This is a genomic window from Enterobacter sp. EGD-HP1, from assembly GCF_000733275.2.
GTDB lineage: Bacteria > Pseudomonadota > Gammaproteobacteria > Enterobacterales > Enterobacteriaceae > Enterobacter.
Genome location: NZ_AVOP01000016.1, coordinates 1 through 40,794, shown reverse-complemented (window position 1 = coordinate 40,794; position 40,794 = coordinate 1). Strand labels below are relative to the sequence as shown.

Annotated in this window: 34 protein-coding genes and 6 tRNA genes; 10 read left to right on the top strand and 30 right to left on the bottom strand. The window is 55.7% G+C overall.

Going from position 1 to position 40,794, the window contains the following annotated elements:
- Positions 1 to 58 precede the first annotated feature (58 nt).
- Entirely contained in the window at positions 59 to 2,602 is a 2,544-nt protein-coding gene (cyaA, locus tag N037_RS12965) for a class I adenylate cyclase (protein ID WP_032641428.1), read from the bottom strand.
- A gap of 350 nt (positions 2,603 to 2,952) precedes the next feature.
- Between cyaA and hemC the strand changes: the two genes are divergently transcribed.
- From hemC to hemY, 4 genes are read left to right on the top strand one after another with little or no spacing between them, the layout of a single operon-like run.
- Positions 2,953 to 3,894, top strand: coding sequence for a hydroxymethylbilane synthase (hemC, locus tag N037_RS12960; protein ID WP_032641426.1), 942 nt, complete (start codon positions 2,953 to 2,955; stop codon positions 3,892 to 3,894).
- Positions 3,891 to 4,631, top strand: a complete 741-nt coding sequence (gene hemD / locus N037_RS12955) for a uroporphyrinogen-III synthase (protein WP_032641424.1) — start codon at positions 3,891 to 3,893, stop codon at positions 4,629 to 4,631. Before hemC ends, hemD begins: the two co-directional genes overlap by 4 nt.
- Positions 4,632 to 4,651: 20 nt before the next feature.
- Positions 4,652 to 5,848 carry a uroporphyrinogen-III C-methyltransferase gene (hemX, locus tag N037_RS12950; RefSeq protein ID WP_032641422.1) on the top strand — a complete coding sequence of 399 codons (1,197 nt, stop codon included), beginning with the start codon at positions 4,652 to 4,654 and terminating at the stop codon, positions 5,846 to 5,848.
- Positions 5,849 to 5,850: 2 nt separating this feature from the next.
- Complete coding sequence (gene hemY, locus N037_RS12945) at positions 5,851 to 7,050, top strand: protoheme IX biogenesis protein HemY (RefSeq protein ID WP_032641432.1); 1,200 nt, start codon at positions 5,851 to 5,853, stop codon at positions 7,048 to 7,050.
- A 539-nt stretch (positions 7,051 to 7,589) separates the two neighbouring features.
- Here hemY and N037_RS12940 read toward each other — a convergent pair.
- The 17 genes from N037_RS12940 to trxA all read right to left on the bottom strand — a co-directional run bounded on the left by N037_RS12940 (position 7,590) and on the right by trxA (position 22,750).
- A tRNA-Pro gene (locus N037_RS12940) sits at positions 7,590 to 7,666 on the bottom strand.
- Between the two features lie 46 nt (positions 7,667 to 7,712).
- Positions 7,713 to 7,798, bottom strand: a tRNA-Leu gene (locus N037_RS12935).
- Between the two features lie 22 nt (positions 7,799 to 7,820).
- Positions 7,821 to 7,896: transfer RNA gene (locus tag N037_RS12930), tRNA-His, on the bottom strand.
- A gap of 67 nt (positions 7,897 to 7,963) precedes the next feature.
- Positions 7,964 to 8,040 (bottom strand) — tRNA-Arg (locus N037_RS12925).
- 102 nt (positions 8,041 to 8,142) lie between these two features.
- A complete protein-coding gene (gene thrP, locus N037_RS12920) occupies positions 8,143 to 9,528 on the bottom strand; it encodes a bifunctional threonine/serine APC transporter ThrP (RefSeq protein ID WP_023333814.1) in 1,386 nt (461 codons plus the stop codon).
- 197 nt (positions 9,529 to 9,725) lie between these two features.
- A complete protein-coding gene (wecG, locus tag N037_RS12915) occupies positions 9,726 to 10,466 on the bottom strand; it encodes a lipopolysaccharide N-acetylmannosaminouronosyltransferase (RefSeq protein WP_023333815.1) in 741 nt (246 codons plus the stop codon).
- A 12-nt stretch (positions 10,467 to 10,478) separates the two neighbouring features.
- Positions 10,479 to 11,831 carry an ECA oligosaccharide polymerase gene (gene wzyE / locus N037_RS12910; RefSeq protein ID WP_023333816.1) on the bottom strand — a complete coding sequence of 451 codons (1,353 nt, stop codon included), beginning with the start codon at positions 11,829 to 11,831 and terminating at the stop codon, positions 10,479 to 10,481.
- On the bottom strand, positions 11,828 to 12,907 hold the full coding sequence (locus N037_RS12905; RefSeq protein ID WP_032641419.1) for a TDP-N-acetylfucosamine:lipid II N-acetylfucosaminyltransferase: 1,080 nt from the start codon (positions 12,905 to 12,907) through the stop codon (positions 11,828 to 11,830). Before N037_RS12905 ends, wzyE begins: the two co-directional genes overlap by 4 nt.
- Complete coding sequence (gene wzxE, locus N037_RS12900; protein ID WP_032641417.1) at positions 12,904 to 14,154, bottom strand: lipid III flippase WzxE; 1,251 nt, start codon at positions 14,152 to 14,154, stop codon at positions 12,904 to 12,906. Before wzxE ends, N037_RS12905 begins: the two co-directional genes overlap by 4 nt.
- A gap of 1 nt (position 14,155) precedes the next feature.
- The gene (gene rffA / locus N037_RS12895) at positions 14,156 to 15,286 is read right to left on the bottom strand and encodes a dTDP-4-amino-4,6-dideoxygalactose transaminase (protein WP_032641415.1); all 1,131 of its coding nucleotides are present in this window, start codon (positions 15,284 to 15,286) and stop codon (positions 14,156 to 14,158) included.
- A gap of 4 nt (positions 15,287 to 15,290) precedes the next feature.
- Complete coding sequence (rffC, locus tag N037_RS12890; RefSeq protein WP_032641413.1) at positions 15,291 to 15,968, bottom strand: dTDP-4-amino-4,6-dideoxy-D-galactose acyltransferase; 678 nt, start codon at positions 15,966 to 15,968, stop codon at positions 15,291 to 15,293.
- Entirely contained in the window at positions 15,965 to 17,227 is a 1,263-nt protein-coding gene (gene wecC / locus N037_RS12885; RefSeq protein WP_032641411.1) for a UDP-N-acetyl-D-mannosamine dehydrogenase, read from the bottom strand. The genes rffC and wecC overlap by 4 nt, the downstream gene beginning before the upstream one ends.
- Positions 17,224 to 18,354: a non-hydrolyzing UDP-N-acetylglucosamine 2-epimerase gene (gene wecB, locus N037_RS12880; protein WP_032641409.1), complete on the bottom strand. Its 1,131-nt coding sequence runs from the start codon at positions 18,352 to 18,354 to the stop codon at positions 17,224 to 17,226. Before wecB ends, wecC begins: the two co-directional genes overlap by 4 nt.
- Positions 18,355 to 18,410: 56 nt before the next feature.
- Positions 18,411 to 19,457, bottom strand: a complete 1,047-nt coding sequence (gene wzzE, locus N037_RS12875; RefSeq protein WP_023333823.1) for an ECA polysaccharide chain length modulation protein — start codon at positions 19,455 to 19,457, stop codon at positions 18,411 to 18,413.
- 13 nt (positions 19,458 to 19,470) lie between these two features.
- Positions 19,471 to 20,574 (bottom strand): UDP-N-acetylglucosamine--undecaprenyl-phosphate N-acetylglucosaminephosphotransferase, encoded by a 1,104-nt coding sequence (gene wecA / locus N037_RS12870; RefSeq protein WP_023333824.1) that lies wholly within the window; start codon positions 20,572 to 20,574, stop codon positions 19,471 to 19,473.
- A 241-nt stretch (positions 20,575 to 20,815) separates the two neighbouring features.
- Entirely contained in the window at positions 20,816 to 22,075 is a 1,260-nt protein-coding gene (rho, locus tag N037_RS12865) for a transcription termination factor Rho (RefSeq protein WP_008501566.1), read from the bottom strand.
- A 345-nt stretch (positions 22,076 to 22,420) separates the two neighbouring features.
- Positions 22,421 to 22,750 (bottom strand): thioredoxin TrxA, encoded by a 330-nt coding sequence (gene trxA / locus N037_RS12860; RefSeq protein WP_006179218.1) that lies wholly within the window; start codon positions 22,748 to 22,750, stop codon positions 22,421 to 22,423.
- A 144-nt stretch (positions 22,751 to 22,894) separates the two neighbouring features.
- Here trxA and rhlB point away from each other — a divergent pair, with 144 nt between their 5' ends.
- Positions 22,895 to 24,163: an ATP-dependent RNA helicase RhlB gene (rhlB, locus tag N037_RS12855; protein WP_023309646.1), complete on the top strand. Its 1,269-nt coding sequence runs from the start codon at positions 22,895 to 22,897 to the stop codon at positions 24,161 to 24,163.
- 7 nt (positions 24,164 to 24,170) lie between these two features.
- On the top strand, positions 24,171 to 25,655 hold the full coding sequence (gene gppA / locus N037_RS12850) for a guanosine-5'-triphosphate,3'-diphosphate diphosphatase (protein WP_032641430.1): 1,485 nt from the start codon (positions 24,171 to 24,173) through the stop codon (positions 25,653 to 25,655).
- Positions 25,656 to 25,711: 56 nt separating this feature from the next.
- Here gppA and rep read toward each other — a convergent pair whose 3' ends face one another.
- On the bottom strand, positions 25,712 to 27,736 hold the full coding sequence (gene rep, locus N037_RS12845; protein WP_032641407.1) for a DNA helicase Rep: 2,025 nt from the start codon (positions 27,734 to 27,736) through the stop codon (positions 25,712 to 25,714).
- An 85-nt stretch (positions 27,737 to 27,821) separates the two neighbouring features.
- On the opposite strand from rep, the gene ppiC reads away from it, so the two are divergent.
- Positions 27,822 to 28,103 carry a peptidylprolyl isomerase PpiC gene (ppiC, locus tag N037_RS12840; RefSeq protein WP_001140251.1) on the top strand — a complete coding sequence of 94 codons (282 nt, stop codon included), beginning with the start codon at positions 27,822 to 27,824 and terminating at the stop codon, positions 28,101 to 28,103.
- 86 nt (positions 28,104 to 28,189) lie between these two features.
- Here ppiC and ilvC read toward each other — a convergent pair whose 3' ends face one another.
- Positions 28,190 to 29,665 (bottom strand): ketol-acid reductoisomerase, encoded by a 1,476-nt coding sequence (gene ilvC, locus N037_RS12835; protein WP_023333828.1) that lies wholly within the window; start codon positions 29,663 to 29,665, stop codon positions 28,190 to 28,192.
- 152 nt (positions 29,666 to 29,817) lie between these two features.
- Between ilvC and ilvY the strand changes: the two genes are divergently transcribed.
- Positions 29,818 to 30,708, top strand: coding sequence for an HTH-type transcriptional activator IlvY (gene ilvY / locus N037_RS12830; protein WP_032641403.1), 891 nt, complete (start codon positions 29,818 to 29,820; stop codon positions 30,706 to 30,708).
- Positions 30,709 to 30,753: 45 nt separating this feature from the next.
- Here the strand turns inward: ilvY and ilvA are convergent, their stop codons facing one another.
- The 7 genes from ilvA to ilvL all read right to left on the bottom strand — a co-directional run bounded on the left by ilvA (position 30,754) and on the right by ilvL (position 37,304).
- Positions 30,754 to 32,298: a threonine ammonia-lyase, biosynthetic gene (ilvA, locus tag N037_RS12825; RefSeq protein ID WP_155858068.1), complete on the bottom strand. Its 1,545-nt coding sequence runs from the start codon at positions 32,296 to 32,298 to the stop codon at positions 30,754 to 30,756.
- Positions 32,299 to 32,300: 2 nt separating this feature from the next.
- The gene (ilvD, locus tag N037_RS12820; RefSeq protein ID WP_032641401.1) at positions 32,301 to 34,151 is read right to left on the bottom strand and encodes a dihydroxy-acid dehydratase; all 1,851 of its coding nucleotides are present in this window, start codon (positions 34,149 to 34,151) and stop codon (positions 32,301 to 32,303) included.
- A gap of 60 nt (positions 34,152 to 34,211) precedes the next feature.
- Positions 34,212 to 35,141 carry a branched-chain-amino-acid transaminase gene (gene ilvE, locus N037_RS12815; protein ID WP_023309654.1) on the bottom strand — a complete coding sequence of 310 codons (930 nt, stop codon included), beginning with the start codon at positions 35,139 to 35,141 and terminating at the stop codon, positions 34,212 to 34,214.
- Positions 35,142 to 35,159: 18 nt separating this feature from the next.
- Complete coding sequence (gene ilvM / locus N037_RS12810; RefSeq protein WP_006179206.1) at positions 35,160 to 35,423, bottom strand: acetolactate synthase 2 small subunit; 264 nt, start codon at positions 35,421 to 35,423, stop codon at positions 35,160 to 35,162.
- Positions 35,420 to 37,066 (bottom strand): acetolactate synthase 2 catalytic subunit, encoded by a 1,647-nt coding sequence (gene ilvG / locus N037_RS12805; RefSeq protein WP_032641399.1) that lies wholly within the window; start codon positions 37,064 to 37,066, stop codon positions 35,420 to 35,422. Before ilvG ends, ilvM begins: the two co-directional genes overlap by 4 nt.
- Positions 37,067 to 37,068: 2 nt before the next feature.
- Positions 37,069 to 37,119 (bottom strand): peptide IlvX, encoded by a 51-nt coding sequence (gene ilvX / locus N037_RS25085; protein WP_166792073.1) that lies wholly within the window; start codon positions 37,117 to 37,119, stop codon positions 37,069 to 37,071.
- Between the two features lie 86 nt (positions 37,120 to 37,205).
- The gene (ilvL, locus tag N037_RS24030) at positions 37,206 to 37,304 is read right to left on the bottom strand and encodes an ilv operon leader peptide (RefSeq protein WP_001311244.1); all 99 of its coding nucleotides are present in this window, start codon (positions 37,302 to 37,304) and stop codon (positions 37,206 to 37,208) included.
- 341 nt (positions 37,305 to 37,645) lie between these two features.
- Here ilvL and N037_RS12800 point away from each other — a divergent pair, with 341 nt between their 5' ends.
- Complete coding sequence (locus tag N037_RS12800; RefSeq protein WP_032641398.1) at positions 37,646 to 39,166, top strand: YifB family Mg chelatase-like AAA ATPase; 1,521 nt, start codon at positions 37,646 to 37,648, stop codon at positions 39,164 to 39,166.
- A 29-nt stretch (positions 39,167 to 39,195) separates the two neighbouring features.
- On the opposite strand, the gene N037_RS12795 is transcribed toward N037_RS12800, so the two are convergent.
- Positions 39,196 to 39,534 (bottom strand): DUF413 domain-containing protein, encoded by a 339-nt coding sequence (locus N037_RS12795; RefSeq protein ID WP_023309658.1) that lies wholly within the window; start codon positions 39,532 to 39,534, stop codon positions 39,196 to 39,198.
- 118 nt (positions 39,535 to 39,652) lie between these two features.
- Between N037_RS12795 and hdfR the strand changes: the two genes are divergently transcribed.
- Positions 39,653 to 40,474 (top strand): HTH-type transcriptional regulator HdfR, encoded by an 822-nt coding sequence (gene hdfR / locus N037_RS12790; protein ID WP_032641395.1) that lies wholly within the window; start codon positions 39,653 to 39,655, stop codon positions 40,472 to 40,474.
- A 99-nt stretch (positions 40,475 to 40,573) separates the two neighbouring features.
- Here hdfR and N037_RS12785 read toward each other — a convergent pair.
- Together N037_RS12785 and N037_RS12780 are read right to left on the bottom strand one after the other, a co-directional pair.
- Positions 40,574 to 40,649 (bottom strand) — tRNA-Trp (locus N037_RS12785).
- 52 nt (positions 40,650 to 40,701) lie between these two features.
- Positions 40,702 to 40,778 (bottom strand) — tRNA-Asp (locus N037_RS12780).
- Positions 40,779 to 40,794: the final 16 nt, after the last annotated feature.

The following is a 40,794-nucleotide window of genomic DNA, read 5'->3' as shown; positions in this document are numbered from 1 at the left end:
GGGTTCGAGCTGTTGTAGGCCCGGTAAGGCGTAGCCGCCACCGGGCGAGCGAAAAGACTCAGGAGAAATACTGCTGCAACAGCGGCGCGGTGTCCTGATTGGCAGGCGCGGCAGGCGTTACGGCCTGGGTCCGGAACGGGATCACCTGCGTACGACCGTCGACGTTCACAATCTGGTAGAACTGCGGCAGGTTAAAGTTGATAAAGCTTGAGCCGTAGGTGAAACGGTCATGCGAAGAGGAGTAGAAGCGGCTGACGTCGCGCACCAGCTCCTCTTTACTGCCTTCACAGTGGTGATATACCTCGGCGCGGTTGGTTTCATCCAGAATGTAGATGTTGAACCCGGCATCCTCGCCCGACTCTTCAAAGAAGAACTGAATAATCCCTTCACTGGCGAATCCGTCCACCACCTGCGGCAGCTTAACGTGGTTGGTTTCCACCTGCACCGACAGGCCATGCAGCTTGTTGTGCGAAATCGCGCCGTAGAACTCGATAGCGTTTTCCAGCTTCTGTACCGACACGTTCAGGCGCTCGAAGAACAGGCCCCAGGTCTGGCCGGAGACGCGCAGCGCTTTAAAGCGCCCGGTTTCCTGACGGGTGCTGGAGAGACGCAGTTCGATACACTCAGAGACCAGCTGCTGCACGCGGGTACGAATTAAACCGCGCAGGTGCTGGCTGTAGCAAAATACCTCAACGCTGTCCGGCGGCGCGGCATCCTGGTGCATCTTGCCGAGAATGGTTTTCAACGCTTCGATCATCGCCTGCTCGCCGTTGAAATGCAGGGTACGCACTTCGTTCCACGAGTTGCGGTACAGCAGATCCACGCTGCCCACCAGACAGTTTTGCTGCTCGCCAAAGCTAAAGACGTCCAGCTTGCGGAAGTCAAAATGGACCACCTGATTGCGGAAGGCCGCCGTCGGGTCGTATTCCAGGTTGACGATAATCGCCAGATGGCGAATCTCGCACGGGCTGTAGAGCGCTTTCGGCGTTGGGGCAGGCAGGCGCAGCGGGAAGTGGTGCGACACATCCGCGACCATCTCCTGCAGCTTAGCGAGATCAACCACCTCGTTGCCTTTGATAAACAGGCGCGTGCGCGAGGTCAGCAGGCCGTTGAACCAGGCCCAGGCCACCAGCTTGTTCAGGTAGCGGTTATATTCCAGCGGCTGATGGCTGATGATTGAATCCATGCTTGGCGCACGGTTATACAGATACCACCCGGTGCGGTTTGCGCGGCCCGGCGGCACATAGATAAAGGTCAGGTTCGGTTCTGACAGGTCTGGCGAAATCTGCGGGTTAACCAGGGTGACTTTACCCGGCAGCGCCTCAAACGCGGCGTACAGCTTACGGGTCAAGACACCGATATCCTGCGGGCTGGCGGAAACGCTGAGGTTGTTACGGCGCGCAAAGCGGATCAGGTTACGGTAGCTTTGCATCATCGCATCGAGCAGTTCGTTGTGCGCTTCACGCACCTGATCGATTTTCCAGTTGGCCCGGTTGTCGAGCATGGACAGGCGCGCTTCGTCCCATCCCCACTCTTTCACTAACTGACTGACCACTTCACGACGCCAGCCCACGCAGGCGCGCTCGCGGCTCAATTTCTCACAGACTTTGAGATAGAAACATCGACGCACCAGGTCCAGACGCGTGGTATCATCAATGGCTTTAAGGTATTCGGTCACGCGCTCCAGCATCATGCAGTAGGCGTCCAGCCCGAAGGAGACGATCTCCCCGTCATGCAAACGCTGCTTGATATCTTTCGCCAGCAGGCGCGGCGTAGGGTATTCCCAGGAATAGGCTTCCAGCAGCAGCGTTTTCAGCACCGCTTTATACGGCGAGTCGATACTCTTATAGAGCTGCCAGAGGCTTGCGCCAAAGTACTCTTCTGCGGACAGAGAGCTTAGGCCGCCGAGATCCAACCATTCGTTTGGCGTCAGTACGCCCTGCGCGTAAAGCGACATGACGTAGTCATCGTAATGCTCTTCTTCTTCGCACGGGACCATATTCCACAGAATACGCTTCCCGGCCAGACGCACGGCAGTACGGTAAAATTCATCCAGCAGTAAGATGTGCTGAGTCGAGCCGCAGTCCTCACCCCCCAGACTGCCGCTTTCGTTATGGCGGAAACGGTTTTCATCAATCAGGAAGAAGCTCACTTCCACACCGAGCGAGGCCGCCCAGCTCTCCAGCAGGCTGCACTTGCGCTGCAGCAGCTGACGCTCGTCGTTATCGAGCCAGGACTGATGACAGACCCAGATGTCCAGGTCCGAAGAACAGCTTTGCCCTACCGATGAGGTGCTCCCCATAGAGTAAACGCCGGTAATCGGCAGTTCACCTTTCGGAGACTCCTGTGGCGGCATGCCGCGGTAGAGTTCCAGCTCGTTCAGGTAATGCTGTTGGGTTTCATCAGGCGTGAAGAGGCAAATGCCCTGGGGAACGTTACCGTCAAGGTAGCCAGGCATCAGCGGATGGTGATAGTGCAATAATGTCGGCAGCAGACTGTATACCTGCTGGAAAGCAGGGCCCATGGCAGCAAGCGCGCGATCCACACGCAGTTGATTTATGGCATCCAGTCTCTGTTTCAGAGTCTCAATATAGAGGTACAAGACGTATCGCCTGATGTTTCCGGGTGGCGCAAGCTATTCAAAACACGAATAACAGCGGGCCCGCAGTATTTCAAAAAGATAACCGTTACCTTTTTTCGCCCTTATCATTTTTGGTGGTAGCGACGAAAAAATGGTCTAAAACGTGATCAATTTAACACCTTGCCGGTTGACCGTAAAGAAAGATGCGCTACATACAAGTGTAGCACCGTTCTGTACGTGTAAATTCCTGAATACGGCTATGGCTGACGAATACGCCGCCTTGTCCCTCTCACGCTTCATCAACCGTAAAACTGCCATCCCAGAGTCAACAATGTTAGGATGGTTAGCGATTGATAATGACGGTAACAAGCATGTTAGACAATGTTTTGAGAATTGCCACACGCCAAAGCCCTCTTGCGCTCTGGCAGGCACATTATGTGAAGCAGCGCCTTGAAGCCTGCCACAGTGGATTGCGCGTCGAGCTGGTGCCGATGGTCACGCGCGGTGACGTGATCCTCGATACGCCTCTGGCGAAAGTGGGCGGTAAAGGCCTGTTTGTCAAAGAACTGGAACTGGCATTGCTTGAGAACCGCGCCGATATCGCCGTACATTCGATGAAAGACGTGCCCGTCGAGTTCCCGGAAGGTCTGGGGCTGGTGACCATCTGCGAGCGCGAAGATCCGCGCGATGCGTTTGTCTCTAACCACTTTGACTCCCTCGACGCGCTGCCGGAAGGTAGCGTGGTTGGCACGTCCAGTTTACGCCGTCAGTGTCAGCTGGCGGAACGTCGTCCTGACCTGATCATTCGCTCGCTGCGCGGTAACGTCGGCACGCGTCTGGGCAAGCTGGATAACGGCGATTACGATGCCATTATCCTCGCCGTTGCCGGTCTGAAGCGTCTGGGGCTGGAGTCGCGCATTCGCGTGGCGTTGCCGCCAGAGCTGTCGCTGCCGGCCGTGGGCCAGGGTGCCGTCGGCATTGAGTGCCGTCTGGACGATGCGCGTACCCGCGAACTGCTCGCGCCGCTGAACCATGATGAGACCGCTATTCGCGTAAAAGCCGAGCGTGCGATGAATACCCGCCTCGAAGGGGGATGCCAGGTACCGATTGGCAGCTATGCTGAATTAACAGATGGCGAACTGTGGCTGCGCGCGCTGGTGGGCGCCCCGGACGGTTCGCAGATGGTACGCGGCGAACGTCGCGGTAAAGCGCAAGATGCCGAGCTGCTTGGCGTGTCGCTGGCTGAAGAGCTACTGGATAACGGCGCCCGCGAGATTCTGGCTGACGTTTATAATGGAGAGCCCCCTGCATGAGTATTCTCGTCACCCGCCCTTCTCCCGCAGGAGAGCAGTTAGTGAGCCGTCTGCGCGCACTGGGGCAGGTGGCCTGGAGTTTTCCGCTCATTGAATTCTCCCCCGGTCGGGAGCTCTCTGCGCTCGCCGACCAGATGAATACCCTTCAGGAAGGCGACCTGCTGTTTGCGCTGTCGCAACATGCCGTGGAATTTGCCCACGCGCAGCTGCAACAGCAGGGTTTGACCTGGCCAGTTGCTCCCCGCTATTTCGCGATTGGCCGCACAACGGCACTGGCGCTGCATACCGTAAGCAGCGCGGACGTTCGTTACCCGTTAGATCGGGAAATCAGCGAAGTCTTGCTACAATTACCTGAATTACAAACTATTGCCGGAAAGCGGGCGCTCGTTTTGCGCGGTAACGGTGGCCGCGAACTGTTGGGCGAAACGCTGCGTGAACGTGGTGCAGACGTGACGTTCGTTGAGTGCTATCAGCGCTGTGCAAAACATTACGATGGCGCGGAAGAGGCGATGCGCTGGCACGCGCGCGGCATTAATACGCTGGTGGTCACCAGCGGTGAAATGTTACAACAGCTTTGGTCGCTGATACCGCTTTGGTATCGCGAAAACTGGTTACTCCGCTGTCGGCTTCTGGTCGTCAGTGAGCGTCTGGCGAACCAGGCCCGGGAACTGGGCTGGCAGGATATTCGGATCGCTGATAACGCCGACAACGATGCGCTGCTGCGCGCATTACAATAACTCTCAAATGGGAAGCCATAATGACGGAACACGACAAATCCTCCGCCGTGGTTGAAGAGACCAGGGAGACTGTGGAGACGACGCCACAGCCAGAGACGACAGAGAAAACCGCTGAGAAGAAAAACGGCAGCAACAAAACGAGCCTCGCGCTGAGCGCGATTGCCATCGCCATTGCGCTGGCAGCAGGGGTGGGCCTGTACGGTCTGGTGAAGCAACAGGGTGCTAACCAGACGTCCACCAGCGATGCGCTGGTGACTCAGCTCACCGCCCTGCAAAAAGCGCAGGAGACGCAGAAAACCGAGCTGGAAACGGTGATTAAGCAGCAGGCCGCCGCGCTTGCCGAGGCAAACAGCAAACAGGAAGAGCTGACCAAACAGCTGGGCGACGTGCAGCAGAAAGTCGCCACGATTTCCGGCACCGATGCCAAAACCTGGCTGCTCTCGCAGGCGGACTTCCTGGTGAAGCTTGCCGGACGTAAGCTCTGGAGCGATCAGGATGTCACCACTGCCGCCGCGCTGCTGAAAAGCGCCGATGCGAGCCTGGCAGACATGAACGACCCGAGCCTCATTACCGCACGTCGCGCGATCACCGAAGATATTGCCAGCCTCTCCGCCGTCTCGCAGGTGGATTACGACGGTATCATCCTCAAGGTGAACCAGCTTTCGAATCAGATTGATAACCTGCAGCTGGCGGATAATAACGACGACGACTCCCCGATGGATTCCGACGGGACCGAGCTTTCCACCTCCCTGAGCGAATGGCGCATAAACCTGCAGAAAAGCTGGCAGAACTTTATGGACAGCTTCATCACTATCCGCCGTCGCGACGAAACCGCCGTGCCGCTGCTGGCGCCGAACCAGGATATCTATCTGCGCGAGAACATTCGTTCCCGCCTGCTGGTGGCGGCTCAGGCCGTGCCGCGTCATCAGGAAGAGACCTACAAACAGGCGCTGGATAACGTCTCAACGTGGGTACGCGCCTACTACAACACCGATGATGCGACGACCACTGCCTTCCTCGAAGACATTGATAAGTTGAGCCAGCAGAATATCACCATGAACGTGCCGGATAAGCTGGCCAGCCAGCCGATTCTGGAAAAACTGATGCAGACGCGCGTACGCAACCTGCTGGCGCAGCCGGGCGTTCCGGCTGAGCAAACGGGCGGAGCGGCTCCAGCTACGGCTCCTGCGCCTGAAAGCGCACCGCAGGGAGAGTAATGATGCTAAAAGTTCTCTTACTCTTTATCCTGCTGATCGCCGGGATCGTCCTGGGCCCCATGCTTGCGGGCCATCAGGGTTACGTCCTGATCCAGACCGATAACTACAACATTGAAACCAGCGTAACCGGCCTGACGATCATTCTGATCCTCGGCGTGGTAGTGCTGTTTGCGATCGAGTGGATCCTGCGCCGTATTTTCCGTACCGGTGCCCACACGCGCGGCTGGTTCGTTGGCCGCAAACGCCGCCGCGCCCGTAAGCAGACCGAACAGGCGCTGCTTAAGCTTGCCGAGGGTGATTATCAGCAGGTTGAAAAGCTGATGTCGAAAAACGCCGACCACGCCGAACAGCCGGTGGTGAACTATCTGCTGGCTGCCGAAGCGGCGCAGCAGCGCGGTGACGAAGCCCGCGCCAATCAGCACCTTGAGCGGGCGGCGGAGCTGGCTCACGGCGACCCGATTCCTGTGGAAATCACGCGCGTTCGTCTGCAGCTGGCACGCAATGAGGATCACGCGGCTCGCCACGGTATTGACCGCCTGCTGGAAGTTGCGCCACGCCATCCAGAAGTGCTGCGTCTTGCCGAGCAGGCCTATATTCGTACCGGCGCCTGGGGTTCACTGCTGGATATCATTCCGTCAATGGCGAAGGCCGAGGTGGGCGATGATGAACATCGTGATGAGCTTCAGCGTCTGGCATGGATTGGCCTGATGGATCAGGCGCGCGCCGACCTGGGCAGCGACGGACTGAAAACGTGGTGGAAGAATCAGAGCCGTAAAACGCGCCAGCAGATCCCTCTGCAGGTGGCAATGGCGGAACATCTGATTGAATGTGACGACCACGACACCGCACAGGAGATACTCCTCGATGGTCTGAAGCGCCAGTACGACGATCGTCTGGTGATGGTGATCCCGCTCCTGAAAACCAACAACCCTGAGCAAGTCGAGAAAGTGCTGCGTCAGCAGATTAAAACCGTCGGCGATCGCCCGCTGCTGTGGAGCACGCTCGGTCAGTCGCTGATGAAGCACGGAGAATGGCAGGAGGCGAGCCTCGCCTTCCGCGCGGCGCTGAAGCAGCGTCCGGATGCCTTTGATTACGCATGGCTTGCCGATACGCTGGACAAGCTGCATAAGCCGGAAGAGGCAGCCGCCATGCGTCGTGATGGGCTGCTGCTGACGCTGCAAAATAACGGTAACCCGCAATAAATATAAAGGAGGCCAGACGGCCTCCTTTTTTACGCCTATAAAAAAACGCCTGCTATAAAAGCAGGCGTTAAACAGGTCTGTAAGACAACATATTTGGTGCTTCACTCAACGTTATGTCCATGGTGTCTGATGAGGCCGAAGCGACATCTGTCAGTGGACGATAAGCACCGTAAATGGCTCTGCGTCATTCCTGAGTTTATGAGGCACTAAGGCGAACATAAGAGATGGAATGAGCATCTACGCATATATTATTGCACGTAACGTGCCAACATGACATCCAGAAGTTATACATGACGCAACATTTTAAGATAAAAGGAAATTATGCTGTTGAGCCTCGTCTTAATCTCTACAACATATCGGTCAATGCAGAAATATGTCGTCAGGAGGAGACAGCAAATCCCATGGATAATAATTATGTTTGTTTACAATGAATAATATGTCGCTGAATCGCGACAATCAAAAAGGATGCTGTCGGGGAATCGCTACAGGAGTGGAAAGCCGCAGAAAACAAAAAACCCCGCCGAAGCGGGGTTCAAAATTGGTCGGCGAGAGAGGATTCGAACCTCCGACCCACTGGTCCCAAACCAGTTGCGCTACCAAGCTGCGCTACTCGCCGATGTACTGCTTTTTTGAATTTTTAGTTCAATTCATTTAAAAAGTCGTGGTGCGAGGGGGGGGACTCGAACCCCCACATCCAAAGGACACTAACACCTGAAGCTAGCGCGTCTACCAATTCCGCCACCTTCGCAATTCACAACTCTTTCAAATAATGGGGTGGCTAATGGGATTCGAACCCACGACAACTGGAATCACAATCCAGGGCTCTACCAACTGAGCTATAGCCACCACTGTATTCTTAACTCACGCGGTACTGACTACTTCTCAGACCACCGCAGCTCCAGCACCGGGTAAATGGTGCGCCCGACAGGATTCGAACCTGAGACCTCTGCCTCCGGAGGGCAGCGCTCTATCCAGCTGAGCTACGGGCGCTTAGCGCCGTTGCGGGGCTGGATATTACGTACCTCCGTCCCCGCTGTCTAGTGCTTTTTTGAAAAAAATGCGCGTTTGGTTATGGTTTGCACATTTTGCCGCTTATTCCTCCACTTTCTGCGTAGTGGCACGGCGACCCAGGCCAAAAAGCTTATAGGCAGCCGTTACAGCCGCCAGGAAGATCATCCCGACAAACAGCGACATGCGGGTATCTTCATTAAAGTACATGCCGATTAATACGCAAATAAGGAACGCCATCGTCAAATAGTTCGCATAGGGGAACAGAATTGAGCGGAACGGATGGCTTTCAATTGCCTTTTTATGCGCATGGCGGAAACGCAGCTGGCTGATGAGGATAACAAACCACGGCACCATGCCCGGCAGTACGCTGGCGCTGTAGACGTAAACGAACACGCGCTGCGGGTTAGGAATGATGTAATTCAGGCAAGAGCCAATCAGCAGGATCGCGATGGAGACCGCCACCCCCGCCACCGGCACCCCGGCACGTGAGACTTTGCTCATCGCCGCAGGCAGCTGGTTGTTCTTCGAGAGCGCATAGAGCATACGCCCGCAGCTGTACATCCCACTGTTACAGCCTGACAACGCTGCCGTCAGGACCACAAAGTTGATGATACCCGCCGCCGCCGTGATACCAATTTTGGCGAAGGTTAATACAAACGGGCTACCCGTCGTGCCAATTTCGTTCCACGGGAAGATGGTCACGATGACGAAGATCGCGCCCACATAGAAAATCAGGATACGCCACAGCACTTTGCCTACCGCGCTACGCAGCGTGACCTGCGGGTTTTTCGCTTCACCGGCGGTAATACCGATCAGCTCCACGCCCTGATACGAGGCCACAACGATACACAGCGCCGTCAGGAAGCCCTTCCAGCCGCCGGCGAAGAAGCCGCCGTTTTCGGTCAGGTTGCCAAAGCCGATAGCGTGTCCACCGTTGCCAAAGCCGAAGAAAATCACGCCCAGGCCGACGACAATCATCACGATAATCGTGGTGACTTTGATCATTGCGAACCAGAATTCAATTTCACCGTAAAGGCGCACGGCGGCCAGGTTTGCCAGCGCCACCAGCCCCACGGCAATGAGCGCGGGGATCCACTGGACCATGTCCGGGAACCAGAACTGGACGTAGACCCCTATCGCGGTGATCTCTGAGATGCCCACCGCCATCCACATAAACCAGTATGACCAGGCCGTCAGGTAGCCGAAGAACGGGCTCATATAACGGTGCGCGTAAACGGCGAAGGAACCGGTTACCGGCTCCAGGAAGAGCATTTCGCCCATGGAACGCATAATGAAGAAAACAAACAGCCCGGCGATAATATACGCCAGTAATACGGAAGGTCCTGCCCATTTGAGCGTGCTTGCGGAGCCCATAAACAGGCCCACGCCGATAGTGCCGCCCAGCGCTATCAGTTCAATATGACGAGCTTCCAGCCCACGCTGTAGCTCCGGTTGTTTCTCTGCCATAGATCCTCGATTGTGTTTGCTGTTTCCCGGCTTAATACCGGGTATTGTTTTTTAGGGGTACTAAAATACGGAGCGAATGGTTTCCTAAAATCTGCCAAATGGCAAACGATGCATTAAAAAAATGAATGCATTGCACAGATTATCAGCAGTTTTGCAGGCGAGTTGCAGCGCGAATAGCATATCGCGCTACATTTTGATTACATTTTCCCGGTGTAATGCCAGGCGAGGTAGCGAAGCAGACGGATCTGTCGTTTAATGCGCGTCGGTTGCGATAGCAGGCGGTACAGCCACTCCAGCCCCAGATTTTGCCAGACCTTTGGCGCACGCTTAACGTGGCCGGTAAAGACGTCGTACGTACCGCCGACGCCCATGTAGAGGGCATCCGGACAGACCAGCCGGCAGTCACGCATCAGGATCTCCTGGCGCGGGGAGCCCATCGCCACGGTGACAATTTTCGCCCCGCTGTCACGAACGCGCTCAAACAGAGCCTGCCGATCTTCCGGTTTGAAGTAACCGTCCTGGCTGCCGACAATATTAACATTCCATTGACGACGCAGTTTCTCCTCCGTCTGGGCCAGTATCTCTGGCTTCCCGCCAATCAGGAACACGGGCGTGCCCTGCGCACCGGCGCGGGCCATAAGCTGCTCCCAGAGATCGGCACCCGCCACGCGGGAAACATTAGCGTCAGGATACTTTTTACGGATAGAGCGGACCACGCTGATCCCGTCCGCGTATTTGAATTCAGCCGCTTCAATCAGGCTTTTGACTTCCGCATTATCCTCAACCGCCAGCATTTTTTCCGCGTTGATGGCCACCAGCGTACCGGATTTCATCTGGCCGTCGGCGAACAGAAAGTCCAGCGCGTGCTGCATGTCGCGCCACCCAATAAGCTGCAGCCCACGTAGCGCATAGCGCGGTGCAGAAACTTTATCAGTCATTACTATCCTTACTCAGACTTGCGACAGCGTTGTGCTGCCCTGCCGCTCGCGCTTGTGCACTAGCCCTGCGCTGTCAAACAGCCAGTACAGCAGTTTGGCCAGTAACAAACAGAGGCCGAAAACGACCATGAAGAACACCACGCGCGATACGAACGAGTCCAGTCCTTCGCGCGCCAGAACGATCATATTGAAAATGGCACCAAAGCAGAAACTGTGCAAAATGGCCGCTTGATAGCGGTTGGTCTCTTCGTTGCCACGCACGTAAAGCCAGTCAAACCACTTGATAATCAGCCCCACGGCAACCGCTCCGGGCAGAATGAACCACGCCCCGCCCATCACCACCAGGGAACCAATCAGCGTTGGCGAGATTGCCAGACCGGAATGGTTGTTCAGCACTTCCCAGGTAAAATAGTTCGCGGTATTGAGCACCACGCCAGGCCGGTCCGGCCATAGCCAGGAAGGGATAAAGACGTAGAAGTCGCGAACAATCGGCGCCAGCCCCTGGAAATCAATCTTGTCGTAGTTTTGCAGCAGCAATGCCAGGTTTTCCCACGGCGAGAATGTATCGCGCGTGAGGTAGAGGAACGTATAAAACGCCTCATCACCCGCCACGTTCATTCCGTAGCGCTTTAGCGCCAGCCAGAACATCCCCACGATGCCAAACACGCCTGCCGCAACCAGCATCCACAGCGAGATCCAGCCGCGGATGATGCCGATAAACAGGAAGATGGCGAAGGCGATGATAATGTTCGCGCGCGTACCGCCCACAATCATGTAGGTCAGGATGCCAAACGCGACGGTACTGACCAGGAAGAACAGCCACGCTTTGCTGTCCTGGCGCAGGAAGAAGATCACCAGCATCGCCGGGATGAAGAAGTAGAAGAAACGCTTAAGCGCCACGCCCGAAACCTCGGCCGAAAAAATCTGGCTGTAGGAGTGGAGCTTAAACAGCAGAAAGCCGTTATGCATGAAGAAGATGCCGACGCTGACCAGGGCGATGGTCATCAGCATCACCCACGTCAGGTGGGTCTCCACCCGATTCATGGTAAAAAGCGGCCGACGCGGGGCAGCAGCCTGCGCTGAACGCAGACGCGTTTTATAGGTGACGTAGTAAACCGCATAGAAGCAGGTCGCCGCCAGAAGCGCCTGGAGCAGGATTTCCGGCGGCGCGACGCTCACGTCAAAACGGAACACCAGAATGCTGGTGAGCGGGAAGCCGAAAAAGAAGGTCAGCAGAAACAGTAACGAGAAGAACACGTTAAAGTTGAAGCGCACCCGGCGGAACTCAAACCAGGTAAGCGTGGCGATAAACAGGGTGCTCAGAAGCCAGACAACCAGTAAGCCGCTGAATTGCAACTGACTCATGCTTTGTCTCCTGAAGCGATACGCAGCGCGTGGTGCCACGGCGTGAGATAATTCGGGCTGAAAAAATCGATGCTATTTTTATCCACCAGCGTGAGCTGGCGTTGAGCTTCCCGTACCACCTCGACATTCAGCGTGTCTGAGGTAAACAACACCGGAATGTGCTGCTCGGCCATGTCCTGCCAGAACGGGTTGTCGCGGTTGAGCACGCACGGTACACCCGCCTGAATCAGCAGACACAGTGTGCCAATTCCCTGCTGCCGGGCAAAGATGAAATAGCCGAGATCGCATTTTCTCAGCAGCGCAAGATATGCATCAAATTCCAGCTTATCGCTGAGGATGTGCAGATTTTCTGCGCTAAACAGCGCAAGTCCCTGCTGGCGAACCTCATCAATATAGGCGTCGTTGTTGGCGGGATAGCCCATCGGCACCACCACGTTCACCGTGTCGCCGAACTGCTGATGCACCGCCCTGAGCGCCGCAACGTGTTCGTTACTGCGATCGCCGGAATTCCCCACCAGGATCGTTAGCTTGCCTTCACGCACCGTTTCATTCGCCATGGTGTTCAGCGCAGGATCCATGCGGGTTGGGAAATAGAGTAGCTCACCGCGCACGTTCGGGTGCTGTTTAGCAAAATAGTTGAGATCGCCTCGGGTGGCAAACACACAGCCTACGCGCCCCTGCGCCATGCGCCGCAGCGGATAAAAAAGACGGAATTTCCAGCCGCGGGAGACTTCGTAGAGATCGGCTCCCCAGATATGCCAGCTGCACTGGGAGGGTTTAATCCCCCCGCTGAGCAGTGCCAGCCAGAGGCCGGTATTGAACTGCCCGTGGAAAAAGAAACGTTGCTTACGATCCGCTTTGGCTTTGGCAATGACCGCCTTCGCCAGCGCGGCCTTATCCGGCCAGAAGCGAACAGTTAGCGCCGGAAACGCCTCGCTCAGGCCCTTATCCTGACCTGCAACCATAAACTCGCGCGCATCGGGATTACCCGATGCCAGCTCGTCGTTGAAGAACCGCAAAACGGTCTGGTTATGGTGTGGGATATCCGATCCCAGGATGTGAATCAGTGCAGTCATGCGCGTTTACGCCACAATAAAAATACGCCGCAACAGGCAGCGAAATAAACGATATAGGTTGCCATGTAGGCCTGAGCCGCCCCCAGCGCACCGTGCACGGGTATCAGCCAGTGTGAAAATGCTGTCAGTAACGCAAACTGGCTAATTTCCGCCAGGATATACAGCCGCAGGGACGCTTTTGCAATCACCAGATAGCCGAAAACGTAAGCACCCACTTTCAACACATCACCCACCAGCTGCCAGGCAAAGAGATCGCGCATGGCGATGAACTTCGCCGAGAACAGCAGCCAGATGGCCACATCGCGCAATAACCAGACGGTAAAGCTGGCAGCCGCAACAGCCGGCAACACAAAGCGCAGCGATCGGAAAATCTCACGGGTAATATCCTGCCTGGACGTCAGACGCGATAATGTTGGCAGCAAATAAACGCTAAAGGAAGCCGTAATAAACTGGAGGTAGGCGTCGGAAATGCTGCTCACGCCCTGCCAGATCCCGACTTCATCCCAGCTATAATGCGCCGCCAGCAGGTTTCGCATCATCACGTAGGCCACGGGCAGCGTGACGGAGGTAATGAGCGCCATCAGGGTAAATTTACCCAGCTGGCTGGCAAGCACCTTATCCCATTGCGGTTTCAGGTAGCTAAGAGGGATGACGCCGCGACGCATCAGCATAAACGCCGCAGGCACAACAACCAGCGCCGGAACCAGCGCCAGCCCCAGCAGTGCGCCTTCATAGCCGCCCAGACGATAGCAAAAGTAATAGGCAATCACGCCGATGACGCTGCCCAGGATTAAGGCAAGCGCGTTACCGGCAGCATCACGAAATCCTTTCATCAGCGCCAGCAGCAGGTTAGCCCAGGCAATACCCATCTGAACCAACGCGACCAGACGCACCAGCCCCTGGTAATGGGTGTGCCCGAACAACCCCTGGCTGATGGGTGCCGCCGCCAGCAGAAAAATAATCGCCATCAGGGTCGAAAAACCCGTGACCATCGCCGAAGAGGTACCCACCACCCTGCGTAGCTGAGCCGCATCATCGTGATACTGCGCAACGTATTTGGTCACGCCGTTGAAGATACCGGCACCGGCCAGAACCCCAAGGACGGTGACAAGCTGGCGGAAATTACCCGCCAGCCCCACGCCAGAGGGGCCAAATGAGACGGCCAGGAGTTTGACGACCAGCAGCCCGGCGCCAATTTTTACAAGCGTGGACGCGGCGGTCCACACCGATGCTTTTGCCAGAGACATATCAGCCGAAATAACTCAGAAGAGTATTTATCACCGTACGCTGGTTAACAGGCGCGAGGTTGTAGAACAGTGGCAGACGAAGCAAACGCTCACTTTCTTTGGTCGTGTAGCGGTCTTCACCCGCAAACGTGCCAAACGCTTCTCCGGCCGGGCTGGAGTGCAGCGGGATATAGTGGAACACCGCCATAATGTCGGCCTCTTTCAGACAGGCGATGAGCTCGCTGCGGTCGTCGTTATCGCGCAGCTTGATGTAGAACATATGCGCATTGTGGACGCAATCTGCCGGGATGGTTGGCAGTTCAATACGCCCGGCTTTGGCCAGAGGCTCAAGCGCATCGTAATACGTTTGCCACAGGGAAAGACGCTGCAGGTTGATACGTTCCGCCGCTTCCAGCTGCGCCCACAGGTATGCGGCTTGCAGGTCGGCCATCAGATAGCTTGAGCCAATATCGCGCCAGGTGTATTTGTCTACCTGACCGCGAAAGAACTGGCTGCGGTTGGTGCCTTTTTCGCGGATCACTTCCGCACGCTCCACGAGAGCCCGGTCGTTAATCAGCGTCGCGCCACCTTCTCCGCCCGCCGTGTAGTTTTTGGTTTCGTGGAAGCTAAAGCAGCCGATGTGGCCGATAGTGCCCAGCGCGCGTCCCTTGTAGGTAGACATCACGCCCTGCGCGGCATCTTCCACCACAAACAGATTATATTTTTTAGCGATGGCCATGATGGTGTCCATTTCACAGGCCACGCCCGCATAGTGAACCGGTACGATCGCGCGCGTTTTGTCGGTAATCGCCGCTTCGATCAGCGTCTCATCAATGTTCATGGTATCCGGGCGGATATCCACAAAGACGATTTTCGCCCCGCGCAGCACAAACGCATTCGCCGTGGAAACGAAGGTGTAGCTCGGCATGATCACTTCATCGCCGGGCTGGATATCCAGCAGCAGCGCCGCCATTTCCAGCGATGCCGTACAGGACGGGGTTAGCAGCACTTTGGCGCTGTGGAAACGCTGTTCCATCCACTGCTGACAGCGACGGGTAAAACCGCCGTCACCGCAGAGTTTGCCGCTGCCCATGGCAGACTGCATATAGTCGAGTTCAGTGCCGACAACGGGTGGGGCGTTAAATGGAATCATCTTGTCACCTGTATAACCAGTAGGCGGTGGCGTCGACGTTGGCACCACTCGCAATATAACGTTTAAGCGCGGCGGTGTTGCCCAGCTGGGTCGCGACCCGCAGCATCACAAGCTGCTGCTGCTGCGCCCAGTGCAACGCCGCCTGCATAAGTTTTTCACCCATGCCGCGCCCGGCTAATAAGCCAATACGCGCCTCGCGCTCGTTGAGCTTACGCAGCGAGACGAACCCCTGGATCTGACCGTCACCTGCGCGAAAAACCAGGCAGACGTGATCAAAGGTGCCTTTGACCGCATTCTCTATCCACTGGGCATAGAAACGTCCGCTATCGTCAGGCGCATACCAGGGCGCGCGAAACCGGCTCTGCGCAAACGCCTGAGCCGCCATCTGACGCAGTACGGGGATATCCTGTTCCGTTGCCGTTTCCGCACCGGACGCATCGTGCCGGGTGAGGGTAATGGAAAGGTCTACCTCACCTTCAACCAGCTGAAAACCGTGTTGCTGGAGCGCGTCAAGCAGATCGGCACGCTCCGCCGGGATCTTAGCCTGCACCCGATGCCAGGCGATAAAATCCGATTCAGCCAGTACCGGCGCGTCATCGCGCAGACGCACGATGGCCGACGGCAGGCCGAAAAAGGCACTCTCCCACTGCAGGGACTCGAGCACCCCATTCAGGCTGTTCAACGCCAGACACCTTTGGTATCCACAATATACTGCTGACGAACAGTATCACCGGACGTCGCTTTAAACTCTTTATGATCCACCAACAGTACCAGCACGTCCGCCGTCGCCAGCGCGTCGTCCAGCGCAGTCAGCGTGCAGTGCCCCGCCAGTTTTGCCGGTAATTCATGGATATTCGGCTCAACCACCAGCGTTTCGCCCTTGTGCCATTCGGCAATCATCTCAGCAATTTCCATCGCCGGGCTTTCACGCAGATCGTCAATGTTCGGTTTAAATGCCAGGCCAAAGCAGGCAATTTTCAGCTCGCTGGCGCGCTTACCGCTCTCTGCCAGACAGTCCGCAACCGTCGCTTTAACCTGACTGAGCACCCAGTGAGGCTTGCTGTCGTTCACTTCACGCGCGGTACGGATCAGGCGTGCCTGCGCCGGATTCTGCGCCACGATAAACCACGGATCGACGGCAATACAGTGTCCACCCACGCCCGGGCCGGGCTGGAGAATGTTGACGCGCGGATGGCGATTCGCCAGGCTAATCAGTTCCCAGACGTTAATCCCCTGATCGGCGCAAATCAGCGACAGTTCGTTCGCAAAGGCGATATTGACGTCGCGGAAGCTGTTTTCCGTCAGCTTGCACATCTCGGCGGTGCGGGAGTTGGTCACCACACACTCACCTTCGAGGAAAATCTTATAGAGCGCGCTGGCACGTTCGGAACAGACGGGCGTCATACCGCCAATCACGCGGTCGTTTTTAATCAATTCGACCATGACCTGGCCCGGTAGCACGCGCTCCGGACAGTAGGCGATGTTGATATCCGCCTGCTCACCCGCCTGCTGCGGGAAACGTAAATCAGGGCGCGCCTCGGCCAGCCACTGTGCCATCTGCTCGGTAGCACCAACCGGAGAGGTCGATTCAAGGATCACCAGCGCCCCTTTCTTCAGCACAGGGGCAATGGATTTTGCCGCAGCCTCGACGTAAACCATATCGGGCTCGTGGTCGCCTTTAAACGGGGTAGGGACGGCAATCAGGTAGGCATCCGCTTCAACTGGGGTTGTGCTGGCACGCAGGAAGCCGCCCTCCACCGCCTCTTTCACCACGCGGTCAAGATCGGGCTCCACAATATGAATTTCGCCACGGTTAATGGTTTCCACCGCACGTGCGTTGATATCCACACCGACAACCTGTTTTTGACGAGAGGCAAACGCCGCTGCGGTGGGCAAGCCAATATAGCCAAGACCAATGACAGAGATGGTAGTAAAACTCATAGCAATACCCGATTGTGTTTAAGTGCATGCAAAATACGACCACAAGCCTGCCCGTCTCCATACGGATTATGGGCCCGGCTCATCGCCTGATACGCTTCATCGTCGTGCAACAGGCGCGTGACCTCTTCGACGATGAGCTGTGCGTTGGTGCCAACCAGACGCACCGTCCCCGCTTTCACCGCTTCCGGACGTTCAGTGGTTTCACGCATCACCAGTACCGGTTTGCCAAGAGAGGGCGCTTCTTCCTGAATGCCGCCGGAATCGGTGAGGATCAGCCAGGCATGGTTCATCAGCCAGACAAACGGCATGTAGTCCTGAGGTTCAATCAAAAGGACATTTTCGACATGGCCCAGGATGCGGTTCACCGGCTCGCTGACATTAGGGTTAAGGTGTACCGGATAGACAATTTGCACATCGTCGTTCTGCGCGGCAATTTCAGCCAGCGCGTGACAGATTTGCTCAAAACCCCGGCCAAAGCTTTCGCGACGGTGGCCAGTGACCAGAATGGTTTTTTTGCCGTTATTCAGGAATGGATAGCGGGCGGCAAGTTGTTCCTGCAGTTCGCTGTTTGCCAGGACGCGGTCACGTACCCAAATCAACGCATCAATGACCGTATTGCCGGTCACAAAGATTTTGTTATCGACAATATTTTCGCGCAGCAGGTTCTGACGCGAGTTCTCGGTTGGCGCAAAGTGGTACATTGCCAGATGGCCGGTCAGCGTACGGTTGGCCTCTTCCGGCCACGGAGAATAAAGGTTGCCGGTACGCAGACCCGCCTCAACATGGCCGACGGGAATACGCTGGTAAAACGCGGCCAGACTTGTTGCCATCGTTGTTGTGGTATCACCATGCACCAGCACGACGTCGGGCTTGAATGACTCCAGGATGGGCTTGAGTCCTTGCAGTATACGGCAGGTTATTTCCGTCAAACCTTGTCCCGGTTTCATAATATTCAGATCGTAATCCGGGACGATGGAAAAGAGCGTTAAAACCTGGTCGAGCATTTCACGGTGCTGGGCCGTGACGCAGACTTTCGCTTCAATATCAGGATCGCTGGCCAGCGCATGAACCAGAGGCGCCATCTTAATGGCCTCCGGTCTGGTGCCAAATACGGTTAGTACTTTCACATCGATTCTCTTCGATTAGGCGATGAAGGCCGTAGCCTTCATCGTAAACGGCGTTCTTAGTTTGTACGACGACGCGTTAACGCCACGCCAGCACCAACGAGTGCGCCCACAATCCCCCACATGATCATCAGGAATGCGCGGCGCGGACTGTCGCGTTTTACAGGTTCTTCAGGCGTTCTCAAATAACGATAGGTCTGAAAACGCGGATCCAGTGATGGGCCGACATTAAGCGTATTAAGCATCGCGCGATTTTGATCGTAATCGAGGTCAAAATCAGGCCCTACGGCCTTCAGGTTTTCCAGACGCGCCTGCAGCATAGGGCGACCAAGAAGGAACATTTCAGAGTCAGGCAGTTCATCAGCCGGCACGTCCGTCTCAGTACGGGAAATATTGTGCTGTTCCGCAATTTTCAGCGCCTGCTCAATGTTATGCACGCGGCGACCGAAAATGGTTTTCGCCACCTCTTCCTGACGTTTCACCTGCGCTTTCATCTGGATGGTGCGAGCAGCCCAGGCACCTTTAAGCTCTTCATTCAGATGGCTGGCGGCACGCTGGCTGGCAAACGCGACGTACTGGCGCAACAGGTTGTTGGCGTCGGGCGCGGTTTCTGCAATCAGCTTGACGCTGTCGTTGACGTTACGCAGCGCGTCGCCCGGCATAAACTGAATATTGTTAATCAGATCGTCCAGCATCGCGGCATCGGCCTTGGTGTTATCAACCCGACGCTGCTTGTAGTAATCCGTCTGGGACCAGAAGTCGCGACGCGTATCCCACGAAGCCAGCTGCATTACAAACTCTTTATAGGCTTCATCCATAACGGAAGCCTGGTCAGGTGTGGCAAGATTGGCTTTGATATCCAGATTTCGCAGGAATTGCTGCTGGGAATAGTACCCCCCGAGCATGTTAACCGTTGGCCTGTCCGTGATTGCCGTGGCGCTCCACTCTTGTTTTGCAAAGAACGTATAGGCCAGCGCTAACAGTGCAAACCCCAGCGCGATCCCCGCAATCCAAAGTTTGCCTGCCCATAACACGCGAAACAAACCCCGAATATCCAGCTCATTCTCAGTTACCACTGATTTCGCTCCCGCCAACGGTTGAGTCATCATAGTCCCGGTTTTACTTAGTTAATGTTGTATGTTTGCCACTGTTACGACGCATCCTGCGCTTAATACGTTTAATGAAGCGTGCTACCTTCCATGCGCGCTTTATGCAGTAGCCGTAGAGAGAAAAAGCTAGCAAGAACAATACCAACATAGCCCATTCAGGTACAAAATGTGTATATTCCGCCGTCACGCCAATCGCCGCTAGAATAGCAGCCGCCAGCGTAATAAGCACAAATGCCTGCCGGGAAGTGAATCCGGCTCGCATGATCAAATGATGAATGTGCTGACGGTCAGCAGAGAAAGGGCTCATCCCTTTACGCAGGCGGCGATACATAATCGCAACCATATCCATTAACGGGATAGCGATAATCCATAATGCCGTTACTGGGCTAATGGGGTGTACATCACCCTGAGTCGTTTCCAGCAAGATCCAAATGATAGTAAAGCCGATAAGCGTGCTACCCGCATCACCCATGAATACTTTATAGCGTCGGCCCAAGGCGCCGAGATTTAGCAGGATATAAGGCAGGATGGCCGCAATCATGGCAAAACACCACATAGCAAGGCTGTATTGCCCATCGAACCATAAAATGAAACCAATTGCGGCAAATGAGACGCAGGACAGGCCTCCCAGCAAACCATCAATACCGTCAACCATGTTGAACGCGTTAATCGCCACCCACACGGCAAAAAGCGTCAGGAAATAGCCAAACGGACCGAGTTCCATCTCCCAGGAGCCAAAAATATAGCCCAGGCTACTCAAGTGCAGCTTAGCGAACACCATCATAGCAATAGCGACAGCGGCCTGAACGAAGGCGCGGATTTTGACGCTAATATCATAACGATCGTCAAGAGCGCCAACTACCACAAGCACCGTCGCGCAGGTCAGGTACAGTCTGGCATGCGGAATATAGTAATCCGCGATGGCGAACGTGAAGCAGATCCCCGCGAAAACAGAGATGCCTCCGACCAAAGGGATCATGCCTTGATGACGCTTACGGAAGTTGGGTTTATCCACTAACCCCAGATATTTCGCCACCTTACGTGCCAGAAACAAAAAGCAGGTGGTAAACAAGAAAATACTGGTTAGTTCAGTAAACGTATCAAGTAGGTTCACAATGGATGTTCTCAACAAATGTTAGTCAAGGAAGTATAACCATCAAGACGCTGAGCCTGAAGTTATAAAGCAAACCTCTTTCAATTCCATTTGTTTATTATTCAAGCTATTAATGTTTTTACTGTGCGAATTATCTTATTGTCGCACTGACCAGTCAAAAATGAGAGTTAGTGGTACTAGCGTATAGTCCATAAAAGAAAAACGCCACGTCAAAACGTGGCGTTCGCTGGCTTTATTTGCGTTACGAGCGTTTCATCATGTCGAAGAAATCGTCGTTCGTTTTGGTCATCGCCAGTTTGTTAATGAGGAATTCCATTGCGTCGATTTCACCCATTGGATGGATGATTTTGCGCAGGATCCACATTTTCTGCAGCTCTTCCTGAGTGGTAAGCAGCTCTTCTTTACGGGTACCGGAACGGTTGTAGTCGATAGCCGGGAAGACGCGTTTTTCTGCGATTTTACGAGAAAGGTGCAGTTCCATGTTGCCTGTACCTTTAAACTCTTCGTAGATAACTTCGTCCATTTTGGAGCCGGTATCGATAAGCGCCGTCGCGATGATGGTCAGGCTGCCGCCCTCTTCCACGTTACGTGCAGCACCGAAGAAGCGTTTCGGACGATGCAGAGCGTTAGCATCCACACCACCTGTCAGCACTTTACCGGACGCCGGAACCACGGTGTTGTAGGCACGCGCCAGACGGGTGATGGAGTCGAGCAGGATGATCACGTCTTTCTTGTGCTCAACCAGGCGTTTCGCCTTCTCAATGACCATTTCCGCAACCTGAACGTGGCGAGATGCTGGCTCGTCGAAGGTTGAAGCAACCACTTCACCTTTAACCAGACGCTGCATTTCGGTCACTTCTTCCGGACGTTCGTCAATCAGCAGCACCATCAGCACGCAGTCTGGGTGGTTATAAGCGATGCTCTGCGCAATGTTCTGCAGCAGCATGGTTTTACCCGCTTTCGGCGGTGCCACAATCAGACCACGCTGGCCACGGCCAATAGGTGATGCCAGATCCAGAACACGCGCGGTTAAGTCTTCGGTAGAACCGTTACCACGCTCCATGCGCAGGCGAGAGTTCGCGTGCAGCGGCGTTAAGTTCTCAAAGAGGATCTTGTTACGCGAGTTTTCTGGTTTGTCGAAGTTAACTTCATTGACTTTCAACAGCGCAAAGTAGCGTTCACCCTCTTTAGGAGGACGAATCTTACCTGAAATGGTGTCACCAGTGCGGAGGTTGAAACGGCGGATTTGGCTGGGGGATACGTAGATGTCGTCAGGGCCGGCGAGGTAGGAGCTGTCTGCAGAGCGGAGGAAACCAAATCCGTCTTGCAATATCTCCAGCACACCGTCGCCAAAGATATCTTCGCCACTCTTAGCGTGCTGCTTCAGGATGGCGAAAATGATGTCCTGCTTGCGCATACGAGCCTGGTTTTCCAGCCCCATATTTTCGCCGAGAGTGATCAGCTCAGAAACCGGCGTATTCTTTAATTCGGTAAGATTCATAATGGTGTGGGTTCTTAAACTCGGGGTGATTCTCGAACTTAATGTTGTGAATGGTATGGCAGGGTCATCCATGCCTGTTTAGCGGCCATCAACTCATGTCTGTTCGCTGTCTGGTCACAGGGAAAGAACGCAGAACTGAAACGACAAGACGGATTGAGTGACAAGCCCGGAATTTAGCCACTTCACGCACTGTTCATGTCAACAACGGGAAGTATCGGGTAAAACAAGATTCAAACAACAAGATATGTTTAAAACGAAGTCATAGCTAACTTAGCACGACTTCAGCCGGGCGTCCAGAGTTCCACATCATTTAGCCGGGAGCTCTGAACGCACAGCGGAGAAACCTTACGCCAGGTTAGCGTCCAGGAACTCTTTCAGTTGACCTTTGGACAGCGCGCCCACTTTGGTCGCTGCCACTTCGCCGTTTTTGAACAGCAGAAGGGTTGGGATGCCACGGATACCGTATTTTGGTGCGGTGCCCGGGTTCTGGTCGATGTTCAGCTTGGCAACGGTCAGTTTGCCCTGATATTCGTCGGCGATCTCATCCAGAATCGGGGCGATCATTTTGCAAGGACCACACCATTCAGCCCAGAAATCGACGAGGATCAGCCCGTCAGCTTTAAGTACGTCCGTGTCAAAACTGTCGTCAGTCAGGTGAATAATTTTATCGCTCATATATAACTCCACAGGAATAAGCCTGGTACGTTGGTTTTGTCTCCACCAACGACGTGTTGATGTCGCATTAACCAACTAAAGGTTGACTTTATTTCACCGGATACGCTTTCGTAAAGCAATAGTAAGCTGATATTCTACCACACTATGAGCAAAACACATTTAACTGAACAGAAGTTTTCCGACTTCGCGCTGCACCCGAAAGTGATTGAAGCCCTTGAAAATAAAGGGTTTCATAACTGCACGCCCATTCAGGCCCTCGCGCTGCCGCTGACGCTGGCCGGTCGCGATGTTGCCGGGCAGGCGCAAACCGGTACCGGCAAAACGATGGCGTTTTTAACGTCAACGTTTCATTATTTACTTTCTCACCCAGCGATTGCAGACCGCAAAGTTAACCAGCCGCGCGCGCTAATTATGGCCCCGACGCGAGAACTGGCGGTACAGATCCACGCAGACGCTGAACCCCTGGCGCAGTCTACTGGCCTGAAGCTTGGCCTGGCCTATGGTGGCGACGGCTACGATAAACAGCTGAAAGTGCTGGAAAGCGGTGTGGATATCCTGATCGGTACCACCGGCCGTCTTATCGACTACGCCAAACAGAACCACATTAACCTCGGCGCAATCCAGGTTGTGGTGCTCGATGAAGCTGACCGCATGTACGATCTGGGCTTCATTAAAGACATTCGCTGGCTGTTCCGCCGTATGCCTCCGGCCAATCAGCGTCTGAATATGCTGTTCTCTGCAACCCTCTCCTACCGCGTTCGCGAACTGGCGTTCGAACAGATGAACAACGCCGAATATGTAGAAGTGGAACCTGAGCAGAAAACGGGTCACCGCATTAAAGAAGAGCTCTTCTATCCTTCCAATGAAGAGAAAATGCGTCTGCTGCAAACGCTGATCGAAGAAGAGTGGCCAGATCGCGCCATTATCTTTGCGAACACCAAACACCGTTGTGAGGACATTTGGGGCCATCTGGCTGCCGATGGTCACCGTGTTGGCCTGTTGACCGGCGACGTAGCGCAGAAAAAACGCCTGCGTATTCTTGAAGAGTTTACCCGTGGCGATCTCGATATTCTGGTCGCAACCGACGTTGCTGCTCGTGGTCTGCACATTCCAGCCGTGACGCACGTCTTTAACTACGATCTGCCAGACGACTGCGAAGACTACGTACACCGTATCGGTCGTACCGGTCGTGCGGGCGCAAGCGGTCACTCGATTAGCCTTGCGTGCGAAGAGTATGCGCTGAATCTTCCAGCCATTGAGACGTATATCGGTCACTCTATTCCGCAGAGCAAATACAATCCGGAAGCGCTATTAAGCGAACTGCCGCCGCCTAAGCGTCTAACCCGCCCACGCTCCGGCAATGGTCCGCGTCGTTCAGGCGGCGCGCCGCGTAATCGTCGTCGTTCAGGTTAAAAAAAATATGCTCAGCTCCACCTCGCTTTATGCAGCAATCGATCTCGGTTCGAATAGTTTTCATATGCTGGTTGTGCGCGAGGTGGCGGGAAGCATACAAACGCTGACGCGTATTAAGCGCAAGGTCCGCCTCGCGGCGGGCCTGAGCAGTGACAATCACCTCTCACCTGAAGCCATGGAACGTGGCTGGCAGTGTCTGCGACTCTTTGCCGAGCGTCTGCAGGATATCCCGCATGCCCAAATCACCGTGGTCGCCACTGCGACGCTCCGTCTGGCAGTTAACGCCGTGGATTTTATTGCCAGAGCGCAGGAAATTCTCGGTTGTCCGGTTCAGGTTATCAGCGGTGAAGAGGAAGCTCGCCTGATTTATCAGGGAGTTGCACACACCACGGGGGGTGACGATCGCCGCCTGGTAGTGGATATCGGCGGTGCCAGTACCGAACTGGTGACCGGCACCGGCGCGCAGGCAACGTCGCTGTTCAGCCTGTCGATGGGCTGCGTGACCTGGCTTGAGCGCTACTTTACCGACCGCAACCTGGGGAAAGAGAACTTCGACGAGGCAGAAAACGCCGCGCGCGAGGTGTTACGCCCGGTGATGGACGAGCTGCGCTATCACGGCTGGAAAGTCTGCGTGGGTGCCTCGGGTACCGTGCAGGCCCTGCAGGAAATCATGATGGCGCAGGGAATGGACGAGCGGATTACGCTTGCCAAACTTCAGCAGCTGAAACAGCGCGCCATTCAGTGCGGACGCCTGGAAGAGCTGGAAATTGAAGGCCTGACGCTGGAACGTGCGCTGGTCTTCCCGAGCGGGCTGGCCATTCTTATCGCCATTTTCACCGAATTGAACATCCAGTGTATGACCCTGGCCGGCGGCGCGCTGCGCGAAGGTCTGGTTTACGGGATGTTGCATCTGTCGGTCGATCAGGATATCCGCAGCCGTACTCTGCGCAACGTGCAGCGTCGTTTTCTGGTTGATATCGATCAGGCCGGACGCGTATCGCAGCTGGCGTCACGCTTCGCCGATCAGGTCGCTAACGTCTGGGATCTTGATCATCTGAGCCGGGATTTACTGCTGAGCGCCTGTGCGCTACATGAAGTGGGGCTGAGCATTGATTTTAAGCAGGCACCGACTCATGCAGCGTATCTGGTGCGAAACCTGGATTTACCGGGCTACACGCCAGCACAGAAAAAGCTGCTGGCAACGCTGCTTCTGAACCAGACGAATGCCGTTGATCTCTCCTCTTTGCATCAGCAAAACGCCGTACCGCCGCGCGTGGCCGAGCATCTGTGCCGCCTGCTGCGTCTGGCGATCCTGTTTGCCAGTCGCCGCCGCGATGATTTGCTGCCTGCCATTAATCTGGTGGCCGATGACGAGAAGCTTTCGCTGACGCTGCCGGAGAACTGGATTGATCGTCACCCGTTAGGGGCCGAGATGATCGAGCAGGAGTGCCAGTGGCAGAGCTATGTGCACTGGGCGTTGGAAGTAAAATAAGTGCGTGAAAAATGCCGGGTGGCGCTGCGCTTACCCGGCCTACAAGCCCTTCGGTCTCATCCTTTCTCTTTGGCTTTTGCCAGCATGGCGCGAATGTTTGCCACGTTAGCCTGTCCCTTATGCATCCGCTCTTCTGCGGTAATCACTTTACGCTCCTGTTCCCAGATCAGGTCATCCTGCGGCAGTTCCAGCAGGAAACGACTCGGCTCCGGGCGGACCAGTTCACCATACTGGCGGCGCTCTTTACACAGCGTGAACGTCAGCTCTTTTTGCGCACGGGTGATCCCCACGTAGGCCAGGCGGCGCTCCTCGTCGACGTTGTCTTCATCAATGCTGCTCTGGTGCGGCAACAATCCCTCCTCCATACCGACCAGATACACATACGGGAACTCCAGACCTTTTGACGCATGCAGCGTCATCAGCTGAACCTGATCGGCCTCTTCTTCGCTCTCGCCGCGCTCCATCATGTCGCGCAGGGTAAAGCGGGTGACCACCTGCGTCAGGGTCATCGGCTCGTCGATTTCAGAGCCCTCCAGCATTTCGGTCATCCAGCTGAAGAGCTGGTTAACGTTTTTCATGCGCATCTCAGCCGCTTTCGGGCTGGCTGAGGTTTCATACAGCCAGGACTCATAGTCGATGCCGTGAATGAGATCGCGCACTGCCGCCACCGGCTCGCGCTCCGCGAGACGCTGCACTTCGCCGAGCCAGTGGGTGAAGCGGGTTAACGAGTCATACCCGCGTCCGGTTAACGTCTGGCTCAGCCCCATGTCGAAGCTGGCAGTAAACATACTTTTGTTGCGGGTCATCGCCCACTCGCCAAGCTTTTGCAGCGTCGCCGGGCCAATCTCGCGTTTTGGCGTATTCACGATGCGCAGAAACGCGCTGTCATCATCCGGGTTAGTGAGCACGCGCAGATAGGCCAGCAGATCTTTGATTTCTGGTCGTGAGAAGAACGACGTGCCGCCCGAGATTTTGTACGGAATGCGGTTCTGCATCAGCATCTTTTCAAAGACGCGCGACTGGTGATTGCCGCGATAGAGGATCGCGTAATCCTTATATTCGGTTTTGTTGACGAAGTGGTGAGCGATGAGTTCGCCCGTCACGCGCTCCGCTTCATGATCTTCATTGTTGGCGCTGAGCACTTTCAGCTCCGTGCCGTAGCCCAGCTCGGAGAAGAGACGCTTCTCAAATACGTGCGGGTTATTGGCAATCAGGATGTTTGCCGCCTTCAGGATACGCCCGGAGGAGCGGTAGTTCTGCTCCAGCTTAATCACCTGCAGGGCGGGGAAATCTTTGCTCAGCAACACCAGGTTTTGCGGGCGTGCACCGCGCCAGGAGTAAATCGACTGGTCGTCGTCGCCTACCACGGTGAAACGCGCGCGCTGCCCCACCAGCAGCTTCACCAGCTCGTACTGGCTGGTGTTGGTATCCTGATATTCATCCACCAGCAGGTAGCGGATTTTATTCTGCCAGCGCTCGCGCACCTCTTCATTGCGCTGCAGCAGCAGCGTCGGCAGCAGGATCAGGTCGTCAAAATCCAGCACGTTGCACGCTTTCATATGTGCATCGTACAGACCGTAGCAGTGGGCGAAGATCCGATCCCGTTCGCCTTTGGCGATCGCCGCGGCCTGGGCCGGCGTCATTAGATCGTTTTTCCAGTTCGAGATCGTCGAGATCAGCTGCTGCAACAGCACTTTGTCATCTTCGATCAGCCCCTCGGTGAGCTCTTTGAGCAGCGCCACCTGATCGGTGTCATCGAAGAGCGAGAAGTTGGACTTCATTCCCAGCGCCGCATACTCGCGCTTGATGATATCCAGCCCCAGCGTGTGGAAGGTAGAGATCATCAGGCCCCGGGCCTCTTTGCGCCCCAGCGTCTGGCCGACACGCTCTTTCATCTCACGCGCCGCTTTATTGGTAAACGTCACCGCCGCAATGTGCCGGGCCTGATAGCCACAGCCGCGGATAAGGTGCGCAATCTTGTTGGTGATCACGCGGGTTTTACCGGATCCAGCCCCCGCCAGCACCAGACACGGTCCGGTGACAAATTCGACGGCTTGTTGTTGTCCGGGGTTTAAACGCATAAATGATCACTCAATGAAAGTCAGGAGGGGAGAATAACAGCGTGGTAGTATAGCGAGCCTAATCCATACCACTCAAGGCACGATCATGGCAAAAACAGCAGCAGCACTGCATATTCTTGTTAAAGAAGAGAAACTGGCTCTGGATCTTCTGGAGCAGATCAAAAACGGCGCCGACTTCGGCAAGCTGGCTAAGAAGCACTCTATCTGCCCGTCAGGCAAACGCGGCGGCGATCTGGGTGAGTTCCGTCAGGGCCAGATGGTACCGGCGTTCGATAAAGTGGTGTTCTCCTGCCCGGTGCTGGAGCCAACCGGCCCGCTGCATACTCAGTTCGGGTATCACATTATTAAGGTACTGTATCGCAATTAAAAAAGCCGGGTGGCGGCTACGCCTTACCCGGCCTACATCTTACGGTTTTGTAGGTCGGGTAAGCGAAGCGCCACCCGACAAGGTTGTTAACCCGCTACCGCAATACGTTTCATATCGGTCATGTAGCCACGCAGTTTGTGACCCACTTTCTCGATCTGGTGGCTGCGAATCGCTTCGTTCACATCGCGCAGCTGCGCGTTATCCACGGCACCTTCCGCAATCGCTTTGCCCAGATCGCCCGTCTGCAGAGTGGTCATAAACTCTTTCAGCAGCGGTACGCAGGCGTAAGAGAACAGGTAGTTACCGTATTCTGCGGTATCAGAGATAACCACGTTCATTTCGTACAGACGCTTACGGGCGATGGTGTTGGCAATCAGCGGCAGCTCGTGCAGAGATTCGTAGTACGCAGACTCTTCGATGATGCCGGAATCCACCATGGTTTCGAACGCCAGCTCAACGCCTGCTTTCACCATCGCGATCATCAGTACGCCTTTATCGAAGTACTCCTGCTCGCCGATTTTACCTTCATACTGTGGTGCGGTTTCGAACGCGGTTTTACCGGTCTCTTCACGCCAGGTCAGCAGGTTTTTATCGTCGTTCGCCCAGTCCGCCATCATGCCGGAAGAGAATTCACCGGAGATGATGTCGTCCATGTGTTTCTGGAACAGCGGTGCCATGATGGTTTTCAGCTGTTCAGACAGCGCGTAAGCACGCAGTTTGGCCGGGTTGGACAGACGGTCCATCATCAGCGTAATACCGCCCTGCTTCAGCGCTTCGGTGATGGTTTCCCAGCCGAACTGAATCAGTTTTTCCGCGTAGGCCGGGTCGGTACCTTCTTCCACCAGCTTGTCGAAGCACAGCAGAGAACCGGCCTGCAGCATGCCGCACAGAATGGTCTGCTCGCCCATCAGGTCAGATTTCACTTCTGCAACGAAGGATGATTCCAGAACGCCCGCACGGTGGCCGCCGGTCGCCGCTGCCCATGCTTTGGCAATCGCCATGCCTTCGCCTTTCGGATCGTTTTCCGGGTGAACCGCGATCAGAGTCGGTACGCCGAAGCCACGTTTGTACTCTTCGCGTACTTCCGTACCCGGACACTTCGGTGCAACCATCACCACGGTGATGTCTTTACGGATCTGCTCACCCACTTCAACGATGTTGAAGCCGTGGGAGTAACCCAGCGCTGCGCCGTCTTTCATCAGCGGCTGTACGGAACGCACAACGTCAGAGTGCTGCTTGTCTGGCGTCAGGTTAACCACCAGATCCGCCTGCGGGATCAGCTCTTCGTAGGTACCCACTTTGAAGCCGTTTTCGGTCGCTTTACGCCAGGAAGCACGCTTTTCGGCAATCGCTTCTTTACGCAGGGCGTAAGAGATATCCAGACCGGAGTCACGCATGTTCAGGCCCTGGTTCAGACCCTGTGCGCCACAGCCGACGATGACCACTTTTTTACCCTGAAGGTAGCTCGCGCCATCGGCAAATTCGTCGCGCGCCATGAAGCGGCATTTGCCCAGCTGCGCCAGCTGCTGGCGCAAGTTCAGTGTATTAAAGTAGTTAGCCATGGGTGATACCTCGTGATGTTGTGTGTCTTATTGTTCGGTTCGCGTTTCAGCGAGAATGTACCCACATTACAACAGGAAATTTATTGCGGAAATTGATATATTCACAACGTCATGTTGCAATTTTTGCAATATAAAAAGAGGGAGTGGAATCGGTGGATTTACGCGATCTGAAAATGTTCCTGCACCTGGCGGAAAGCCGCCATTTTGGCCGCAGCGCCCGGGCGATGCACGTTAGCCCCTCCACGCTTTCACGCCAGATCCAGCGCCTTGAGGAAGACCTCGGCCAGCCGCTGTTCGTGCGCGATAACCGCACCGTCACCCTCACGGAAGCGGGTGAAGAGCTGCGCATTTTTGCCCAGCAGACGCTGTTGCAGTACCAGCAGCTGCGGCACTCGATTGACCAGCAGGGGCCGTCACTTTCCGGCGAACTGCATATTTTCTGCTCCGTGACCGCCGCCTATAGCCATCTGCCGCCCATTCTCGACCGCTTCCGCGCGGCGCATCCGTCGGTTGAAATTAAGCTCACCACCGGCGATGCCTCCGACGCAATGGAAAAAGTGGTGACGGGCGAAGCGGATCTCGCCATTGCCGGAAAACCTGAAACGCTGCCGGGCGCGGTGGCATTCTCAATGCTGGAGAATCTGGCTGTGGTGCTGATTGCCCCGGCGCTGCCCTGCCCGGTGCGTAACCAGGTGTCGGTGGAAAAACCGGACTGGTCCACGGTGCCGTTTATCATGGCCGATCAGGGTCCGGTGCGCCGCCGCATTGAGCTGTGGTTCCGCCGTCAGAAAATCAGCAACCCGTCGATTTACGCCACGGTCAGCGGCCATGAGGCGATGGTGTCGATGGTGGCGCTGGGCTGCGGCGTGGCGCTGCTGCCGGAAGTGGTGCTGGAGAACAGCCCGGAGCCGGTGCGCAATCGCGTGATGATTCTGGAGCGCAGCGACGAGAAGACGCCGTTTGAGCTTGGCGTGTGCGCACAAAAAAAGCGGCTGCATGAGCCGCTTATTGATGCGTTCTGGCAGATATTGCCGAACCACTAAAGCCGGGTGGCGCTGCGCTTACCCGGCCTACACGCAGCTCAACCCTTAGCCCGCAAGGAAGAACCTGAACGCCGGGTTATGGGTTTCGTCGTGACACTCATAGCCCAGCTCGTTCAGCCGCGTTTCGAAATCGGGCTCGTGCTCGCCCAGTTCGAACGCCGCCAGCACGCGGCCGTAGTCGGTGCCGTGGCTGCGGTAGTGGAACAGAGAGATGTTCCAGTGCGTGCCCAGCGTGTGCAGGAACTTGAGCAACGCGCCCGGTGATTCCGGGAACTCGAAGCTGAACAGACGTTCCCTGAGCGGCTTCGATGGACGCCCGCCGACCATATAGCGCACGTGCAGCTTCGCCATCTCATCGTCAGAGAGATCGACCACGCTGTAGCCGCCCTCATGCAGCAGGTTGAGGATCTCTTTGCGCTCCTCCACGCCGCGGCTCAGACGCACGCCGACAAAAATACAGGCGTCTTTGGCATCGGCAAAACGGTAGTTAAATTCCGTCACCGAACGACCGCCCAGCAGCTGACAGAACTTCAGGAAGCTGCCCTTCTCTTCCGGAATGGTCACCGCCAGCAGCGCTTCCCGCTGTTCCCCCAGCTCGCAGCGCTCGGAAACGTAGCGCAGGCCGTGGAAGTTCACGTTGGCACCAGACAGCACGTGCGCCAGACGCTCGCCGCGAATGTTGTGCTGCGCGACGTATTTTTTCATCCCCGCCAGCGCCAGCGCGCCGGAAGGTTCCGCCACCGCGCGTACATCCTCGAAGAGATCTTTCATCGCCGCGCAGATAGCATCGCTATCAACCGTGACGATATCGTCGAGATACTCCTGGCACAGGCGGAAGGTTTCATCTCCAATGCGCTTCACCGCCACGCCCTCGGCAAACAGCCCGACGCGCGGCAGATCTACCGGATGACCCGCATCCAGCGCCGCCTTCAGGCAGGCAGAGTCTTCCGCTTCTACGGCGATGACTTTGATCTGCGGCATCAGCTGTTTGATCAGCACCGCCACGCCCGCGGCTAAGCCACCGCCGCCCACCGGGACGAAGACGCGGTCGAGATGGGCATCCTGCTGCAGCAGTTCAAGCGCCAGCGTGCCCTGCCCGGCAATCACCATAGGATGGTCAAACGGCGGCACCCAGGTGAAACCCTGCTGCTGCGCCAGCTCGATCGCTTTGGCTTTGGCTTCGTCGAAGTTAGCCCCGTGGAGCAGCACTTCGCCGCCGAAACCGCGCACCGCGTCGACTTTGATGTCTGCGGTAGCGACCGGCATCACGATCAGTGCCTTCAGTCCCAGACGGGCAGACGAGAACGCCACGCCCTGGGCGTGGTTGCCCGCCGATGCGGTAATCACGCCGCGCGCTTTCTGCTCATCGGTCAGCCCGGCCATCATCGCGTAGGCGCCGCGTAGCTTAAAGCTGTGCACCGGCTGACGGTCTTCGCGCTTCACCAGGATTACGTTGTCGAGGCGCGAAGAGAGTTTTTCCATTTTCTGCAGGGGCGTAACCTGCACGGCTTCATAGACCGGGGCACGCAGCACCGCTCTCAGGTATTCCGCCCCCTCAGGGGCGGCGGATAAGGGTTGTGACTCGGCCATCATTAGCCCCCAAGTTTAGATTTATCGCGCACCGCGCCTTTATCTGCACTGGTTGCAAGGCTCGCGTAGGCGCGCAGGGCGAAGGAGACTTCACGCTGGCGGTCTTTCGGCGTCCAGGCTTTGTCACCGCGGGCTTCCTGCGCTTCACGACGGGCCGCAATTTCCTGGTCGCTCAGCTTGAGCTGAATGCCGCGATTCGGAATGTCGATTTCGATCAGGTCGCCGTCTTCGATGATGGCGATATTGCCGCCGCTTGCCGCTTCCGGGGAAACGTGGCCGATAGAGAGGCCGGAGGTGCCGCCGGAGAAACGCCCGTCGGTGATCAGCGCACACGCCTTACCGAGTCCCATGGATTTCAGGAAGGTGGTTGGGTAGAGCATCTCCTGCATGCCGGGACCGCCTTTCGGTCCTTCGTAGCGAATGACAACCACGTCGCCTTCCACCACTTTGCCGCCGAGAATCGCGTCTACCGCTTCATCCTGGCTTTCGTACACTTTCGCCGGACCGGTGAATTTCAGGATGCTGTCGTCCACGCCTGCGGTTTTCACGATGCAGCCGTTTTCCGCAAAGTTACCGTACAGCACGGCCAGACCGCCGTCTTTGCTGTAGGCGTGTTCCAGCGAGCGGATGCAGCCTTCGGCGCGGTCATCGTCCAGGGTATCCCAGCGGCAATCCTGTGAGAACGCCTGGGTGGTACGGATGCCCGCCGGACCGGCGCGATACATGTTTTTCACCGCGTCGTCTTTGGTCAGCATCACGTCGTACTGGTCCAGCGACTCCGGCAGCGTCAGGCCGAGCACGTTTTTCACGTCACGGTTAAGCAGCCCGGCGCGATCCAGCTCGCCCAGAATGCCCAGCACGCCGCCCGCACGGTGTACGTCTTCCATATGGTACTTCTGGGTGCTCGGCGCGACTTTACACAGCTGCGGCACTTTGCGGGACAGCTTGTCGATGTCGCTCATGGTGAAGTCGATTTCAGCTTCCTGCGCGGCGGCCAGCAGGTGCAGAACGGTGTTGGTGGAGCCGCCCATGGCAATATCCAGCGTCATCGCGTTTTCGAACGCGGCTTTACTGGCGATGTTGCGCGGCAGCGCGCTGGCGTCGTCCTGCTCGTAGTAGCGTTTGGTCAGCTCAACGATGCGCTTACCGGCGTTGAGGAACAGCTGCTTACGGTCGGCGTGGGTCGCCAGCAGCGAGCCGTTGCCCGGCTGAGAAAGACCCAGCGCTTCGGTCAGGCAGTTCATGGAGTTCGCCGTGAACATACCGGAACAGGAGCCGCAGGTCGGACACGCGGAGCGCTCTACCTGATCGCTCTGCTCGTCAGAGACTTTCGGGTCCGCGCCCTGGATCATCGCATCGACCAGGTCGAGCTTGATGATTTTGTCGGAGAGCTTGGTTTTCCCCGCTTCCATTGGACCACCGGAGACGAAGATCACCGGAATGTTCAGGCGCAGGGAGGCCATCAGCATCCCCGGGGTGATTTTGTCGCAGTTGGAGATGCAGACCATCGCATCGGCGCAGTGGGCGTTAACCATGTACTCAACCGAGTCGGCGATCAGCTCGCGCGACGGCAGTGAATAGAGCATGCCCCCGTGACCCATCGCGATACCGTCATCCACCGCAATGGTGTTGAACTCTTTCGCCACGCCGCCAGAGGCTTCGATTTGCTCGGCAACCAGCTTACCGAGATCGCGCAGGTGCACGTGGCCCGGTACAAACTGGGTGAAGGAGTTCACCACGGCGATAATCGGCTTGCCGAAATCGGCGTCGGTCATTCCGGTGGCGCGCCACAGCGCGCGGGCTCCCGCCATGTTACGGCCGTGGGTGGTGGTGGCTGAACGATACTTAGGCATGCTTTATTGACTCCCGTCTGACTATTTAATGGGACGGTGCGTGCCGTCCCAAATTTATGCTTAGTGATTAACCTGATCCAACCAGCCGTATTTATCTTCTGTTTCGCCGGTGAAGAGGCCAAAGAAGGCTTGCTGAATACGTTTGGTGACCGGACCGCAGCGGCCTTCGCCCACCTGGATACCGTCTACGCTGCGTACCGGCGTGATTTCAGCTGCGGTACCGGACATGAACACTTCATCCGCCAGATACAGGGATTCACGGGACAGCACCTGCTCGCGCACTTCGATACCCAGATCTTTCGCCAGCTTGATGATGGCGTCACGGGTAATTCCCGGCAGCGCGGACGAGGTGAACGGCGGCGTGAAGAGGATGCCGTCTTTCACTTCAAACAGGTTTTCGCCCGCACCTTCAGAGATGTAGCCATTCACGTCCAGGGCGATACCTTCCTGATAGCCGTGACGGCGCGCTTCGCTACCGACCAGCAGTGAAGAGAGGTAGTTACCGCCTGCTTTCGCGGCTGTCGGGATGGTGTTTGGCGCCACGCGATTCCAGGAAGAGACCATTGCGTCGATCCCCTGCTCCAGGGCTTCAGCACCCAAATAAGCACCCCACGGGAACGCGGCAATGATCACATCGGTGGTATAGCCAGCAGGCGGGTTCACGCCCATACCGACGTCGCCCACGAACACCAGCGGACGGATATAGGCGCTGGTCAGGTTGTTTTTACGGATCACGTCGCGGCAGGCTTCCATCAGCTCGTCGACGCTTTGAGAAACCGGGAAACGATAAATTTTGGCTGAATCATGCAGACGCTGCATGTGTTCGCGATGGCGGAACACCACTGGCCCTTTGTGAGAATCGTAGCAGCGGATGCCTTCAAATACGGAGGTACCGTAGTGCAGCGCGTGGGACATCACGTGGACCTTCGCGTCCTCCCAGCGAACCATCTCACCGTTGAACCAAATGTAATCAGCTTTTTTTGTCGTCATTTTTTCGTCCTGTCACGCTTAAGCGCGGATTTGTTGTGATGTGGTTGTGCTCTGGCAGATGGCAACATGGGCAACGTCTACCAGCTTTGATAATTGACTAAACAGTAAGTCGACCGACCGCGGGCTGGCAACGGTTAATTCGATACTGATATTTTGGGCGTCAGTGGCCGTCTCCATATTCATAGAGCAAATCTGAAAACCACGATGACGCACCACGCGCAAAACGCGTTCTAAGGTTTCCGGGTTGAAGCGAGCCTGTACGGCGACCTGATGCTGCATCATGATAATTTCTCCATCATTTGTGAGTTACTGGCACCTGGCGGTACCAACGGCCAGACGTTCTCGAGTTCGTCGATTGAGACATGAAGCAGGTAAGGCCCATCGCTGTTCAGCAGGGTGTCGAGCGCCGCTTCAACCTGATCTTTACGGGTAATGTGCTGACCAGGGATGCCGAAGGCGCTGGCCAGGGTGAGGAAGTCGGGGTTATCGGTGAGCGTCGTTTCGCTGTAGCGCTCCTGGAAGAACAGCTGTTGCCACTGGCGAACCATCCCTAAACGCTGGTTGTCGAGCAACACGATCTTCAGCGGTAACTGCTTACGCTTAACGGTGCCGAGCTCCTGAACGTTCATCATGAAGGAGCCGTCACCGGAGATACAGATAACGGTATCGTTCGGGCGGGCAACCTGCGCGCCAACGGCTGCTGGCAGACCGAAGCCCATCGTCCCTAACCCGCTGGAGGTGATGAAGTTTTCCGGGCGGGTGTAGGTCATGTGCTGCGCGGACCACATCTGGTGCTGGCCGACGTCGGTGGTGACGACGCTGTCAGCCGGTTTACGGTCGGACAACTGCTTCAACAGCAGCGGCGCGTAGATGGCCTCGCCGGGGTGGTCGTAACGCCAGGCGTGCTCGGCGCGCATGTCTGTAGCGTGCTGACGCCATGGGTTGATATCCAGCGGCTGCTGCAGTGCGGGTAACAGCGCGTTGAGATCGCCCTGCAGCGCAACGTGCGCCTGACGCAGCTTGTTCATCTCCGCCGGGTCGATATCCATATGAATGACTTTGGCGTTTGGCGCAAAGGTATTCAGCTTGCCGGTGACGCGGTCGTCAAAACGGGCACCTACGGCGATAAGCAAGTCGCACTCCTGCACCGCCAGGTTTGCCGCTTTGGTGCCGTGCATCCCCAGCATGCCCAGATAGTATGGGTAATCCGCATCGACAGCACCGAGACCTTTCAGCGTACAGGTCGCTGGCATCTGCGTTGTTGCAATAAATTCGCGCAGGGCTGGAACGGCCTGCGCCATGCCGACGCCACCGCCGACGTACAGCATCGGCTGTTTTGCCTGCGCCAGCATCTGACGGGCCTCTTCAACCTCCGCATCCGGAAACGCATCGTCGCTTTCAACGATGGAGAAGTGCGGCTCCAGATCGCCGAGTGCCACCTGGATATCTTTCGGGATATCGACCAGAACCGGACCAGGACGACCTGAGTTTGCCACTTCGAACGCTTCTGCCATTACGCGCGGCAGCTCTTCCAGAGACTGGACGAGGAAGCTGTGTTTGGTGCAGGCCAGCGATAAACCGAGGACGTCGACTTCCTGAAAAGCATCGGTACCGATAAACGGAGACGCCACCTGCCCGGTGATGGCGACAACGGGAACGGAATCCAGCAACGCGTCAGCCAGGCCGGTGATGAGGTTCGTTGCGCCCGGGCCTGAAGTTGCCATACACACGCCGGTTTTACCGGTCGCTCTGGCATAGCCGATGGCAGCCATCGCTGCGCCCTGCTCGTGTCGGCACAAGAGATGTTCCACGCCGCCGTCATACAGTGCATCGTAAATCGGCATAATTGCGCCACCCGGATAACCGAAGACTGTTTCGACTCCCTGCGCGCGCAACGCATGTACTACCCACTGTGCCCCATTCATAGTTAGTTCCCCGTCATAAATCGGGAGAAACAGAATTTTGTGCTAGTCGTCATTCTCTGCTCCTCATTTACGTTTTTTAGTCATAAAAAAACCCCCGGACCTTTCGGTGCGGGGGTCTTAGTTCGTTAAGGCTTGATTTCTAAGCCTTTCCTCGTCCAAGTGCAGCCCCGCACGGTGGGATAATAATCACCACCACGCTAATCACGACCAGGCTAATCACTCGTAGAAGGGCTGTCATTTTCAGTTCTTTTTGCATCTTGTTCGAAGGAATACCTAAAGAGTTATCACAGTTTTCAAATCAAACACAAGATTTATTTATGACGGATTTGATTAGGCAGCGAATCATATTTCTTAAAACCGTTGTTTTACATACGGAAATTAGAAAATGAATATTTTTCATTTTTTTACTGAGGTTCCAACCATCAAAACGGGGCTTTTTGCATTCTGCGAGGAGGCTTCCACGGTTATGCAATAGTTTCATTACGCGCTTAAAATCTCTGAACAGGTAGCGTAAATCCGCAAAATGACGCTAAAAAGACAAAGCAGGCGCTGGCATAGTCACACCAGGAGGTAGTGCAAATGTCACTGTCAGTTGTTTATACGCGTGCGGCTCTCGGGGTAAAGGCACCGCTTATTTCCGTCGAGGTTCATTTGAGTAACGGACTCCCCGGACTCACGCTTGTCGGGTTACCTGAAACGACGGTTAAAGAGGCCAGGGATCGCGTTCGCAGCGCAATAATAAATAGCGGTTATACCTTCCCCGCGAAGAAGATCACCATCAACCTTGCCCCTGCCGATCTGCCTAAAGAGGGGGGACGATACGATTTACCTATCGCAATTGCCCTTCTCGCGGCTTCTGAGCAGCTTAATACGACACGGCTAGGCTCGTATGAGTTCGTTGGCGAACTCGCGCTCACAGGCGCGTTAAGAGGCGTTCCCGGTGCGATATCGGGAGCGCTGGAAGCCATACGTGCAGGGCGGCAAATCATTGTCGCCAATGAAAACGCATCAGAAGTGAGTCTTATCGCCGAGAAGGGGTGTCTCATCGCGGGGCATTTACAGGAAGTTTGTGCCTGGCTGGAAGGGCGACATGAACTGTCCGAGCCGGAGGAGTGTGATGATGTTATAGCGGATGCACCAGAGGATCTCAGCGAGATTATGGGACAGGAGCAAGGGAAACGGGCGCTAGAGATTACGGCTGCAGGTGGACACAATCTTCTGTTAATTGGTCCGCCGGGTACGGGTAAAACGATGCTGGCAAGCAGGTTGAGCGGGTTGCTTCCACCGCTCAATAATCATGAAGCGCTGGAAAGCGCCGCCATATACAGCCTTATCAATTCTACGTCGTTGCAAAAACAGTGGCGCCGCCGTCCTTTTCGTTCTCCGCATCATAGCGCTTCACTAACGGCAATGGTCGGCGGAGGGTCTATCCCCGGACCGGGAGAGATCTCGCTGGCACACCATGGCATCCTGTTTCTTGATGAACTGCCTGAGTTTGAGCGCCGCGTGCTGGATGCACTGAGGGAACCCATTGAATCTGGTGAGATACATATCTCACGCACGCGGGCCAAAATAAGCTATCCCGCGCAGTTTCAGCTGGTTGCGGCGATGAATCCCAGCCCGACGGGTCACTACCAGGGCAACCATAATCGCTGTACGCCAGAGCAGACGTTGCGCTATCTGGGTAAGTTATCCGGTCCGTTCCTCGACCGTTTCGATTTATCCCTCGAAATCCCCCTTCCCCCGCCGGGTCTGCTCAGGCAAACAGGCATAACAGGTGAAAGCTCAGCGGATGTACGCGAGCGGGTGATTGCAGCCCAGACACGCCAGTACGCCCGCCAGAACAGGCTGAATGCACGGCTGGATAATACCGGAATCCGGCAGTTTTGTTCTCTTAACGTTGAGGATGCGGGATGGCTGGAGGAGACGTTGACACGGTTCGGGCTGTCCATACGTGCGTGGCAGCGTTTGTTGAAAGTGGCCAGAACCATTGCTGACGTCGAGGGGTGCACTGACATTGAGAGGAAACATTTGCAGGAGGCGCTGAGCTACCGCGCTATCGATCGTTTACTGCTGCATTTGCAGAAATTGCTGGCATAAAAAAGGGGCCGTAGCCCCTTCTCTTCATTTTAATCATCAGACTCGGTGTAGTCTTCTGCACCTTCCATCTGCGGCTTACCGCCAGACAGCGTATGGAAGCGCTTTGGACGCTTAATGCGCGCCATGTACTTGATCCATACACGTTCCGCTTCAGACTCCGGCTCACGCTCACCACGGCAAACAGAAACAAACTGTTTTTCGTCTTCGGTAGCAGGTTCACGCTTACCCAGATCCAGCTCGTTAAAGGCATAACCATGGCGCTCAAGCAGCTGCGCCTCTTTGATGGTGAAATCGCCGTGACGAGAGAACCCGCGCGGATAATGTTTATTGTCGAAAAAACGATTAGTCGTCGTAAAGCTTTCCGCCATCCTACACGCTCCTAATTCTTTGGCCGAGCTATTTATGGCGCGGAGTATTAGTTACGCTTGACAGAGTGTAAAACAAAACATTTAAATCATAACGACAAATAATTTTGCGGAGAAAGATGTGGATACGGAATTGCTTAAAACTTTCCTTGAAGTGAGCAGAACACGCCACTTTGGGCGAGCAGCTGAAGCCCTTTACCTGACGCAGTCAGCAGTCAGTTTTCGTATTCGACAGCTGGAAAATCAATTGGGTGTGAATCTTTTTACCCGCCATCGCAACAATATTCGCTTAACGCCTGCCGGCGAGAAACTGCTGCCGTACGCAGAAACGCTGATGAATACCTGGCAGGCGGCACGTAAAGAGGTGGCACATACTTCGAGGCATAATGAGTTCTCGATAGGGGCCAGCGCTTCTCTGTGGGAATGCATGCTAAGTCAGTGGCTTACCCGGCTATATCACTCACACGCGCACCTGCAATTTGAGGCCAGGATTGCACAGCGGCAGTCTCTGGTTAAGCAACTTCATGAGCGTCAGCTTGATCTTCTGATCACCACCGAAGCGCCCAAGATGGACGAATTTAGCAGCCAGATTGTGGGGCAGTTTGGCCTTGCACTTTATGCCTCTGAACCTTCGATGATGAAGGCTGACCTGACCTATTTACGTCTGGAATGGGGGCCGGATTTCCAGCAGCATGAGACGGGATTGATTGCACCTGATGATGTTCCGCAGTTAACGACCAGCTCTGCAGAGATCGCCTGTCAGCAGCTGTCACTGCTGAAGGGTTGTACCTGGTTACCTGTTAGCTGGGCAGACACTAAAGCGGGGCTGCACACCGTGATGGATTCCACCACGCTTACCAGGCCGCTATATGCAATTTGGCTGCAAAACAGCGATAAGCAATCGCAGATAAAAGATCTGTTAAAAATCAATGTAATGGATTGATACATCAGCCAGCAGGAATGCTGGCTGAAAATTAAGAAGAGCGTTTTTTGCAGCGTTTCAGGCAAAAAAAAATCCTTTGCCGAAGCAAAGGATTCTATATGGCAGGGGCGGAGAGACTCGAACTCGCGACACCCGGTTTTGGAGACCGGTGCTCTACCAACTGAGCTACGCCCCTAAAGTTTTTGCCATTAAGCCTGCCAATTAGGCAGGCTTAATGTCTTAATAAGTGGCGGAACGGACGGGACTCGAACCCGCGACCCCCTGCGTGACAGGCAGGTATTCTAACCGACTGAACTACCGCTCCACCGAAGACTGCTTGT

Bases quoted from the DNA above. Each gene is read 5' to 3' on its own strand.
- hemC (WP_032641426.1), top strand. From the start codon at position 2,953: ATGTTAGACAATGTTTTGAGAATTGCCACACGCCAAAGCCCTCTTGCG.
- hemD (WP_032641424.1), top strand. From the start codon at position 3,891: ATGAGTATTCTCGTCACCCGCCCTTCTCCCGCAGGAGAGCAGTTAGTG.
- hemX (WP_032641422.1), top strand. From the start codon at position 4,652: ATGACGGAACACGACAAATCCTCCGCCGTGGTTGAAGAGACCAGGGAG.
- hemY (WP_032641432.1), top strand. From the start codon at position 5,851: ATGCTAAAAGTTCTCTTACTCTTTATCCTGCTGATCGCCGGGATCGTC.
- thrP (WP_023333814.1), bottom strand. From the start codon at position 9,528: ATGGCAGAGAAACAACCGGAGCTACAGCGTGGGCTGGAAGCTCGTCAT.
- wecG (WP_023333815.1), bottom strand. From the start codon at position 10,466: ATGACTGATAAAGTTTCTGCACCGCGCTATGCGCTACGTGGGCTGCAG.
- wzyE (WP_023333816.1), bottom strand. From the start codon at position 11,831: ATGAGTCAGTTGCAATTCAGCGGCTTACTGGTTGTCTGGCTTCTGAGC.
- N037_RS12905 (WP_032641419.1), bottom strand. From the start codon at position 12,907: ATGACTGCACTGATTCACATCCTGGGATCGGATATCCCACACCATAAC.
- wzxE (WP_032641417.1), bottom strand. From the start codon at position 14,154: ATGTCTCTGGCAAAAGCATCGGTGTGGACCGCCGCGTCCACGCTTGTA.
- rffA (WP_032641415.1), bottom strand. From the start codon at position 15,286: ATGATTCCATTTAACGCCCCACCCGTTGTCGGCACTGAACTCGACTAT.
- wecC (WP_032641411.1), bottom strand. From the start codon at position 17,227: ATGAGTTTTACTACCATCTCTGTCATTGGTCTTGGCTATATTGGCTTG.
- wzzE (WP_023333823.1), bottom strand. From the start codon at position 19,457: ATGACTCAACCGTTGGCGGGAGCGAAATCAGTGGTAACTGAGAATGAG.
- rho (WP_008501566.1), bottom strand. From the start codon at position 22,075: ATGAATCTTACCGAATTAAAGAATACGCCGGTTTCTGAGCTGATCACT.
- trxA (WP_006179218.1), bottom strand. From the start codon at position 22,750: ATGAGCGATAAAATTATTCACCTGACTGACGACAGTTTTGACACGGAC.
- rhlB (WP_023309646.1), top strand. From the start codon at position 22,895: ATGAGCAAAACACATTTAACTGAACAGAAGTTTTCCGACTTCGCGCTG.
- gppA (WP_032641430.1), top strand. From the start codon at position 24,171: ATGCTCAGCTCCACCTCGCTTTATGCAGCAATCGATCTCGGTTCGAAT.
- rep (WP_032641407.1), bottom strand. From the start codon at position 27,736: ATGCGTTTAAACCCCGGACAACAACAAGCCGTCGAATTTGTCACCGGA.
- ppiC (WP_001140251.1), top strand. From the start codon at position 27,822: ATGGCAAAAACAGCAGCAGCACTGCATATTCTTGTTAAAGAAGAGAAA.
- ilvC (WP_023333828.1), bottom strand. From the start codon at position 29,665: ATGGCTAACTACTTTAATACACTGAACTTGCGCCAGCAGCTGGCGCAG.
- ilvA (WP_155858068.1), bottom strand. From the start codon at position 32,298: ATGGCCGAGTCACAACCCTTATCCGCCGCCCCTGAGGGGGCGGAATAC.
- ilvD (WP_032641401.1), bottom strand. From the start codon at position 34,151: ATGCCTAAGTATCGTTCAGCCACCACCACCCACGGCCGTAACATGGCG.
- ilvE (WP_023309654.1), bottom strand. From the start codon at position 35,141: ATGACGACAAAAAAAGCTGATTACATTTGGTTCAACGGTGAGATGGTT.
- ilvM (WP_006179206.1), bottom strand. From the start codon at position 35,423: ATGATGCAGCATCAGGTCGCCGTACAGGCTCGCTTCAACCCGGAAACC.
- ilvG (WP_032641399.1), bottom strand. From the start codon at position 37,066: ATGAATGGGGCACAGTGGGTAGTACATGCGTTGCGCGCGCAGGGAGTC.
- ilvL (WP_001311244.1), bottom strand. From the start codon at position 37,304: ATGACAGCCCTTCTACGAGTGATTAGCCTGGTCGTGATTAGCGTGGTG.
- N037_RS12800 (WP_032641398.1), top strand. From the start codon at position 37,646: ATGTCACTGTCAGTTGTTTATACGCGTGCGGCTCTCGGGGTAAAGGCA.
- N037_RS12795 (WP_023309658.1), bottom strand. From the start codon at position 39,534: ATGGCGGAAAGCTTTACGACGACTAATCGTTTTTTCGACAATAAACAT.